Source organism: Bradyrhizobium sp. CCBAU 11386, from assembly GCF_028128955.1.
Classification (GTDB): Bacteria; Pseudomonadota; Alphaproteobacteria; order Rhizobiales; family Xanthobacteraceae; genus Bradyrhizobium.
The window spans coordinates 1-57,671 of sequence record NZ_LBKA01000236.1 but is presented as its reverse complement, the minus strand read 5'-3'; the positions used below and the strand labels follow the sequence as shown (position 1 = coordinate 57,671).

Annotated in this window: 48 protein-coding genes and 1 pseudogene (1 of these 49 running past the window's edge); 24 read left to right on the top strand and 25 right to left on the bottom strand. The window is 65.5% G+C overall.

Annotation, left to right across the window (positions count from 1 at the left end):
- The 15 genes and pseudogenes from aroA to XI09_RS24530 form a co-directional block, all read left to right on the top strand.
- Nucleotides 1-953 carry the 3' portion of a 3-phosphoshikimate 1-carboxyvinyltransferase gene (gene aroA, locus XI09_RS24600; protein ID WP_271569152.1) on the top strand. It extends 385 nt beyond the left edge of the window, so the window shows 953 of its 1,338 coding nt (coding positions 386-1,338); the start codon falls outside the window, past its left edge; the stop codon is at nucleotides 951-953.
- The gene (gene cmk, locus XI09_RS24595; RefSeq protein ID WP_092190353.1) at nucleotides 950-1,588 is read left to right on the top strand and encodes a (d)CMP kinase; all 639 of its coding nucleotides are present in this window, start codon (nucleotides 950-952) and stop codon (nucleotides 1,586-1,588) included. Before aroA ends, cmk begins: the two co-directional genes overlap by 4 nt.
- A gap of 269 nt (nucleotides 1,589-1,857) precedes the next feature.
- The gene (gene rpsA / locus XI09_RS24590; RefSeq protein ID WP_027546860.1) at nucleotides 1,858-3,564 is read left to right on the top strand and encodes a 30S ribosomal protein S1; all 1,707 of its coding nucleotides are present in this window, start codon (nucleotides 1,858-1,860) and stop codon (nucleotides 3,562-3,564) included.
- Between the two features lie 354 nt (nucleotides 3,565-3,918).
- On the top strand, nucleotides 3,919-4,860 hold the full coding sequence (locus XI09_RS24585) for a transposase (protein WP_271569151.1): 942 nt from the start codon (nucleotides 3,919-3,921) through the stop codon (nucleotides 4,858-4,860).
- A gap of 189 nt (nucleotides 4,861-5,049) precedes the next feature.
- Entirely contained in the window at nucleotides 5,050-6,030 is a 981-nt protein-coding gene (gene sppA, locus XI09_RS24580; protein WP_271569150.1) for a signal peptide peptidase SppA, read from the top strand.
- A gap of 171 nt (nucleotides 6,031-6,201) precedes the next feature.
- Complete coding sequence (locus XI09_RS24575) at nucleotides 6,202-6,507, top strand: integration host factor subunit beta (RefSeq protein WP_008539997.1); 306 nt, start codon at nucleotides 6,202-6,204, stop codon at nucleotides 6,505-6,507.
- Between the two features lie 71 nt (nucleotides 6,508-6,578).
- Entirely contained in the window at nucleotides 6,579-6,971 is a 393-nt protein-coding gene (locus tag XI09_RS24570) for a lipopolysaccharide assembly protein LapA domain-containing protein (RefSeq protein WP_271569149.1), read from the top strand.
- Between the two features lie 66 nt (nucleotides 6,972-7,037).
- A complete protein-coding gene (locus tag XI09_RS24565; RefSeq protein ID WP_271569148.1) occupies nucleotides 7,038-7,697 on the top strand; it encodes a phosphoribosylanthranilate isomerase in 660 nt (219 codons plus the stop codon).
- Nucleotides 7,694-8,911, top strand: a complete 1,218-nt coding sequence (trpB, locus tag XI09_RS24560; RefSeq protein ID WP_271569147.1) for a tryptophan synthase subunit beta — start codon at nucleotides 7,694-7,696, stop codon at nucleotides 8,909-8,911. Before XI09_RS24565 ends, trpB begins: the two co-directional genes overlap by 4 nt.
- A complete protein-coding gene (gene trpA, locus XI09_RS24555) occupies nucleotides 8,908-9,744 on the top strand; it encodes a tryptophan synthase subunit alpha (protein WP_271569146.1) in 837 nt (278 codons plus the stop codon). Before trpB ends, trpA begins: the two co-directional genes overlap by 4 nt.
- 112 nt (nucleotides 9,745-9,856) lie before the next feature.
- Nucleotides 9,857-10,798: an acetyl-CoA carboxylase, carboxyltransferase subunit beta gene (gene accD, locus XI09_RS24550; protein WP_027546854.1), complete on the top strand. Its 942-nt coding sequence runs from the start codon at nucleotides 9,857-9,859 to the stop codon at nucleotides 10,796-10,798.
- Nucleotides 10,795-12,138, top strand: coding sequence for a bifunctional folylpolyglutamate synthase/dihydrofolate synthase (locus tag XI09_RS24545; RefSeq protein ID WP_271569145.1), 1,344 nt, complete (start codon nucleotides 10,795-10,797; stop codon nucleotides 12,136-12,138). Before accD ends, XI09_RS24545 begins: the two co-directional genes overlap by 4 nt.
- Before the next feature lie 136 nt (nucleotides 12,139-12,274).
- Nucleotides 12,275-13,007 (top strand): annotated as a pseudogene (locus XI09_RS24540) (metallophosphoesterase family protein).
- 75 nt (nucleotides 13,008-13,082) lie between these two features.
- Nucleotides 13,083-13,508 carry an SRPBCC family protein gene (locus XI09_RS24535; protein ID WP_271569144.1) on the top strand — a complete coding sequence of 142 codons (426 nt, stop codon included), beginning with the start codon at nucleotides 13,083-13,085 and terminating at the stop codon, nucleotides 13,506-13,508.
- On the top strand, nucleotides 13,505-13,981 hold the full coding sequence (locus XI09_RS24530) for a MarR family winged helix-turn-helix transcriptional regulator (protein WP_271569143.1): 477 nt from the start codon (nucleotides 13,505-13,507) through the stop codon (nucleotides 13,979-13,981). The genes XI09_RS24535 and XI09_RS24530 overlap by 4 nt, the downstream gene beginning before the upstream one ends.
- A 54-nt stretch (nucleotides 13,982-14,035) precedes the next feature.
- Here the strand turns inward: XI09_RS24530 and trxA are convergent, their stop codons facing one another.
- From trxA to ubiE, 11 genes are all read right to left on the bottom strand, one after another.
- A complete protein-coding gene (gene trxA, locus XI09_RS24525) occupies nucleotides 14,036-14,356 on the bottom strand; it encodes a thioredoxin (protein ID WP_008540017.1) in 321 nt (106 codons plus the stop codon).
- A 68-nt stretch (nucleotides 14,357-14,424) separates the two neighbouring features.
- Nucleotides 14,425-17,934: a double-strand break repair helicase AddA gene (gene addA, locus XI09_RS24520; protein WP_271569142.1), complete on the bottom strand. Its 3,510-nt coding sequence runs from the start codon at nucleotides 17,932-17,934 to the stop codon at nucleotides 14,425-14,427.
- Nucleotides 17,928-21,074 carry a double-strand break repair protein AddB gene (gene addB, locus XI09_RS24515; protein ID WP_271569141.1) on the bottom strand — a complete coding sequence of 1,049 codons (3,147 nt, stop codon included), beginning with the start codon at nucleotides 21,072-21,074 and terminating at the stop codon, nucleotides 17,928-17,930. Before addB ends, addA begins: the two co-directional genes overlap by 7 nt.
- 211 nt (nucleotides 21,075-21,285) lie before the next feature.
- Nucleotides 21,286-22,008: a nucleotidyltransferase family protein gene (locus tag XI09_RS24510; protein ID WP_060909556.1), complete on the bottom strand. Its 723-nt coding sequence runs from the start codon at nucleotides 22,006-22,008 to the stop codon at nucleotides 21,286-21,288.
- A gap of 166 nt (nucleotides 22,009-22,174) precedes the next feature.
- Nucleotides 22,175-22,492, bottom strand: a complete 318-nt coding sequence (locus XI09_RS24505) for a PilZ domain-containing protein (RefSeq protein ID WP_271569140.1) — start codon at nucleotides 22,490-22,492, stop codon at nucleotides 22,175-22,177.
- 87 nt (nucleotides 22,493-22,579) lie between these two features.
- Nucleotides 22,580-24,124, bottom strand: a complete 1,545-nt coding sequence (gene tsaE / locus XI09_RS24500) for a tRNA (adenosine(37)-N6)-threonylcarbamoyltransferase complex ATPase subunit type 1 TsaE (RefSeq protein WP_271569139.1) — start codon at nucleotides 24,122-24,124, stop codon at nucleotides 22,580-22,582.
- Entirely contained in the window at nucleotides 24,121-26,625 is a 2,505-nt protein-coding gene (locus XI09_RS24495) for a PAS domain-containing sensor histidine kinase (protein WP_271569138.1), read from the bottom strand. The genes tsaE and XI09_RS24495 overlap by 4 nt, the downstream gene beginning before the upstream one ends.
- Nucleotides 26,626-26,816: 191 nt before the next feature.
- The gene (gene dut / locus XI09_RS24490) at nucleotides 26,817-27,275 is read right to left on the bottom strand and encodes a dUTP diphosphatase (protein WP_271569137.1); all 459 of its coding nucleotides are present in this window, start codon (nucleotides 27,273-27,275) and stop codon (nucleotides 26,817-26,819) included.
- Nucleotides 27,272-28,711 carry a bifunctional phosphopantothenoylcysteine decarboxylase/phosphopantothenate--cysteine ligase CoaBC gene (gene coaBC, locus XI09_RS24485; protein WP_271569136.1) on the bottom strand — a complete coding sequence of 480 codons (1,440 nt, stop codon included), beginning with the start codon at nucleotides 28,709-28,711 and terminating at the stop codon, nucleotides 27,272-27,274. Before coaBC ends, dut begins: the two co-directional genes overlap by 4 nt.
- Nucleotides 28,712-28,768: 57 nt before the next feature.
- Nucleotides 28,769-30,343 (bottom strand): 2-polyprenylphenol 6-hydroxylase, encoded by a 1,575-nt coding sequence (ubiB, locus tag XI09_RS24480; RefSeq protein ID WP_271569135.1) that lies wholly within the window; start codon nucleotides 30,341-30,343, stop codon nucleotides 28,769-28,771.
- Nucleotides 30,340-31,101: a bifunctional demethylmenaquinone methyltransferase/2-methoxy-6-polyprenyl-1,4-benzoquinol methylase UbiE gene (gene ubiE, locus XI09_RS24475; protein WP_271569134.1), complete on the bottom strand. Its 762-nt coding sequence runs from the start codon at nucleotides 31,099-31,101 to the stop codon at nucleotides 30,340-30,342. Before ubiE ends, ubiB begins: the two co-directional genes overlap by 4 nt.
- An 81-nt stretch (nucleotides 31,102-31,182) precedes the next feature.
- Here ubiE and mutM point away from each other — a divergent pair, with 81 nt between their 5' ends.
- Complete coding sequence (gene mutM / locus XI09_RS24470; RefSeq protein WP_092190395.1) at nucleotides 31,183-32,064, top strand: bifunctional DNA-formamidopyrimidine glycosylase/DNA-(apurinic or apyrimidinic site) lyase; 882 nt, start codon at nucleotides 31,183-31,185, stop codon at nucleotides 32,062-32,064.
- 170 nt (nucleotides 32,065-32,234) lie between these two features.
- Here the strand turns inward: mutM and XI09_RS24465 are convergent, their stop codons facing one another.
- Nucleotides 32,235-32,978, bottom strand: a complete 744-nt coding sequence (locus XI09_RS24465; RefSeq protein ID WP_271569133.1) for a ParA family protein — start codon at nucleotides 32,976-32,978, stop codon at nucleotides 32,235-32,237.
- Between the two features lie 246 nt (nucleotides 32,979-33,224).
- Nucleotides 33,225-34,586, bottom strand: coding sequence for a serine protease (locus XI09_RS24460; protein WP_271569132.1), 1,362 nt, complete (start codon nucleotides 34,584-34,586; stop codon nucleotides 33,225-33,227).
- Between the two features lie 246 nt (nucleotides 34,587-34,832).
- Between XI09_RS24460 and XI09_RS24455 the strand changes: the two genes are divergently transcribed.
- Complete coding sequence (locus XI09_RS24455) at nucleotides 34,833-35,636, top strand: HesA/MoeB/ThiF family protein (RefSeq protein WP_271569131.1); 804 nt, start codon at nucleotides 34,833-34,835, stop codon at nucleotides 35,634-35,636.
- Nucleotides 35,637-35,644: 8 nt separating this feature from the next.
- Here the strand turns inward: XI09_RS24455 and XI09_RS24450 are convergent, their stop codons facing one another.
- Complete coding sequence (locus tag XI09_RS24450) at nucleotides 35,645-36,652, bottom strand: aldo/keto reductase (RefSeq protein ID WP_271569130.1); 1,008 nt, start codon at nucleotides 36,650-36,652, stop codon at nucleotides 35,645-35,647.
- Nucleotides 36,653-36,769: 117 nt separating this feature from the next.
- Here XI09_RS24450 and XI09_RS24445 point away from each other — a divergent pair, with 117 nt between their 5' ends.
- Nucleotides 36,770-37,681 (top strand): LysR family transcriptional regulator, encoded by a 912-nt coding sequence (locus tag XI09_RS24445; RefSeq protein WP_271569129.1) that lies wholly within the window; start codon nucleotides 36,770-36,772, stop codon nucleotides 37,679-37,681.
- A gap of 3 nt (nucleotides 37,682-37,684) precedes the next feature.
- Here the strand turns inward: XI09_RS24445 and XI09_RS24440 are convergent, their stop codons facing one another.
- A complete protein-coding gene (locus tag XI09_RS24440; protein ID WP_271569128.1) occupies nucleotides 37,685-38,686 on the bottom strand; it encodes a 2-hydroxyacid dehydrogenase in 1,002 nt (333 codons plus the stop codon).
- Between the two features lie 329 nt (nucleotides 38,687-39,015).
- Between XI09_RS24440 and XI09_RS24435 the strand changes: the two genes are divergently transcribed.
- The gene (locus XI09_RS24435; protein ID WP_271569127.1) at nucleotides 39,016-39,546 is read left to right on the top strand and encodes an SH3 domain-containing protein; all 531 of its coding nucleotides are present in this window, start codon (nucleotides 39,016-39,018) and stop codon (nucleotides 39,544-39,546) included.
- Nucleotides 39,547-39,723: 177 nt separating this feature from the next.
- Here XI09_RS24435 and irrA read toward each other — a convergent pair whose 3' ends face one another.
- Nucleotides 39,724-40,215 (bottom strand): iron response transcriptional regulator IrrA, encoded by a 492-nt coding sequence (gene irrA / locus XI09_RS24430; RefSeq protein WP_092190410.1) that lies wholly within the window; start codon nucleotides 40,213-40,215, stop codon nucleotides 39,724-39,726.
- Nucleotides 40,216-40,566: 351 nt separating this feature from the next.
- Between irrA and fabA the strand changes: the two genes are divergently transcribed.
- The 4 genes from fabA to XI09_RS24410 all read left to right on the top strand — a co-directional run bounded on the left by fabA (nucleotide 40,567) and on the right by XI09_RS24410 (nucleotide 45,422).
- Nucleotides 40,567-41,088 (top strand): bifunctional 3-hydroxydecanoyl-ACP dehydratase/trans-2-decenoyl-ACP isomerase, encoded by a 522-nt coding sequence (fabA, locus tag XI09_RS24425; protein ID WP_271569180.1) that lies wholly within the window; start codon nucleotides 40,567-40,569, stop codon nucleotides 41,086-41,088.
- A 40-nt stretch (nucleotides 41,089-41,128) separates the two neighbouring features.
- On the top strand, nucleotides 41,129-42,352 hold the full coding sequence (fabB, locus tag XI09_RS24420) for a beta-ketoacyl-ACP synthase I (RefSeq protein WP_027546831.1): 1,224 nt from the start codon (nucleotides 41,129-41,131) through the stop codon (nucleotides 42,350-42,352).
- A 138-nt stretch (nucleotides 42,353-42,490) separates the two neighbouring features.
- Nucleotides 42,491-43,288 (top strand): enoyl-ACP reductase FabI, encoded by a 798-nt coding sequence (gene fabI, locus XI09_RS24415; protein ID WP_271569126.1) that lies wholly within the window; start codon nucleotides 42,491-42,493, stop codon nucleotides 43,286-43,288.
- A gap of 148 nt (nucleotides 43,289-43,436) precedes the next feature.
- Complete coding sequence (locus XI09_RS24410; protein WP_271569179.1) at nucleotides 43,437-45,422, top strand: autotransporter family protein; 1,986 nt, start codon at nucleotides 43,437-43,439, stop codon at nucleotides 45,420-45,422.
- A 43-nt stretch (nucleotides 45,423-45,465) separates the two neighbouring features.
- Here XI09_RS24410 and XI09_RS24405 read toward each other — a convergent pair whose 3' ends face one another.
- From XI09_RS24405 to XI09_RS24390, 4 genes are all read right to left on the bottom strand, one after another.
- Nucleotides 45,466-46,062, bottom strand: a complete 597-nt coding sequence (locus XI09_RS24405) for a glutathione S-transferase family protein (RefSeq protein ID WP_271569125.1) — start codon at nucleotides 46,060-46,062, stop codon at nucleotides 45,466-45,468.
- A 152-nt stretch (nucleotides 46,063-46,214) separates the two neighbouring features.
- Nucleotides 46,215-47,069 carry a hypothetical protein gene (locus XI09_RS24400; protein WP_271569124.1) on the bottom strand — a complete coding sequence of 285 codons (855 nt, stop codon included), beginning with the start codon at nucleotides 47,067-47,069 and terminating at the stop codon, nucleotides 46,215-46,217.
- Nucleotides 47,070-47,143: 74 nt separating this feature from the next.
- Nucleotides 47,144-47,596, bottom strand: a complete 453-nt coding sequence (locus XI09_RS24395; RefSeq protein WP_271569123.1) for a GNAT family N-acetyltransferase — start codon at nucleotides 47,594-47,596, stop codon at nucleotides 47,144-47,146.
- A gap of 6 nt (nucleotides 47,597-47,602) precedes the next feature.
- Nucleotides 47,603-48,529: a hydrogen peroxide-inducible genes activator gene (locus XI09_RS24390; RefSeq protein WP_271569122.1), complete on the bottom strand. Its 927-nt coding sequence runs from the start codon at nucleotides 48,527-48,529 to the stop codon at nucleotides 47,603-47,605.
- A 114-nt stretch (nucleotides 48,530-48,643) separates the two neighbouring features.
- Here XI09_RS24390 and katG point away from each other — a divergent pair, with 114 nt between their 5' ends.
- Nucleotides 48,644-50,809: a catalase/peroxidase HPI gene (gene katG, locus XI09_RS24385; protein WP_271569121.1), complete on the top strand. Its 2,166-nt coding sequence runs from the start codon at nucleotides 48,644-48,646 to the stop codon at nucleotides 50,807-50,809.
- 112 nt (nucleotides 50,810-50,921) lie between these two features.
- Here katG and pnp read toward each other — a convergent pair whose 3' ends face one another.
- The 5 genes from pnp to infB form a co-directional block, all read right to left on the bottom strand.
- Complete coding sequence (gene pnp, locus XI09_RS24380) at nucleotides 50,922-53,084, bottom strand: polyribonucleotide nucleotidyltransferase (RefSeq protein ID WP_028172517.1); 2,163 nt, start codon at nucleotides 53,082-53,084, stop codon at nucleotides 50,922-50,924.
- A 464-nt stretch (nucleotides 53,085-53,548) separates the two neighbouring features.
- Entirely contained in the window at nucleotides 53,549-53,818 is a 270-nt protein-coding gene (gene rpsO, locus XI09_RS24375) for a 30S ribosomal protein S15 (RefSeq protein ID WP_018644188.1), read from the bottom strand.
- A gap of 2 nt (nucleotides 53,819-53,820) precedes the next feature.
- Entirely contained in the window at nucleotides 53,821-54,939 is a 1,119-nt protein-coding gene (gene truB / locus XI09_RS24370) for a tRNA pseudouridine(55) synthase TruB (protein WP_271569120.1), read from the bottom strand.
- Nucleotides 54,936-55,370, bottom strand: a complete 435-nt coding sequence (gene rbfA, locus XI09_RS24365; protein WP_271569178.1) for a 30S ribosome-binding factor RbfA — start codon at nucleotides 55,368-55,370, stop codon at nucleotides 54,936-54,938. The genes truB and rbfA overlap by 4 nt, the downstream gene beginning before the upstream one ends.
- Before the next feature lie 155 nt (nucleotides 55,371-55,525).
- Nucleotides 55,526-57,671 (bottom strand): translation initiation factor IF-2 (infB, locus tag XI09_RS24360; RefSeq protein ID WP_271569119.1); only part of this gene is annotated, 2,146 nt, incomplete at its 5' end.

The window sequence follows — 57,671 nt, the reverse complement described above, 5'->3', positions numbered from 1 at the left end:
GTCCCATGCGCCGGATTCTGGACCCGCTCGAGAAGATGGGCGCGAGGGTCGTCTCCGGCGGCGAGGGCGGGCGTCTGCCGCTGACCGTCCAGGGCGCGCGCGATCCGCTGCCGATCACCTACAAGACCCCGGTCGCCTCGGCCCAGATCAAATCCGCCGTGCTGCTCGCGGGTCTGGCGGCGCCGGGCACCACCACGGTCATCGAGAGCGAGGCCAGCCGCGACCATACCGAGCTGATGCTGAAGCACTTCGGCGCCGACATCACCTCCACGAAGGAGGGCCTGCACGGCCGCCGCATCACCCTCGTGGGTCAGCCCGAGCTGCATGGCGCCAATGTCGTCGTGCCCGCCGATCCCTCCTCGGCGGCCTTCCCGGTCGTCGCGGCGCTGATCGCCGAGGGCTCCGATGTCGTGCTGTCGGATGTCATGACCAATCCGCTGCGCACCGGCCTGTTCACCACGCTGCGCGAAATGGGCGCCTCGATCGAGGAGAGCGAAGTGCGCGGCGATGCCGGCGAGCCGATGGCGCAGCTGCGGGTGCGCGCGTCAAAGCTGCGCGGCGTCGAGGTGCCGCCGGAGCGCGCGCCCTCGATGATCGACGAATATCTGGTGCTGGCGGTGGCGGCCTCCTTCGCCGAAGGCACGACCATCATGCGCGGCCTGCAAGAGCTGCGCGTCAAGGAATCCGACCGCCTGGAGGCCACCGCCGCGATGCTGCGCGTCAATGGCGTCAAGGTCGAGGTCTCCGGCGACGATCTGATCGTCCAGGGCCGCGGTCACGTCCCGGGTGGTGGCACCGTCGCCACCCACATGGACCATCGCATCGCGATGTCCGCGCTGGTGATGGGCTGCGCCTCCGACCAGCCGGTGACCGTCGACGACACCGCCTTCATCGCCACCAGTTTCCCGGATTTCATTCCGATGATGCGTTCGCTTGGGGCCGAGTTTTCATGATCATCGCCATCGACGGGCCCGCGGCTTCGGGCAAGGGGACGCTGGGTAAGCGTCTCGCTCATCATTACGGCTATCGTCATCTTGATACCGGCGTGATCTATCGCGCGGTCGCCTACGCCCTGATGCAATCGGGTCATGATCTCCGCGACGAGGCGGCTGCGGTCGCCGCGGCGCTGGAACTCGATCCCGAAAAGTTCGGCGATCCTGCCCTGAAGACCCAGAAGGTCGGCGAGGGCGCCTCGATCGTCTCGGCGATCCCAAGGGTTCGTGAGGCCCTGGTCAATTTCCAGCGGCAATTCGCCGCCGATCCGCCCGGCGCCGTGCTGGACGGCCGGGACATTGGAACCGTGATCTGCCCTCATGCCGACGTGAAGATTTTTGTCGTGGCGGACCCCAAGGTTCGCGCCCGCCGCCGCACCATGGAGGCCAAGGCGCGGGGCGAGGAGGCGGACGAGGCGGCCGTGCTCGCCGACATCATCCAGCGCGACGAACGCGACAAGAACCGGCCGATTGCGCCGTTGAAACCCGCCCCCGATGCTTACTTGCTAGATAACTCCCAACTGGATATAGAAGGCGGCGTCCGGGCCGCCATCGACATTATCGAGGCCGTCCGAGCGGGCCGGTCGCGGGGTTAAGCCGCAGCCGTCATTGGAGGAAGCGCCCGCTCCCGCTCTTTGAGGTCGATACCCCCCGGTCCGCCTGTTTCGGGACCGGTGCGATCCAGGCTCCGGACAAAGATTTTCACGTATCGAACGCGCGGGCCTCAGCCGGCCCGCTTCCGCTGTTCCGGTGCCATGCCGGGGCAGCAAGCGGTCGCTCGAAGGTCTTGCGGACCTTCCGACACTGCGCGTGCGATGCGCCCATGAACCCAACGGCCGGCAAGACATCCGCAACTGGAGAACAAATGGCTTCGACTTCTGCTGATACCTATAGCCCCTCGCGCGACGATTTCGCCGCGATGCTCGACGAGTCCTTCGCAGGTGGCAACCTGCAGGAAAGCTCCGTCGTCAAGGGCAAGGTGGTTGCAATTGAAAAGGACATGGCCGTCATCGACGTCGGCCTGAAGACCGAGGGCCGCGTCGCCCTGCGCGAATTTTCCGGCCCCGGCCGTGACAGCGAGATCAAGGTCGGCGACGAGGTGGAAGTGTTCCTCGATCGCATCGAGAACGCCCTCGGCGAAGCCGTGCTGTCGCGCGACAAGGCGCGCCGCGAAGAGAGCTGGGGCAAGCTCGAGAAGGCGTTCCAGAACAACGAGAAGGTCAACGGCGTCATCTTCAACCAGGTCAAGGGCGGCTTCACCGTCGACCTCGACGGTGCCGTGGCCTTCCTGCCGCGCTCGCAGGTCGACATCCGTCCGATCCGCGACGTTGCGCCGCTGATGAACAACTCGCAGCCGTTCCAGATCCTGAAGATGGACCGCCGCCGCGGCAACATCGTCGTCTCCCGCCGCACGGTGCTGGAAGAGACCCGCGCCGAGCAGCGCCAGGAGCTGGTGCAGAACCTCGAAGAGGGTCAGGTCATCGACGGCGTGGTCAAGAACATCACCGACTACGGTGCGTTCGTTGATCTCGGCGGCATCGACGGCCTGCTGCACGTCACCGACATCGCGTGGCGCCGCGTCAACCATCCGACCGAGGTGCTCTCGATCGGCCAGACCGTGAAGGTCAAGATCATCAAGATCAACCACGAGACGCACCGCATCTCGCTGGGCATGAAGCAGCTGCTGGACGATCCGTGGCAGGGCATCGAAGCCAAGTACCCGCTGGGTGCCCGCTTCACCGGCCGCGTCACCAACATCACCGACTACGGTGCGTTCGTCGAACTCGAGCCGGGCATCGAAGGCCTGATCCACGTCTCCGAGATGTCGTGGACGAAGAAGAACATGCACCCCGGCAAGATCGTCTCGACCTCGCAGGAAGTCGAAGTGCAGGTGCTGGAAGTCGATTCCGTCAAGCGCCGCATCTCGCTCGGCCTCAAGCAGACCATGCGCAACCCCTGGGAGGTCTTCGTCGAAGGTCACCCGACCGGTTCGGTGGTCGAGGGCGAGGTCAAGAACAAGACCGAGTTCGGTCTGTTCCTGGGTCTCGAGGGCGACGTCGACGGCATGGTCCACCTCTCCGACCTCGACTGGAAGCTTCCGGGCGAGCAGGTGATCGACAACTACAAGAAGGGCGACATGGTGAAGGCCGTGGTGCTCGATGTGGACGTCGAGAAGGAGCGTATCTCGCTCGGCATCAAGCAGCTCGAAGGCGACCCCTTCGCCGAGCCGGGCGATGTCAAGAAGGGCGCGGTCGTGACCTGCGAAGTGCTCGAAGTGAAGGAGAGCGGTATCGAGGTGAAGATCGCCGGTACCGACTTCACCACCTTCATCAAGCGCTCGGAACTCGCCCGTGACCGCAACGACCAGCGCGCCGAACGCTTCGCCGTCGGCGAGAAGGTCGATGCCCGCGTGATCCAGTTCGACAAGAAGGCCCGCAAGGTCCAGGTGTCGATCAAGGCGCTCGAAGTCGCCGAAGAGAAGGAAGCCATCGCGCAGTACGGCTCCTCCGATTCGGGTGCGACACTCGGCGACATCCTCGGCACCGCGCTCAAGAACCGCGACAGCAAGTAAGCGAAACGCTCGTTTCGCCGACATCAAAGCCCCGGCGCGAGCCGGGGCTTTTTTGTTGCTCCATACTCAACTGTCGTCCCGGACAAGCGCAGCGGAGCGGAACGCCGATCCGGGACCCATACCCACAGGGAGTGGTTTGACGAAGACTCGGAGTGGGCGCCTCGCGTCACACTCCTCCCTGTGGTTATGGGTCCCTGTGTCTTGGAAGTCTGTCATGATGAGGTGGGCGGGAAGCCGTTGGGTCCTTGGCGCTTGACGCCGTGAGCCGGCTCGGTCTCCCGCCCGTTCCATCTATCAACCTGAACAGTTGCACGAGGCTGCGGCAACAGACCTCGCATCACAGGGACAGGCACCGTGATCATACCCCTTCGTTACGTCGGAATCGACGTCTCCAAACAATATCTCGATATCTTCGATGAGGGCGTAGGCGTGCCGGAGCGCATCGCCAACGCGACGCAGGCCATCACACAGATCGTGGCGCGTTGGCGATGCGATGTGCGGGTCGTCTTCGAGGCCACGGGTGTCTATGACCTCGAGCTTCGCGAGGCACTGAGTGAGGCGGGCATCCGCTTCGCCCGGATCAACCCGGCCCGGGCCCGCGACTTTGCGCGCGCCAGCGGCCAGCTCGCCAAGACCGACCCGATCGATGCGCGGATGCTGGCGGCCTTCGCGCGGGCCATGCAGCCGGCCACCGAGCCGGCCGCCAATCCCGCCCGCAATGCCTTGGCAAGGCTTGCAAAACGGCGAGATCAGCTGGTCCTGATGCGCGCCCAGGAGAAGAACCGACGCAGCGAGGCCGACGACCGCGGTATGGCCGATCGCATCGGTCGTCACATCGAGGTCCTCGACGAGGAGATCGCCGAGATCGAGGTCGACATCAAGGCACTGATCAAGGCTGAGCCGGAGATCGCGGACGATGCGCGGTTGATGCGCTCGCTCCCTGGCGTGGGTCCTGTGGCCTGCATGCAGCTGATCGCGCAGATGCCGGAGCTCGGGCAAGTCGGGCCGAAGCAGGTGGCGGCGCTCGCCGGTCTCGCCCCCTTCAACGTCGACAGCGGCGCCTTCCGTGGCAAACGAAAGATCGCCGGCGGCCGAAAGCGCGTCCGCGACGCCCTCTACATGGCGGCTCTCAACGCGGTTCGCCGCGCCGATCCGTTCAAGGCCTTCTATGCACGACTGCGCCAAGCCGGCAAACCAGCCAAGCTCGCCCTCATCGCCGTCGCCAGGAAGTTGCTGACGGTCCTCAACGCCATGATGCGCGACAGAAAGCCGTACCTGCAGACAAGGCCAACATAACAGTTGCCGGCCCCCCGTGCGCAATTGCGCACTAGGCCGGGACGACACTTGAGTGTGTGGCGGCGTCCGGGCCTACACCGCAGCCAGCCTTGTTTTCTTCAAATTGCGCCGCAATTGATGTATCCAGATAAGCCGTTGGTCACGCCGTGACGGCACAACGCGCCTGGCCTTTCATTTGGAGATATTCCGATGTCGCTCGATTCGGACATCATCGTCGATCGCCGCAGGATCCGCCGCAAGCTGACGTTCTGGCGCGTCGTGGCCGCGCTGATCGCGATCGCGGCGATTGCGGGCTTCGCGCTGATCGCGACGCCCGGTGCGCGCGGCACGTTCGCATCCGCCGGCTCGATTGCGCGGGTCCAGATCGAGGGCCTGATCCGCAGCGATTCCGATCGCACGAAGGCGCTGGAGCGGCTGGAGAATTCGCAGGCTGCCGCCGTCATCGTTCACATCAACTCGCCGGGCGGCACCACCGCAGGCTCCGAGCAGCTTTACGACTCGCTTGTCCGGCTCAAGGCGAAGAAGCCGCTCGTCGTCGTGGTCGAGGGTCTCGCCGCCTCCGGCGGTTACATCACGGCGATCGCGAGCGACCACATCATCGCGCAGCAGAGCTCGCTGGTCGGCTCGATCGGTGTGCTGTTCCAGTACCCCAACGTCACCGAGCTCCTGAAGACCATCGGCGTCAAGGTCGAGGAGGTAAAATCCTCGCCGCTGAAGGCCGCGCCCAACGGTTTTGAGCCGACCAGCCCCGAGGCGCGGGCCGCGCTCGACGCGCTGGTGAAGGATTCCTACGCCTGGTTCAAGGAACTGGTGAAGGAACGGCGTGGCATGGACGACACGCAGCTCGAGAAAGTGGCCGACGGCCGCGTCTTCACCGGACGCCAGGCGATCGATCTCAAGCTGATCGACCAGATCGGCGACGAGAAGGCTGCGGTGACCTGGCTGGTCGAGCAGAAGGGCGTCAAGAAGGGGCTTTCGGTACGCGACTACAAGCTCCAGACGCGCTTCGGCGACCTGCCGTTCCTCAGGACGGCTGCTGCCGTGACGCTGGAAGCGCTGGGTTTGGGCTCGATTGCGCATCAAATCGGGCAAACCGGCGTCGCGCAGGCCGTCGACCGGTTCGGAATGGATGGAATGCTGGCCTTGTGGCAGCCGGCTGCGTCAAACTGACGGGGCCGGGCGAGCACTCAAGGGTTTTCTCGTCTGGCGAGTGTCGGGACAGCCTGCTTTTTTGGCATTTGTCACGCATTTTCACGACGCTCAACCTTGATTTAGCGTCTTGACAGATCACGGTATTTTCACGGAAATGGTCATCCGCACGCTTCCGGGTCCTATCTCTCGATGATCAAATCCGAACTTGTTCAGCGTATCGCCGAGCACAACCCGCATCTGTACCAGCGGGATGTCGAGAACATTGTGAATGCGATTCTCGAAGAGATCGTAGCGGCTCTCGCACGCGGCGACCGCGTCGAGTTGCGCGGCTTCGGTGCCTTCTCGGTCAAGCATCGCCCTGCACGCGCCGGGCGTAATCCGCGCACCGGCGCCCATGTGCCCGTCGATCAGAAGAGCGTTCCGTTCTTCAAGACCGGCAAGGAAATGCGCGAGCGGCTGAACCGCGACCATCCGGATCCCGGCGCGGCAGACTGAGGCCGGCGTCAGGGTTTTCCGTGGTCGCGAGCGATGCGGCCGGAAGCGTGATTCAAGGCGAGCGAAGCGAGATGCGAAAGTTCCTGACCGCGCTGATCGTGATTCCGCTGGGTCTGATCCTGGTGGTGTTCGCCGTCTCCAACCGGCATTTCGTCACGGTCTCCTTCGATCCCTTTGTCTCCGACGACCCGTCATTGTCGGTCACGCTGCCGCTGTTCCTGCTGCTGATCCTGGTGGCGGCGCTCGGCGTCCTGGCCGGCGGCTGTGCCGTCTGGTTGGGCCAGCGGCACTGGCGCCGCGCGGCCCGCCGGCATGAGGCGGATGCGCGCAGCGCCCGGACCGAACTGGCCGGCCTGCGGGCCCAGACGGTCGCGGCGAAGCCCGATTCCCAGCGCCTCCCCGCCCCCGTCGGGGTGGGCCTTTACGGGCCCGTCGGGCGAGACAAGCAGCGCGCGACGTTGTAGAAGCGGCCGCAACCGAAAACCCTGCTTTCCGGCCGCGGACTTGCGGCCTTTACCTGCTTTGAGACCATGTCCCTGCTCGTCAAAATCTGCGGCCTGTCCACGCGCGAGACGCTCGAAACAGCGCTCGACGCGGGCGCCGACATGGTGGGGTTCGTGTTCTTTCCGCCGTCGCCCCGGCATCTGTCGCTGGAGCTTGGCCGCGATCTCGGCCGCCAGGTGCAGCGGCGCGCGCTTAAGGTTGCGCTCACGGTCGATGCCGATGACGCCACGCTCGACAACATCATGGACGCGCTGTCGCCGGATATTTTCCAGCTCCATGGCAAGGAGACCGTCGCGCGGCTGCGCGACATCAAGCAGAAGTTCGGCCGCCCCGTGATGAAGGCGGTGCCGGTCGCAACGTCAGCCGACCTTGCCGTGCTGCCCGGCTACGCCGCGGTCGCCGACCGCATCCTGTTCGATGCGCGCGCGCCGAAAGACGCGACGCGGCCCGGCGGCCTCGGTGCGCCGTTCGACTGGCACCTGCTCGAAAACCTCGATCTGAAATTGCCCTACATGGTCTCGGGCGGGCTTCACGCCGACAACGTCGCTGAGGCCCTTCGCGTCACCCGCGCCGGTGGCGTCGACGTGTCCTCCGGTGTCGAGAGCGCCTCCGGCGTCAAGGACCCCGAGATGATCAAGGCCTTCGTCCGCGCCGCGCGCGCCACCCAAGAGTTGAGCGTCCGATGAACATCGCCAAACCAAATTCCTACCGCAGCGGCCCCGACGAGCGCGGCCATTTCGGCATTTTCGGCGGCCGCTTCGTCGCCGAAACGCTGATGCCGCTGATCCTCGATCTCGAGAAGGCCTACACCGCGGCCAAGGCCGACCCGGCCTTCCAGGCCGAGATGAACGGCTATCTCAAGAACTATGTCGGCCGGCCCTCGCCGCTCTATTTCGCCGAGCGTCTCACCGAGCATCTCGGCGGCGCAAAAATCTACCTCAAGCGCGAAGAGCTCAACCACACCGGCTCGCACAAGGTGAACAACGTGCTCGGCCAGATCATGCTGGCGCGGCGCATGGGCAAGAAGCGCATCATCGCCGAGACCGGCGCCGGTCAGCACGGGGTCGCCACCGCGACGCTGTGCGCGCGCTTCGGTCTCGAATGCGTGGTCTATATGGGCGCCGTCGACGTCGAGCGGCAGCAGCCCAACGTCATTCGCATGGAGATGCTGGGCGCCAAGGTGGTCCCGGTGCAGTCGGGCACGCGCACGCTCAAGGACGCGATGAACGAGGCGCTGCGCGACTGGGTCACCAACGTGCACAACACGTTCTACTGCATCGGCACGGTGGCGGGCCCGCATCCCTATCCGACGCTGGTGCGCGACTTCCAGTCGATCATCGGCAACGAGACCAAGGCGCAGATGCAGGAGGTCGAAGGCCGCCTGCCGGATTCGCTGGTCGCCTGCATCGGCGGCGGCTCCAACGCGATGGGCCTGTTCCACCCCTTCCTCGACGATTCCACCGTCGAGATCTTCGGCGTCGAAGCCGCCGGCCATGGGCTGACGCAATTGCATGCGGCGTCGATCGCAGGCGGCCGTCCCGGCGTGCTGCACGGCAATCGCACCTATCTCTTGATGGATGCGGACGGCCAGATCCGGGACGCCCATTCGATCTCGGCCGGTCTCGACTATCCCGGCATCGGCCCCGAGCATTCCTGGCTGCACGAGATCGGCCGCGTGAATTATCTGTCCGCGACCGACGACGAGGCGCTGGCTGCGTTCCAGCTGCTGTCAAAGCTGGAAGGCATCATCCCCGCGCTCGAACCCGCGCATGCCATCGCCAAGGTGATGGAGCTCGCGCCGAAGCGGGCAAAAGATCACCTGATGGTCGTCAATCTCTCTGGCCGCGGCGACAAGGACGTCCCGCAGGTCGGCGACATCCTGAAGGGCAAGAGCAAGTGACCACGCGTATCGACACCCGTTTTGCCGAGCTTGCGAAGCAGGGCCGCTCGGCCTTCGTCACCTTTCTGATGGCCGGCGATCCCGATCCCGCCACCTCGCTCGAGATCATCAAGGCGCTGCCGAAGTCCGGCGCCGACGTGATCGAGATCGGCATGCCTTTCACCGATCCGATGGCCGACGGTCCGTCGATCCAGGCGGCGGGCCTGCGCGCGCTCAAGGCCGGCATGACGCCGAAGAAGACGCTCGAGCTCGTGCGCGGCTTCCGCAAGGACGACAATGCGACGCCGATCGTGCTGATGGGCTATTACAATCCGATCTACATCTACGGCGTCGACAAGTTCCTGGTCGATGCCAAGACTGCCGGCGTCGACGGCCTCATCATCGTCGACCTGCCGCCGGAAGAGGACGACGAGCTCTGCCTGCCCGCGATGAAGGCCGGCCTGAACTTCATTCGGCTGGCGACGCCGACGACCGACGACAAGCGCCTGCCGGCCGTGCTCGCCAACACCTCGGGCTTCGTCTACTACGTCTCGATCACCGGCATCACCGGGGCTGCGGCGGCGGACTCCACGGCGGTGAGCGAAGCGGTCGCCCGCATCAAGCGTCACACCAAGCTGCCGGTCTGCGTCGGTTTCGGCATCCGCACGCCGGAGACTGCGCGCGCCATCGCGTCGCATGCGAACGGCGCGGTGGTCGGCACCGCGCTGGTCGATGCGCTCAAGAACAGCCTCGATGCAGAGGGGCGGGCCACCGCCAAAACCGTTAACGCCGTCGCCGAACTGACGGCGTCCCTGGCCCAGGGCGTCAAGGGCGCGCAGCAGGCGGCGGAATAGGCCATAATTCCGCTTTTGGGGCGGACGACACGGCGGCTTGCCGGGGCAGGGTCCGGCAGCCATATATCCCTTCAGGCGGTTCCCGGAGCGGGATCGCACATCGGAGCAAACCATGAACTGGCTTACCAATGTGGTCCGGCCGAAGATCCGCAACATGCTGCGGCGGGAGACGCCGGAGAATCTGTGGATCAAGTGTCCGGATTCCGGGCAGCTCGTGTTCTACAAGGACGTCGAGGCCAACCAGTTCGTCATTCCCGGCTCGAACTACCACATGCGCATGGGCGCGGTGGCACGTCTGAAGTCGATCTTCGACAATGAGACCTGGTACGACGTCGCGCTGCCTGAGGTTACGCCGGACCCGCTCAAGTTCCGCGACGAAAAGAAATACGTCGACCGCATCAAGGATGCGCGTGCGCGCACCAACCTGAATGACGCGATCAAGGTCGGCTACGGCAAGCTCGAAGGCGCCGCCGTCGTCATCGCCGTGCAGGATTTCGACTTCATGGGCGGCTCGCTCGGCATGGCCGCGGGCGAAGCCATCGTGCGCGGACTCGAGCTCGCGGTCGAGAAGAAGTCGCCGTTCATCGTGTTCGCCGCATCAGGCGGCGCGCGCATGCAGGAAGGCATCCTGTCGCTGATGCAGATGCCGCGCACGACCGTTGCGGTACAGATGCTGCGCGAAGCAAAACAGCCCTACATCGTCGTGCTGACCAATCCGACCACCGGCGGCGTCACCGCCTCCTACGCGATGCTGGGCGACGTGCAGATCGCCGAGCCCGGTGCGCTGATTGGCTTTGCCGGCGCGCGCGTGATCGAGCAGACCATCCGCGAGAAGCTCCCGGAAGGTTTCCAGCGCGCCGAGTACCTGAAAGAGCACGGCATGATCGACATGGTCGTGCATCGCCATGAGCTGCGCCCGACCCTGGCGCGGCTCTGTCGCCTGTTGACCAAGGCTCCGGCGCTGGAGACCGCGTCGAAATCGGTGCAGCCGGTCGTCAGCCCGGCGCAGATCGTATCGGCTTCCGAGACGGCGCCGGCCGCGCCGCACGCGTGAACGCATCTCCTGACAGCGCAAAGCCGCCGCTCGGCGAATTGATCGGGCGGCTGTCGGCCCTGCATCAGAAGCGCATCGATCTCGGGCTGGAGCGGATGCACCGCCTGCTCGAGCGGCTCGGCCATCCCGAACGCAAGCTACCGCCGGTGATCCACATCGCCGGCACCAATGGCAAGGGCTCGACGCTCGCTTATCTGCGCGCGACGCTGGAAGCAGCAAACCTGCGCGTCCACGCCTACACCTCGCCCTATCTGGTTCGCATCAACGAATGTTTCCGGCTCGGCCGCCTCGGTGGCGGCGTGCTGGTCGGCGACGACGAGCTGTACGCCGCGCTGGAAGAGGTCGAGCGCGTCAATGCCGGCGAGCCTGCGACCGTGTTCGAGCTGAAGACGGCCGCCGCGTTTCATCTGTTCGCGCAGAATCCCGCCGACGCGGTGCTGCTCGAGGTCGGTCTTGGCGGACGGCTCGATTCGACCAATGTGGTCGACACGCCGGCGGCCACCGTGATCACGCCTGTTAGCATGGACCACCTGGACTTCCTCGGCGATACGCTGACCTCCATCGCCGGCGAGAAGGCGGCGATCATCAAGCGCGGCGTGCCCGTGATCTCGGCCGAGCAATCGGGCGAGGCGATGGCCGTGATCGAGGCGCAGGCCAGGCGCATGCGCGCGCCGCTGTTTGCCGCGAACGAGAGCTGGCACGTCAATGTCGAGCATGGGCGCCTGGTTTATTCCGACGATCGCGGCCTGATGGATCTCGCCGCGCCGCGCCTGTTCGGCCGCCACCAGTTCGACAATGCCGGGCTTGCGATCGCGACACTGCGCGCGATTCCGACGTTCAAGGTCAATCAGGCGGCGTTCGAGGCCGGCATCGTCGGTGCCGAATGGCCGGCGCGGATGCAGCGCATCACCTCGGGCGAGCTGCTCTCCTGGGGGCCGCAGGGCTCGGAGATCTGGCTCGACGGCGGACACAATGCGGAAGGCGGGCGCGTCGCAGCGGCCGCGCTCGGCGATCTCGAGGAGCGGGTGTCGCGGCCGCTAGTCGTGATCGCGGGCATGATGGCCAACAAGGATGCGCAAGGCTTTCTCGCCAATTTCGCCGGCCTCACCCGTCACATCATCGCGGTGCCGATTCCCGACACCGAGAATGCGATGCCGGCCGACCGCCTCGCGGACGCCGCACGCAGCCTCGGCATGCGGGTCGAGCCCGCGCCCGGCATCGAGGCCGCGCTGCGCGCCTTGTCGAAGCTCGCCTACGAGGTGCCGCCGCGCATCCTGATCACGGGTTCGCTCTATCTCGCCGGCCACGTGCTAGGCATCAACGGCACGCCTCCTGCATAAGCTCTCTTGTCCCGGACAAGGCACATCGCGCAAGCGATGCGCCGCAGAGCAGAATGCCGCAACATGGGCCCCGGCTCTGCAGCGCACCGCTGAAGAAGCGCTGCGCTGCGTCCGGGGCACGAAAGAGAGACTGCCAATGCGTTTCGCCGCGATTGCCGACATTCATGGAAACCGTCTCGCGCTGGAGGCGGTGCTTGCCGACATCAGCGCCCAGGGCATCGCCGACATCGTCAATCTCGGCGACATGCTGAGCGGCCCGCTCGACGCGCGCCGGACCATCGAGATCCTGATGCAGCTCGAAGTCGTGCATGTGCTCGGCAATCACGACCGCTACCTGTTCGACCGTCCGCCGGAGAAGATGGGCTCATGGGATCGTCCTGCCCATGCACAGCTGAGTGCCGCGCAACTCGACTGGCTGCGGGCGCAGCCGATGACGCGCGTGTTCCGCGACCAGGTCTTCCGCGACGCCCGACAATGACGAGGTCTATTGGCTCGACACCGTGCATCCTGACGGCACGGTCGCGCTATCGCCGCTCGACCGCATCGAGCAGTTCGCGCAAGGCATCGCGCAGTCCCTGATCCTCTGCGCCCACACCCATCTCGCCCGCGCGGTGCGCTTGCGCGATGGCCGGCTGATCGTCAATCCCGGCAGCGTCGGCAGCCCCGGCTATCGCGACAAGCATCCGTTCCCGCATGTTGTCGAGGCCGGTACGCCGCACGCGCGCTACGCGGTCCTCGAACTGGTCGATGGTGCGTGGCAGGTTACGTTCCGCCATGTCGTCTATGATCATGAGGCGATGGCCGCGCTCGCACGGCGCAACAATCAGCCGGAGCTCGCGAACGCGCTGGCGACGGGGTGGATCAAGTAGACGGCAGGGCTGCGGGCTTGACATTTCCATATGCGCGCTTATTATAAGCGCGCATATGAAAAGGGAGGTCATGCCATGAGCGACGAAAACACCTGGCGGAGCGAATACGCCATCGAGACGTCGGCGCCCCCAGAGACGATCTGGAGCATCTTTCGCGAAGTCCCCGCCTGGAAAAACTGGAACGCGGGCATCGAGCAGATCAACATCGACGGACCGTTTGCGACCGGCACCTGGTTCACGATGAAGCCGCCCGGCGAGGAGGCGCTGCGTTCGCAGCTGGTCGACGTTCGCGAGAACGTCTGCTTCGTCGACGAAACACGGGTGGGCGATCTCGTCATCCTTGTCGCCCACCGCATCGAGCCGCTTGGACCGGCGCGCACGCGCATTGTCTACGCCGTCGATGCCCGCGGCCCGCAGGCCGCCGAAATCGGCCCGGCGGTTTCCGCCGATTTTCCCGAGGTGCTCGCGAGCCTGTCCAAACTGGCTGAGGGGACGCGATGACGAAGTCGCCACTCCCGACCCGTCTGTCCGGACCCGCCGAAAGCCCGGGCTTCCTGCTCTGGAAAATCTCGAACACCTGGCAACGCCGGTTGCGGGTGGCGCTTCAGCCTTACGAGCTCACCCATTCCCAATTCGTGTTGCTGGCAACGGCGACCTGGTTCGGCGCTGAGGAAACGCTGACCCAGGCGCGGCTCTCTCAGCTCAGCGGCATCGATCCGATGACCACGTCCCAGGTGTTGCGCGCGCTGGAGGCAGCAGGGTTGATCGAGCGGATCGATCATCCCCAGGACCCGCGCGCCAAGGCGATCACGGTCACCAAGGTGGGCCGCGATCTCGCGCGGAAAGCTGTCGTGGCAGTCGAAGACGCCGACGCCGCGTTCTTTAAGCCGCTGGCGTCCGACACCAAGCGACTGGTTGCGATGTTTCAGGCGCTCGTCGAAGGCATTGAGCGCGCCGAGGCAGACGACAAATAAAACGGCCGGCTATTCGCCGGCCGTTGCAGAATTCTCAGCTACTCGCGCCGCGGATCACACCGCCGACGTGATCCACTGCTGCAGCTTCGCCTTCGGCGCGGCGCCGACCTGGCGGGAGGCCATCTCGCCGCCCTTGAAGATCATCAGGGTCGGGATCGACATCACGCCATACTTCGACGCGGTCTTCGGGCTCTCGTCGACATTGAGCTTCACGATCTTGACCTTGTCACCCATCGCGCCGGCGATCTCGTCGAGGGCGGGGGCGATCATGCGGCAGGGGCCGCACCATTCGGCCCAGAAATCGACGACGACAGGGCCGTTCGCCTTGAGCACTTCGGCTTCGAAATCGGCGTCGGAAACCTTGCTAACGGCCATTGGAGTACCTCACTCGGTTGTAAAGAATCGGCGCGGATGGGAATCGCGCCCGGGATCATGCCGTCAACCTATGAACGGCCCCTTGCCGGGTCAAGGACGCTCACACTGAGATGAAGGGATGCCAGCGCCGCGTCCAGCGCGGGGGCTGAAATCTCCATATATTCAAGGGCCTCGGTCCAGAGCAGGACGGCCCTGACGGGCTTTTGGGGATAAAGCCTCGACAGCACCGCCCGGTACAGCGCGAGCTGCCGGACATAGGCCGCGGGCGCCTCGGCCACGCTTTTGGGCGCCGCCTGGTTGGTCTTGAAATCGACGATCAGGACCTCGTCCGGACGAATGACCAGCCGGTCGATCTGCCCCGACACCAGCGCCGGGGTGCGGCCCGGCCGCTCCAGCCTGCCGACGATGGCGACCTCGGCCCGGCTGCCGGCGGCAAAGACCGGGGCAAAGCGCGGCTCGGCGATCAAGGCGAGCACCTTGTCGGCCAGCGCGGTGCGGTCGGCCTCCGCCCAGTCCGAGGCATTGCGCGCCATGAAGCCGAGCGCGGCCTCGCGCCGGCGTTCGGTGGCGATGTCGGGCAGCGACTGGAGCAGCCGATGCACCAGCGTGCCGCGTTGCAGCGCGCGCGCGCGAGACTGCACCGATTCGCCTGACCGCACCGCGCGGCCTTCCTCCGCAGAATGGCCCGAGGGGCGCACGGCATCGTCGTCAAGCATCTCGCGCGGTGCCGGCGTCCGCAGCCAGTCCGGCAACGCGATCGTCCGATCCACGGATGTCGCGGGCGTGCCGAGGGCAACGGCGTCCTCCGGCCGGGCGAATCGCGTTACCTTGCCGAGCGGCGTCTCCACCGTCTGCTTCTCCAGGCTCGAGCCGGTGAGCCCGGTGTCGACCAAATCGTACCAGCTCAGCTTGCGGACCGTCCTCATATTGCCGGGCATGCAGCCGCCGACGATCAGCCGGTCGGCCGCGCGCGTCATCGCGACGTAGAGCAGGCGGCGGTATTCGTCCTCGGTCTCCTCCAGCATGGCCTTGCGCGCCTCGACGACAGGCTTGGGATCGTCGGCCTTGCGGCCGGCCCACACCACCACCTCGCCGCCATTGCCGCGCGGCACCTGGATCAGCCGGACCCGCTGCGAGTCCGCGGGCGACGACGTGGTGTCGACCATGAACACGACGGACGCTTCGAGGCCCTTGGCGCCGTGCACCGTCATGACCCGCACCTCGTCGCGGGAGATCTCCATGTCGCGCTTCACCTCGGTGTCGGCCGACCGCAGCCAGGCCATAAACCCTTGCAGCGACGCCGGCGCCTTGCGCTCGTAGTTCAGCGCCAGCTCCAGGAACTCGTCGAGCGCGTCATTGGCCTCATGGCCGAGCCGGCGCAGGATGCGCGCGCGGCCGCCGTCGCCGCCGAGCAGCCAGGCATAGAAGGCGAACGGCGTCTCCTCGCGCGCGCGAGTCTCGCAGGCCTCGAGGCGCCGCAACGCCGTGGCGAACTTCTCGCTCGTCGATGCGTGCTCGCCGAGCGCTCGGCGCAGCGAGCCCTTGCGGCCATGGGCAAGTTGAAACAGATCGTCGTCATCGAGGCCGAACAGCGGGCTCTTCAGCGCCACCGCGAGCGCGAGATCGTCCTGCGGCAGCAGCAGCGCGTCCGCAAGGTTCATCAGGTCGATGATTCCGATGTGCTCGGTGAGCTTCAGCCGGTCGGCGCCGGCGACCGGCACGTTGGCGTGCTTCAGCGCCTGGATCACGGCGTCGAACGCGTTGCCGCGGCGGCGGACCAGAATCAGCATGTCGCCGTAGCGCAGCCGCCGGCGTTCGCCTTCATGTCCGGTCAGCGTGCCGCTTTCGACCAGCCGCTTGATCTCGGCCTGGATGCGGCGGGCGAGCTTGACCTCGGGGCTGGTGACGGCGACGCCGTCGAACGGCGCGCGCCAGCCCTCGATGTCCTGCCGATCGTCGGCTTCAGCCAGGTCCCACAGCTCGATCACGCTGGGACCTGCATCGGCGAGCGCGTTGTGCAGGGGATGGCCGATCTCGACCGAATGGATGCTCTTGTAGATCGCGGGGTCGCGGAAGACGTGATCGACCGAATGCAGGATCGCGGCACCCGAGCGGAACGAATAGGTGAAGGCAACAGGATCGAATTTCAGCCCGGCGGCGGTGAATTTGCGGTGCAGCTCGCGCCGGCGCGCGTCGAACTCGTGAGGAGCGGCGCCCTGGAACGAGAAGATCGACTGTTTCTCGTCGCCGACGGCGAAGATCGTGCGGTTGAGCCCCTCGCGCGCGCCTTCTCCGGCGGTGAATTCGGAGATGATGTGCGCGACGATGTCCCATTGGCGCGGGCTGGTGTCCTGCGCCTCGTCGATCAGGACGTGGTCGACGCCGCGGTCGAGCTTGTAGTGCACCCAGCCCGAGGAGACGCGGTTGAGCATCGCCAGCGTTTTGTCGATCAAATCGTCATAGTCGAGCAGGCCGCGCTCCTGCTTCTCGCGGCGGTAGTTCGCGGCAGCCGCGGTCGCGATATGCAGCAGGGCCGCCGTGCGGTCACGCATGGTCACCGCGCGGCGCTTCTCGATCAATCCACTGATGCGCTGCGCCTCGTTCTCGAACAGGCGGGCGACGGAGGGGTTGTGATCGCAAAACTTCCTGGTGAGCACCGCCTTGCGCGGCAGCTTCTCGTCGGTGAGGAAGACGCCGAGATAGGCGTCGACCTGCGCGCTGCCGGAAAAGGCTTTTGCCTCGCGGAGCCGGCTGGCCTGGTCGTTGTCGGACTTGCTTCCATCTTCCAGCGCAAAGGCGATGTCGTCCCAGCGCGATCGCGGCAGGAACGGACCGTCGAGAATCTCCGTCTCGACGTCCTCGATGCGATCGGCGGCGTCAACGCCGAGCACGGCCGCCATCTGCGCGGCAGCCGCCTCGGCGTTGCCGGCCTCGTCGGTCCAGGCCATGAAATGATCGCGGCTCAGACAAGCCTCGCGCACCACTTCCTTGAAGGTGACGTCGGCGGCGCTGGCCATCGCGGTCAGCAGCGCACGGCCGGTGACGCTTTCCGGGTCGCGTGCGGCGTCCAGCAGCACCTTCAGATTGGCGCGTTCCATCATGTCGGTCTGGTCGCGCTCGTCGATGACGGAAAAGCGCGCCGGCACGTTGGCCTCGAACGGAAACTGCTGGAGCAGGCGGGTGCACAGCGCGTGGATGGTCTGCACCTTCAGTCCGCCAGGCGTCTCCAGCGCGCAGGCGAACAGTTTTCGCGCTTCGCGCCGCAGTTTTGCGTTGGGATGCGGGATGCCGACGGCACGGATCGCCGCATCGAGCGCGGTGTCGTCCAGCGTCACCCAATGGCCGAGCGTGGTGAAGACGCGCTCGGCCATGTTGGCGGCGGCGGCCTTGGTGAAGGTGATGCAGAGGATCTTTTCCGGCGGCACGCCCGAGAGCAGCAGGCGGATCACGCGCTGCACCAGCACGTGCGTCTTGCCCGAGCCGGCATTGGCCGACACGAAGGCCGATGCGGTTGGATCGGATGCACGCGCCTGCCGCGCGCGCACCTCGTCGGGGATTGGGCGTGGCGCCTTTACCATTCCTCGATCCCCAATCCGCCGGCCGCCGACCACTCCTTGATGCGGGCGAGGTCGTCATAGGTGCCGTAGCGGTTGGACCACATCGGCAGGTTCAGCGAGGTGTAGGCCTGGTTCTCGTCCTCGAACGCGCGGATCAGCGCTTCCAGCTTGCGGCGCGCCTCGGCCGCCGCGGTGTCCGGTGGCTGCGGCTCGTCGCCTTGCTTGATCTTGAGCTCGAGGATGCGCTCCTCGCCGGGCGGATTGTTGCCGCTGAGGCGGACATAGACGAGCTGACTGACGGTCGAGCCGGCGTCGATATCGGGAAAGCCGCCCTCGCGCAGGATCGCCGCTTCCAGCGTGAGCTGCGGCGACAGGCCCATGCGGACCTGCTTGCCGGTCGGCGGCTGGCCGGTCTTGTAATCGAGGATCGCATAGCCGCCGCCCTGGCGCCGTTCGATGCGGTCGGCGCGGGCGGAGAGGCGGAAGCTGCGTTCATTGTCGAGCGTGATCGAGATCTCGCCGCGGGTCTCCGCGGTGATCGTCTCGACCACGTCGCGCCGTGCCGTCTCCCATTCGCCGAACCAGCGCGCGATGCGCTGGAAGCGCGGCCACCACAGCGCGCGCGCCTCGGGGCGCTCCATCAGCGGCGCGAAATGCTTTTCGCCGATCGCGCGCAGCACGCGGGCGGGATCGTCGGGCAGGCGCGTCGCATAGCTTTCCGTGAATTCGCCGATCGCATCGTGGATCGCCGAGCCGCGGTCTGCGGCCGACAGCGGCATGTCGACGGGATCGAGCGCGTCGAGCCGCAAAATGTGCTTGGCGTAGATCGTGTAGGGATCGCGCAGCCAGTCCTCGATCGCGGTCACCGACATCTTCAACGGCCGTGTCGCGCGCGGTGGCCGCGGTTCGGGTTGCTTGATCGGCCTGACCTCGTCGGGCTGGTCCAGCGTAGCAGCGAACTGCACGTATTTCTCGCCGGCGCGAATGGCCGCCTTCCAGCGATCGTCGCCCGCAACCGCCTCTAACCGGTGCAGGAAACGCGAAGCCACCGCCGGCGCGCCGCCGGCCTTGGCGGAATGGGTGAGGATCACCTCATCTCCGCCGAGCAGTTGTGCGAAATCGTGGGCGGAGAGGCCGATGCGCCGCTCCGGCAGATCGAGGCCGAGCTCATGCCGCATCGGCCGGCTCAGCCAGGGATCGATGCGCGGCGCCGGCGGCCAGACGCCCTCGATCAGGCCGCCGACGATGATGCGGTCGGCCTGCATCAGGCGCGATTCCAGCGGGCCGTAGATCTGGAGCCGCGCCCCCGGTCTGTCGCGTCGCCGTACCGCGCGATCGCCGAACGCGGTCTGGAAGACGTCGGGGTAATCAGGCAGCGGAACCATCAATCCGCTGGTCGTTCCGCCGCGCAGGAGATCGTCGAAGGCGCTGGCGAGCGCGAGGCCCTCGCGCTCCTCGAAGGCCAGCGGGATGCCCTGGTCGTCGCGTGACAGCTCGATCATGATCTCGCGATGTCGATGCGCGAGCTCGGCGAAGTCATACGGCTTTGATGACGCAAGACTCTCGATCGGCGCCAATGCTTGTCGCAAGGCATCGATCAGGGCCTGGATGCGATCGAGATCCTCCGCCTTGAGGCGTGCGCGCGGCTCGGCCTTGTGGAGCGCGGAGACCTCGTTGCGCCACAGCTTTGCCAGTTCCTCGCGAAAGCGGTTGAATTCACGCAGCAGGCCTGCTGTGCCTGCAGGCGGGCGCGTGCCGCGCAAGACGGCGAGCTCCAGGCCTTCGATCGCTGCCTTCCATGCGCCAGGCAGCCGGCCGAGCCGGCACAATGGATGCTTCAGCATCGCCAGCAGCGTCGGCGGCTCCAATCCCTTGGTCGCCGCTTCGGCCGCAAGGCGCGCAAAAACGCCGGCGGACGTTTCCATCAGCACGTCGCCGCCGGAATCGTCGAAGGCGAGATCCCATCGGGTGAGCGCAGCCATCACGCGCCGTGCCAGCGCGCGGTCCGGCGTCACCAGCGCCGCCGACTTGTCGAGCTGCCGCGCCTCGCGCATCGCGATCGCAATCGCCAGCGCTTCCATTTCAGGGTTCGGGGCCTCGACGACCGCGAGGTTCTTCATGCCGCCGGCGATCTTTGCCGCGACATCCGGTTGCTTCAATCGGTCGTGCCAGACTTCCGTCTTGGCCGACGGCCGCATCGACTCCGATGCCAGCAGATCGCGACCGCCTTCCGCTGCCGGCTGAAGCAGCTCGACGTCGCCGCGCTTGATGCCGAAGCGCTCCAGCAGCGCGTGCATGGCATATTGCGGATGGTTCGACGCCGGATGCTCCGCGAACTTGCCGAGTGCATCGCGCACGCCGCCGATGGTCCGCCAGGCGTCATCGTCGAGATCGGTGTCGAGGCCCGGCAGGACCACGGCGCCATGCGGCAGCGAAGCGACCGCATGCAGGAATTTTGCGGTGGCCGGCATCGAGCCGGTCGAGCCGGCCGCGATCACGGGCCCATGGGGATGCGCGGTCAGGCGCCTCGCTTCCGCCGCGATCAGGAGGTCGCGCCGCGCCGCGGGCTCGATCCGGTTGATCTCGGCAAGATGGCCGGGCCAGGCGATGCGCGCGATGCGCAGGAATTCGAGCGAGTGCTGCCAGTAGCGATCGAGCTGGTCCGGCACCAGGCCGTCGAGCGCGCTCCACTCGATGCCGCGCGTCACCATGTCGTCGATCAGGCGCGCGAGATCGCCGGCGAGCGCCAGCGTCGAGGCGGGGCCGCCGACCACCAGCGGCGACAGCACCGGGCCCTTGGCCCAAGCCGCGACGAGCTGTGCCAGCGTCAGCCGTCGCTCGAGCTCGCCAAGGCGCGGCGGGATGTCGAGCGGCGTTGCGCCGGAAAACTGCTCGCCTTCATCGGCGAAGGCGAGCTCGTCCTCGTCGATGTCGCCGAGCGCGACGATACGCGGCAGCACGACGGCGTCTGCCTTCATCTCGTCGAGGAAGATCTCGCGGACGACGCGCATGGCGCGCCGGGTCGGCAGGTAGAGCGTGGCGTCCGCGAGCCGCGCCGGCTCCTTGCGCGCCTCGAATCCCTCGACCAGCCGGCCGTCGAGCAGGGCCGTGACGACCGTGCGCAGGAACGGAACTGAGATGGGAACACTGAAAACGCGCATCGGCTGCCTGATTCGGGATCAGGCGCCAATATAGGGAGGCGGACTCAAATGGTCATGGGCGGAGGTGAAGTCGTCCCCGCTGTTCGGCGAGACTCCGTAGGGTGGGCAAAGGCGCACTTGCGCCGTGCCCACCACGTCTCTTCACCGAGTTTTCAGCTCAGGCGGTGGGCACGCTTCGCTTTGCCCACCCTTGCATGTGCTCGAGGGCAGCCTACGCCACGCTTTCCAGAAACGCCTCTTCCGCGGCATGCACGGCATCAGGCGTGCCGACATGCATCCAGACGCCGTCGAGGCGCAGGCCGAACAGGCGCTCCTGCTCGTTGGCGCGGTCGAACATCTTGGTCAGCGAGAACTCGCCCTGCGGCGCATCGGCGAAGATCGACGGCGACAGGATCGCCGCGCCGGCATAGACGAACGGAACGACTTCCTTTTCCTTGCGCTTGCGCAGGGCGCCGTCGGGCAGCATGCCGTAATCGCCGCGGCCGCTGTAGCCGATGCTGGTTGCGGTCGGCGCCATCAAGAGCAGGATGTCCATCCGCGCGGGGTCGAAGTTTTCGGCAAGACGCGCCAGGTTGGAGCGCACGCCGTCGATCCACAGCGTGTCGGAATTGACATGGAAGAACGGCGCGTTGCCGAGTAGAGGCAGGGCCTTGACCACGCCGCCGCCGGTGCCGAGCACCTGGTTGCGCTCGTCCGAGATGGTCACGCGCGGATGCTGGCGCGATGCGACGTGATCGATGATCTGGTCCGGCAGGTAGTGCACATTGACCACCGCCTCGGTCACGCCGGCCTGGCCGAGCTTGTCGAGCACGTGGTCCAGCAGCGGCTGGCCCGCCACCGGCACCATCGGCTTCGGCATCTTGTCCGTCAACGGACGCATGCGCAGGCCGAACCCTGCGGCGAGCACCATGGCTTTGGTCGGTTTGACGGACATCGTTTGCTTTCTCAGATTCGTCTTTCTCAGCCTCGTGGACTCAGAACTCTCGGAATGACTCTTGGAATTCGCGTTCGCAGCAATCCTAGCACGGGACTCGTTCAGCCGCACCGCATCTCAACCGCCTTAGCCACCTGCCGTGACGGTTGTACGACGGGTGTGGCCGTTACGCCCCGACGGATGTGGAACGTGCCTTTTTCTTCTTGTCGCCGAGCTTGAGGAAATTGACGCCGATCTGGTCGCCATTGACCCAGGCCAGCTCACAGCGCCGGTACGCGAGTCCGGTGGACGACAGCAGGAGAAAAAATTCCTTCAGATGGAGGCCTTCGACCGAACCGTCGATGGTCAGCTTGGCGCCGCTCTGGGAGACGTCCTCCATGGTGCAGTCGCGCCGCCACGTGCCGTCGATTCCCATCATCTGGGCCGGAATCCCACGCTCGAAAACAACCCGGCTGTTGCTGCGCTGGTCCGTCTTCACCGCCATCTGCCCTTGCTCCAGCCCCGCAATTATCCGGCTGCGTTGCCGCCAGAATACCGACGTCTTGGCTAACAGCCGGTAAATCGGCCCGAATCAGCCTTGTGGCGATTCTGGTGCCGGTTCTTGGGGTGGTGGGACGTTGGCGAGATACCAGTCGCGCAAATGGGTGAGCGCGGGATGCGCCAGCGAGCGCTGGAGGTAGGTCCAGATCCGCGGCTGGTGGCGCAGGTAATGCGGCTTGCCGTCGCGGCGGTTGAGCCGGGCGAAGGTGCCGAGCAGGCGGGTATTCCGCTGCGCCGACATGATGGCGTAGAGCTCGGCGAAACCGGCCGGATCGAAGCTCGCATCATCAGCGCGGCGCGCCTTGATGTAGCGCGACAACAGCGTCAGCTCGAGATTCTCGGGCACGTCGATGCGGGCGTCCTGGAGCAGCGACACCACGTCGTAGGATTGCGGCCCCAGCACGGTGTCCTGGAAATCGATCACGCCGACGCGTTCGATGCCGGTGCGCATCCCGAGCCAGATCAGGTTGGGCGAGTGATAGTCGCGGATGATCCACGTCTTCGGCGCGGCCAGCGGCTTCTTCAGCAGCTCGCGCCACATCGCAAGGAATTCCGCGCGCTTCGCCTCGCTCAGCGGCGCGTTGCGATCGGGCAGATACCACTCCGGCATCAATCCGATTTCGATCAGCATCGCCTCGGTGTCGAAGACCGGAATGGCGTAGGTCTGTCCGTCCAGCGGCAGCGTCTCCGGCAGCGTCTTGCCGTGCAGCACCGCCAGCACATCGGTCGCGGCCTCGTAACGCTCGGCGATCGGGCGCGGCGGCTCGCCTTCGATCACACCTTCGCTGCCAAAATCCTCGGTGATGAGGAAGCCGTGGTCGAGATCGCAGTGGTGGATCGCGGGCGCAGAGATTCCTTGTGCGCGCAGGCCTTCGTCGATGGCGACGAAGGGCCTGACGTTCTCGGCGAGATGCACCGCGGCGCTGTAGGATCTTCCGTCGTAGAGCGCCGCGCCGTCGGGGCGCTGCGGAAAGTTCATGAGGATGACGATCTCGTCGTCGCGCACCAGCCGCGCGTAGGAGCGGGTCGAGGCGTCGCCGTTCATGCGCCGCCGCGTCGCGTCGAGATAGCCGGATGCGTCGAGGAATTCGCGCAGCGCTTTCAGACGCGCGACCTGGGCTGCGCTTTTGCCGTAACCGGTGACGTCGGCCGCGCGCGCATTCGAGCCCAGAGCCGGACGATGCGTGAGCGCGATGTCGATGCGATCCGCGGGCATCGCCGACGGCGCGCGCTCCGGCCATTCGATCAGAACAAGCGTGGCGTCCGGCAGCGGCGACAACCCGATCTCCTCGAGCTCGCTCTCGTCCTCGACCCGATAGAGATCGGCATGCATGACCGGGAACGGCGGCAGCTCATAGCCCTGCACCAGGGTGAAGGTCGGGCTTGGCACTTCCAGCGCATCGTCAGCGGCGAGGTAGCGGATCATGGCGCGCGCGGCCGCGGTCTTGCCGGCGCCGAGGTCGCCGGTGAGCGTGATGACATCGCCCGGGCCGACCAGCAGCGCGAGATCGGCCATCAGTTGCGCGGTGGCCGCCTCGTTGTGAAGCGCGACGGAGAATGTGGTTGGCGCGCTCATTCGGCGGCGTCGCGATGCGCCGCCCGGTCGGTCGGGAAGTCGCAGATCACGACCGTGCCCCTGCCCACGATCGAATCCACCCGCACCTTGCCGCCATGCAGTTCGACGAAGGAGCGCACCAGCGACAGGCCGAGCCCGGCGCCGCGGTGACGCGACCCCTGCGAGCGGCTTTCGAACCAGTTGAACACCTTGTCCTTCATGTCGGCAGGTATTCCAGGCCCGGAATCTGTCACAGTGAAGACCACACTGTGCTCGGTGCGGCGCGCGCTGATGCCGACGGTGGAATCCTGTGGAGAAAACCCGACGGCGTTGGCGAGGAGGTTATAGAGCACCTGCACCACGCGCTTTTCGTCGCCGATGAAGCTGCCGATATCGGGCGCGATCTCGACCTTCAGGCGGATACGGTCGGTGGCGAGCCGGTCCTGGATGCCTTCGGCGGCGAGCTCGATGGCCTTGCTGACGTCGACCGGCCCGAGTTCCAGCTTCATCGCGCCGGCGTCGATGGTGGCGAGATCGAGGATGTTGTTGGTCAGCGCCAGCAGCGCGTTGGTCGATTTGGTGACGTAGTCGAGATATTCGGCCTGTTTCGGCGTCAGCGGTCCGGTCGAGGGATCGCTGAGGAAATGTGCGAAGCCGATGATGGTGGTGAGCGGCGAGCGCAGCTCGTAGGAGACGTGGTGGACGAAATCCACCTTCATCTGGTCGGCGGTCTCCAGCGCCTCGTTGCGCTCGCGCAGCGCGCGCTCGACGTTTTCGGTGTCGGTGATGTCCTGGAACGTCAGCATGGTCGCGCCGTCATGCAGCGGCCGGATCATGCCGTCGAGCACGCTGCCGTCCTTGCGCTCCAGCTTCAGCGGCACGTCGGCGCGGCTCTCGATCGAGGTGACGGCCTCGCGGATCTGCCGCCAGACCACGGGGTCGTCGAACAGCTGATGGCACCAGCCTTCGACGGTCTGGATGTGCGGCTCGTCGCGCATCGCGTCGCTCGACAACTTCCACATCCGGACGAAGGCCGGGTTGAACAGCTGCGCCTTGCCGTTGCTGCCGAACACCGCGACGCCCTCGGCGAGGCTGTCCAGCGTCTCGCGCTGGACGCGGATCATGCCGTCGAAGCGGCGGGCGAGCTCGAGGCTCTCGGTGACGTCGTCGAACAGATAGGTGACGCCGCCTTCCGGGTTCGGCGTGGTGACGACCGAGAGGGCGCGGCCGTCGGGCAGGTACCAGGTGTCCTTGGCGGCCTCGACGGCGCGATACGCCTCGTGCAGCTTGGCCTTCCAGGCGCGGAAGTCGGGCTGCTCCGGCAGTTTTCGCGCGGCACGGAGCTGGTCCAGCACGCTGGAATCATCGGGATCGGCGTCGAGGAACGAGCGGTCGAGGTCCCACAGCCGCCGGTAGGAATCGTTGTAGAAGGCGAGGCGCCGCTGGCCGTCGAACACGGCGACGCCGGAGGAGAGCTGGTCGAGCGTGCGGCGATGCGCCTCCGCCATCCGCACCAGCGCCGAGCTCAGCGCATCCGCCTCGCTGGCGTCGATCGCGACACCGACACTGCCGCGGCCGACATTGACGGCGCGCACGTCGTAGATGCGCCGCTCGCCGCCGATCACGATCGGCAGCCGGGAGGTGAAATTGGCCGCGTCCTTCAGTCCCCGTTCCATGGCGCTGCGGTCGGCGCTGTCGAGCAGCTCGAGCTTGCGCTCCTGGGCGTCGCTGAAGCTCGCAGCCTCGGTCGCGCGGACATAGGCCGGGTTGGCGAAAGTGAGCGCGCCGTTCTCGCCCTTGGCCCAGATCGGCCAGGGTGCCGTGGCAGCGAAGCCGCGCAGCATCTCGGTCTCGTCGGAGAGCGCCTTGTAGCGCAGATTGGTCTCGGCCAGATCGCGGCGCAGGCCCGAGAGTTCGCGAATCCTGACAATGGCCTGGCCGCCGATGGCGCGGCCGATGGCTTCGAGCGTGTGGCCGTGCGCGGTGGTCAGCGTCAGCTGGAACCCGTCGCCGCGGTCGCGCAGCGCATCCACGGCGTGGTCCATCTGGAGGGCGGGTTCCGGCGGCAGCCAGGTTCCGAAGGCGAGCAGGGGCTGCGGGGAGGAGTCGCGCGGCAGGACCATCGAGATGTCGCCGGAAATCTGCGCGCGATTGTCGCCGGCCGGCCAGGAGATCAGGATCTGCGGCTCGGCGAACAGCAGCGCGCCGAAGCGGTCGGCCTGGAGTTGCAGTTCCCCGATCCGCGCGCGCAGCCGCGCCTCGTTCTTCGCCGTGCGCACGCGCGTGCGCATCAACAGGATCGCGGCCACCACCGAGAAGCCGAGCAGCGCCAGCGCGGTGGCGAGCACCGCGAGTTCCTGCCGGTTGAAGTCCAGCAATTCCGAGAGTGCGTCGACGAAGTCGGCGGCCTCAGCCGGCGCAGCCGGCAGCAGCGCCGCGAGAGCGCTCCCGATCAGGCCGTTGCGCACGAGCGATGTGCACGATAGCAGCGTCCGACGCATCGACACGATCACGCCTGACATAGTTGCCCCAAGACCGCACGAATTTGCGCGCGGCGACCCCCGTCGCGCGCGAATCAAACGACAATACCCTCACCGCGACTCCAGCGGTAAGAGTCCAGATCGTGAACGCAAAGGCGGTCCCACAAAAATGCCGGGTGCGCGGTTCCCGGTTCACGTAGTTCTTCGGGTGATTCGGCTGGAATTGCCGTGCGTTAGCGGCCGGTCGAGCCGAAGCCGCCGGCGCCGCGATCGGTCGCCGACAAGGTCGCCACGGGAACCAGCGCGGCCTGAACCACGGGCGCAATGACCATCTGCGCGATGCGGTCGCCGCGCTTGATCACGAAGGGGGCCGCGCCGTGGTTGATCAGGATCACCTTGATCTCGCCGCGGTAGTCCGCATCGACGGTTCCGGGCGAATTCAGCACCGTGACGCCGTGCTTGGCGGCAAGTCCCGAGCGCGGCCGCACCTGCGCCTCGTGCCCGGGCGGCAACGCGATCGCAAGTCCCGTCGGCACCAGCGCATATTGGCCGGATGCAAGCGTCAGCGGCTCGCTGTCCGGAACCGCGGCCATCAGATCGAGACCGGCAGCCTCCGCCGTCTGATAGGTCGGCAGCGGCAGGCCCTCGGCGTGGGCTAGCTGCTGCAGTTCGACGGTGACCTTCGTGCTCAAGATGCGGACTCCAGGGATTTGCCGGTCACGCTCTTTGCGACATGCGCGACCAGTTCGATAGCGACCTGTTCCTTGGTCATCACAGGCCAGGAATCAACTGCAATCTCTCCATCCCTGCGACTAATCAAATGCACGGTGTTGCGGTCGCCGCCCATCACGCCGGTCGCCGGTGAGACGTCGTTGGCGACGATCCAGTCGCAGCCCTTGCGGGCAAGCTTTGTCTTGGCGTTGTCGATGAGGTGCTCGGTCTCGGCGGCGAAGCCGATCACAAGCGGCGGGCGCTTGTCGGTCAGCTTCGAGATCGTGGCGAGGATGTCGGGGTTCTCGACCAGCTGAAGCGGCGGCATGCCGGCCGAGGTCTTCTTCAGCTTCTGCTCGCCCTCATTGGCGACACGCCAGTCGGCGACCGCGGCGGCGAAGATCGCGATGTCGACGGGAAGGGCCGCCTGCACCTGCTCCAGCATCTGCCGCGCCGATTCCACATGCTTCACCCTCACGCCCTGGGGATCTCCAAGATCGACCGGGCCGCTCACCAGAATCACCTCGGCGCCGGCGGCGTGCGCAGCAGCGGCGATGGCAAAGCCCTGCTTGCCGGAAGAGCGGTTGGCGATGTAGCGCACCGGGTCGATCGGCTCGTGGGTGGGGCCCGCAGTGATCAGCACGCGCTTGCCGGCAAGCGGACGCGGCACCGGCGGCCGCAGCAGGCGCTCGGCGGCGGCGGCGATCTCGATCGCTTCCGACATGCGGCCGATTCCGGCCTCGCCCGCCTCGGCCATCTCCCCGGAATTCGGCCCGATCAGCACCACGCCGTCGCGCTGGAGCAAGCCAACGTTGCGGCGGGTCGCCGCGTTGTTCCACATCAGCGGATTCATCGCCGGCGCCAGCAGCACCTTGCGATTGGTCGCGAGCAGGATGGCGCTGGCGAGGTCGTCGGCATGGCCGTTCGCCATCTTGGCCATCAGGTCGGCGGTGGCGGGGGCGACCACGATCAAATCGCAGTCACGCGCGAGGCGGATATGGCCGGCGTCGAACTCGCTCTGCGGATCGAACAGGTCGGTATAAACGCGCTCATGCGAGAGCGCGCTGACCGAGAGCGGCGTGACGAATTGCTGCGCCGCCTTGGTCAGCACGCAGCGGACCTCGATGCGCCGCTCCTTCAGCCTTCGGATCAGGTCGAGCGATTTAAAGGCCGCGATCCCGCCGCCGATGATCAGGGTGACGCTGGCCTCGGGAAGGGCGCCGGTGCGCTGAGGCGCCGGAGCGGTGGATGCCGCAGGCGGCACCGCAAATGGCGTCAGCGGCTCCTCACGGCCCTCGATCAGCTCCCGCAGGATGACCCGGACCTCTTCCTCGACGGACCGGTGGTTCTTGGCCGAACGCAGCCGCAGATAGGTTTTGACACCCTCGTCGAGCTTGCGGATGGTCAGGCTTGCCATGACGCCCCTCCGGCACGGAATGATAGCGATGCTATCATCATCATGATTGCAATGCAATCAAAGATTCCGAACGGCGATCAGGATTCCGATGAAGGTCGCGGCGATGATCCAGAGCGCCACGGTGCGCCAGCGGTTCTTGCGGCCCTCGCTGCGGCCCATCGCGGCGATGCTCTCCGGCGACAGCCGGATGCCCTCCCGCGTCATGGTCTCGAGCTGCTCGAGCACCGCGACCGAGCGCTGCGCGATATCGGGCAGGCGCATCAGCACGCGGGCGAGGTCGCCGCCGCCGGAAATCGCGCCCTGCACCCGGCCGATCGGTCCGAGATTGCGCTCGATCCATTCACGCACCACGGGGTCGGCGACCTTCCAGATGTCGAGCCTGGGATCGAAGACGCGCGCGACGCCTTCGACCACCACCATGGTCTTCTGGAGCAGGATCAGCTCGGGCCGCGTCGTCATGTCGAACAGGCCGGTGACCTCGAGCAGCAGCGTCAGCAGCCGCGCCATCGAGATCTCCTCGGCGGTGCGGTTGTGGATCGGCTCGCCGATGGCGCGGATCGCTTGCGCGAAATTCTCGACCGAGTGGTGCGCAGGCACGTAGCCCGCTTCGAAATGCACCTCGGCGACGCGGCGATAATCGCGCGTGATGAAGCCGAGCAGGATTTCGGCGAGGAAGCGCCGCTCCTTCATCCCGAGCCGGCCCATGATGCCGAAATCGACCGCGACGAGGCGGCCGGTATCGTCCAGGAACAAATTGCCGGGATGCATGTCGGCATGGAAGAAACCGTCGCGCAGCGCGTGGCGCAGAAAACTCTGGATCACCTTGCGGCCGAGATCGGGCAGATCGACCTGGGCTTCTTCCAGGCGCTTGTGATCGTTCAGCGCGATGCCGTCGATCCACTCCATCGTCAGCACGTTATGCGTGGTGCGGTCCCAATCGACGGTCGGAACGCGGAAATCAGGATCGTCGAGGGTGTTCTCCGCCATCTCCGACAGCGCCGCTGCTTCCAGCCGCAGATCCATCTCCATCGCGACCGAGCGCGACATGGTGTTGATGACCTCGATGAGGCGCAGGCGCCGCGCTTCGGACGAATAGGCCTCGGCCTTGTACGCGACGAAGAAGAAATCGGAGAGATCGCGGCGGAAGCGCGAGGCGACGTTGGGCCGCAGCACCTTGACCGCGACCGACTTGCGAATGCCGTCGCGCAAGACTTCTCCGCGATGCACCTGTGCGATCGAGGCGGCGGCGACCGCCGGGCCGAAGCTCGTAAACACGTCTTTCAGCGGGCGTTCCAGCGAGGTCGCGATCGCTGCTTCCGCTTCTTCCTGCGAAAACGGCGGCAGGCGATCCTGGAGACTTTCCAGATCGCGCGCCATGATGACGCCGACGACGTCGGGGCGCGTGGCCAGAAACTGCCCGAGCTTGAGATAGGCCGGGCCCATCCGGGTCAGCGCACGCGACAGTCGTGGTCCGTGCTTTGGACCGCGCCGTTCGACGATGCGCGCAAGCTTCAGCGCGAGCTGCCCGGGCGGCGGCACCAGGCTCGGATCGACGGAGCCGAACACGCCCTCGCGCGCGAACACGAACGCAGCGCGCATCAGGCGCGCAGTGTGGGTGATGGCAGAAATCACAAACGCCAGCCCGAATGCAGTGCGACGATGCCGCCGGACAATATCTGCCAGTTCACGCGGGCGAAGCCGGCGTTGTGGATCATGTCGGCGAAGGCGTGGGGCTTGGGAAACTTGCGGATCGATTCGACGAGATATTGATAGGACTCGGCGTCGCCCGTGATCATGCGGCCGAGCGGCGGGATCACCTTGAACGAGAACAGGTCATAGAGCTTGTCGAGGCCGGGCATCTCGACGGTCGAGAACTCCAGGCACAGGAAGCGGCTGCCGGGCCTCAGCACGCGATAGGCCTCACGCAGCGCCAGGTCGATCTGCGGCACGTTGCGAATGCCGAAAGCGATCGTATATGCGTCGAAGCTGCGGTCGGCAAAAGCGAGCGCTTCGGCATTGCCTTCGACGAAGTCGACCTGGGTCTCGAGATGGCGCTTGGCGGCGCGCTCGCGGCCCACGGCAAGCATGTCGGAATTGATGTCGCAGACCGTGGCGTGGAAGCCGGGGCCGGCCGCCTTGGCGGCACGGAACGAGATGTCACCGGTGCCGCCGGCGACGTCGAGCAACGCGAACGGCCGGTCGCTCCTCGGCGGATCCAGCGCGTTGATCATGATATCCTTCCAGACCCGGTGCAGGCCGCCGGACATCAGGTCGTTCATCAGGTCATAGCGCGACGCAACGCTGTGAAACACATCATTCACCAGCGTCTGCTTGTCCCCCAGGGGAACGTCCCTGAAGCCAAAATGCGTGGTTTCGCCCGGCCGATCCATTACTCTACTCCACGAGGCGGACCATAGCGCGCCCGCCGCAATGGCGCTATCACACCGCCCTCATAAGGTGAATGCCTGACCATGCCTGAATTGCCCGAAGTCGAGACCGTCCGCCGCGGCCTTCAGCCCGTCATGGAGGGTGCGAAAATCGTCGTCGCGGAGGCCCGCCGTCCGGACTTGCGCTTTCCGTTCCAGCCGGATTTCGTGGCCCGGCTCCAGGGGCAGGTCGTCACGGGGCTTGGCCGCCGCGCAAAATATCTCATGGCCGATCTGGCCTCCGGCGACGTGCTCTTGATGCATCTGGGCATGTCGGGCTCGTTTCGCGTCATCAAACCGGACAATGACGCCGCACCTGGCGAATTTCACTATCCGCGTGGCAAAGACACCACCCATGACCATGTGCTGTTTCGGATGTCCTCGGGCGCCGACATCGTCTTCAACGATCCGCGCCGCTTCGGTTACATGAAAGTGATCGCGCGCAACGCGCTCGAAGACGAGCCGCTGTTGCGCGGCCTCGGCCCCGAGCCGCTCGGCAACGAATTCGATGCCGCGATGCTGGCGCGATCCTGCGAAGGCAAGACCACGAGCCTGAAGGCCGCGCTGCTCGACCAGCGCGTGGTGGCCGGGCTCGGCAACATCTATGTCTGCGAGGCCTTGCATCGCTCTCATCTCTCGCCGCGCCGCATCGCCGCGACGCTGTCGACCAGGAAGGGCGAGCCGACAGATCATGCGAAGAGATTGGTCGGTGCGATCCACACCGTGCTGAACGACGCCATCAAGGCCGGCGGATCGTCACTGCGCGACCATCGCCAGACCACAGGCGAGCTCGGCTACTTCCAGCACTCGTTCAAGGTCTATGACCGGGAGGGCGAGACCTGCAAGACGCCTGCTTGCGGCGGCACGATCAAGCGCTTCAACCAGAACGGCCGGTCGACCTTCTGGTGTTCGAAATGTCAGAAGTGAGGATCAGGCTCGCAGCCGAGAGGCCGTAAGTCTCTGTGAGGGGCCGCGCCTGCCACGAGCGTCATTGCGAGCGCAGCGAAGCAATCCGGCCGGGCTGGTGGCCGGATTGCTTCGTCGCTGGGCCCTTCCGGATGGTGAAGGGCCGGCTGCCGCCTGAGCGATCGCCCCGCTCAGGACGTCAGTGTCGTGGTCTCGTCCGCCGCAAGCTCGGTGGCGGCATGCAGCATGCCGTCCGTGGCCGGGATGACCTGGTCAATCAGGACATTGGTCGTGGCGCTGAGCTCGAGCCGGGTCTCGATCCACTGCCAGAGGCCGCGGATCTCGTCCGCCGACTTGCCGTTCGGCGCGAATTCGCTGACGGCGAGGCCGCTGGCGAGTGAATCCTGGTGGTCGTTGCGCATCGCGATCAGGGGACGCGCGAGCACCTCGGCGAGATCGAGCGCGGCTTCCTCGGCGAGCGTGTTGGCGGCATTGTCGATGCGCTGGCCGCGGATCGGCGTCTGGTTCAGCACGAAGCTGTAGGGCCGCTTCCAGGCGCGCGCGACGCTCAGCGTCGAGGCGGTCGCCTCGATGTCGGCGACGCTCGGGCGGGCCGGGATCAGGCAGAGATCGGAATGACGGATCGCAGCGGTGGTCGCGGCGCTGAGGCCGGCCGCGGTGTCGACGATCGCAAGCTGCAGGCCGCTGTCAGCCAGCATGTTCAGGCGAGGCCCGATGTCGGCGGCGTGATAGATCGGCTCGACCACGAGATCCTCGGTGGTGCGACGTCGCTGCCAGTTGGACAGGGTGCCCTGCGGGTCAGTCTCGATCAGGCGGACGGTGAAGCCGGCCTGCTTGGCTGCCAGCGCGAGGCCGATGGCAAGCGTGCTCTTGCCACTGCCGCCCTTTTGGGTGGCCAGTACGATCGTGTGCATGGAAGATAAATCCTTTGGAGTGCCTGGGTCAGGAATACGCCACGCGAACGTGCATCGCTTCTTGATGCTGAGCTCTTCTCGCTCAGGACGTGCCGGCCCGATCCAAAGGGGGATCGCGGAGGTCCGAATCAACGGTAACAATGATGGCGGAATCGGGAATGCCAGCTAATCCGTACCATTACTGGACCCGTAGTCGTACGTGCGATGTGCGCCGATCAACACGAGAGATTGTGATTGTTGCCCGGCTTACTTCCGCACGCAGATGACCCGGACGACGGCCGCCTTCGCGTCCGTTGCCGTGCCGTTCGCTGTGACGCCGTTGGCCTTCAGGAAATCGCGCACCGTCTCCGCTGAGACCATCACGGCCTGCGATGCCGGCACCGACGTCGCGGGTCCCGCCACCATCGCCGGCTTCAACAGCGCAATGCCGGCGAATTTGCCGTCGGCGTCGATCGCGGGGCTACCGGAAAATCCGACCGCCGGTGGCGGCGACAGTGCGGAATCGCTGCTCGTGACGGGCGCCAGCGCGCCCTTGACACTCGAGACCCCGGCCGCGCCGCCCTGGCTTTGCGGATCGGCGATGCCGACGACGTCGACATTCGTCTTCGCCCCGCCGCCAGCGAGGCTGAGCGGCTTCAGGCCGCGCGCGCCGTAGATGTGCAAGAGTGCGAGATCGTGCTCCTTGTCCTCGGCAAGACGATCGGCGCTGCCATAGCCGGCGATGGTGATCGCAAGACAGCTGTCGGTGACGAGGCGGTCGGCGAGGATCGCGCCGTCGGCGCTGACGACGATGCCGGTGCCGTATTCGACGGTCTTGCGCGGTGCCGGTCCGGCTTGCGGTCCTGCCGGAAATGCATTGAACGCGCTCGACATCGCGATCACGACCGGCTCGACCGTGTTCTCGGTGGCCTGATCGTAGAGGATCGTCATGATGCGGACTTCGTCGCCCTTGAAGGTGCCGCGCACGTAGAATTTCTTCAGGCCCTGGAGACCGGACAGCACGAAGAAGTCGGGCTTCACCACGGTGTAGTCGACCTTGCGGCCGGTCGGTTCCTTCTTCTCGGCGTCCGCGAGCTTTGCGGTGGTCGGGTTCGCCTCCTTGCGCCGGCTCAGCAGCACCTGCACCGTTCCGGTCGGCGAGGTCCACTTCGAGCCGTTGGCGTCGGTCGCCTGCTGCGGCACCAGCTTGCCGGGGATGCCGAGCCGGGCGCCGCTGGTCGGCTCCATCACGATCTTCCAGCCGACGCTGTCCTGCTTCCGCCGCGCGGTCTCCGCGAGCGCGGCGCGCTCCTGCGGATTGAGCACGCCGGTCGGCTTGCCGCCCTTGTTCTTCTGGTACTCCTTGATGGCATTGACCATGCGCTCGCTGACGTCGCCGGTGATGGCGCCGTTATATTGGCCGACCCAGGCGAGGTCGGATTGAAGCGACAGGCGTTCGGCCTGTGCCATGGCATCGGCCGTTTCCGACGGTGTTTGAAGTGCGGGCGGGCGGATCGGAACGGTCTGGACCGTCTTTGGCCTGGTGCCGGGGCTCTGCGGCGTCGTCATCTGGGCGTTCGCGCCTGTGGCAGCCGCAAACATCAGTGTTGCCGCAAGCATCGATCTCATGACAAATCCAGCCAGCCCATTGAACGCAATGCCATTGAAGCACATCTCGTTGGTCGCGAACAATCTCGGGGTGGTTCAGGCCTGCTACGGGGGCCGTGAACTCAAGTCCTCATCCTGAGGAGCGGCCTTAGGCCGCGTCTCGAAGGATGGCCCCGGGCGAGATCTGGGCCTTCATGGTTCGAGACGCGCGTTCCGCGCTCCTCACCATGAGGATCGAGAGCGAGGGCATGGTAGGAGAGACGGACGATGCTGAGCCCGGACGAACTCGAACGCTATGCCCGCCATATCGTGCTGCGCGACGTCGGCGGCCCGGGCCAGGCCGCGCTGAAGCGGGCCTCGGTGCTGGTGATCGGCGCCGGCGGGCTCGGCGCGCCCGCCTTGATGTATCTGGCCGCCGCCGGAATCGGTACGCTCGGCGTGGTCGATGACGATGTGGTGTCGCTATCCAATCTCCAACGCCAGGTGATCCATACGACGCCGGACATCGGCCGCCACAAGGTCGAGAGCGCGGCCGAGCGCATTTCCGCGCTCAATCCACATGTGCGCTTCGTCGGTCACGCCACCTGGCTCAACGCCGACAACGCGCTCAGCCTGATCGCCGACTACGACCTCGTGCTCGACGGCTCCGACAATTTCTCGACGCGTTATCTGGTCTCGGATGCCTGCTTCTTCGCGAAGAGGCCGCTGATCACCGCGGCGCTCGGCACCTTCGACGGCTCGCTCACCACCATTCGCGCGCATGAGACGAACGAGCAGGGCGTGTTCAACCCGACTTATCGCTGCCTGTTTCCGGAAGCGCCGCCGCCCGGCACGGTGCCGGCTTGCGCCGAGGCCGGCGTCATGGGCGCGCTTGCGGGCGTGCTCGGTTCGATGATGGCGCTGGAGGCGATCCGCGAGATCGTCGGTTTCGGCGACGGCCTCGTCGGCCGCCTCCTGATGATCGATGCGCGCGCGATGCGCTTCGAGACGCTGCGCTACGAGCGCGATCCGGCCAATCCGCTCAACGGCGATGGGCCTGTGATCACCGACCTCAGCAGCCATCGCACCTGATAGCCGGCTCACGCGCCGGCCGGCTTCTCGCTGTCGAGATGCGCCATCTGCTCGGCCGCATAGCGCGTGCCGGAAGCGACATTCGGCGGGAAGGCTTGTGCCAGGGCCGCAAGATGCGCCGGTGTCAGCGTCACCTTGGTCGCGCCGAGCGCTTCGGTGAGGCGGTTGCGGCTGCGGGCGCCGACCAGCGGCACGATCTCCTTGCCCTGCGCCGCCACCCAGGCGATCGCGACCTGCGCCGGTGTCGCGCCGATCTCGGCCGCGATGGCACGCAGCCGCTCCACCAGCGCGAGATTGGCGTCGAGATTGTTGCCCTGGAAGCGCGGCGTCATCAGCCGGTAGTCCTTGCCGGCCTTGCCCGAGTCCTTCGACCAATGGCCGCTGATCAGGCCGCGCGCGAGCACGCCATAGGCGGTGATGCCGATGCCGAGCTCGCGGCAGGTCTTCAGAATGTCGCGCTCGATGCCGCGCTCGATCAGCGAATACTCGATCTGGAGATCGACGATCGGATGCACCGCATGCGCGCGGCGAATTGTGTCGGAGCCGACCTCGGACAGTCCGATATGCCTGATGTAGCCCGCCTTCACGAGATCGGCGAGGCCGCCGATGGTCTCCTCGATGGGAACGTTGGGATCGAGACGCGCCGGGCGGTAGACGTCGATGTAGTCGGTGCCCAGACGCTGCAGCGAGTAAGCGAGGAAGTTTTTGGTCGCGGCTGGCCTTGTGTCCATGCCGGCGAATTCACCGGCGGGGCCGCGCAGCGCGCCGAACTTGACGCTGATCTGCACCCTGTCGCGCGGGACGTTCGTCAGCGCCTCGCGAACCAGCATCTCGTTGTGGCCCATGGCGTAGAAGTCGCCGGTGTCGAGCAGTGTGATGCCGGCATCGAGCGCCGCATGCACCGTAGCAATGCTCTCGCCGCGATCGGCGGGGCCATAGACCTCCGACATGCCCATGCAGCCGAGACCGAGGGCGGAGACGGTGGGGCCGGTTAAACCGAGTTTGCGCTGTTCCATGATGGCTCTCCTCGAAAAGGCGGGCTGATTGCGCCGCGTGACGAGGCTGGATATGCGCCCGGGCGATTGCGCCGATAAGCTGGACAATCCGGAATAGCGTGTTCACATTAGTGAACAATGACCGATCCTGACCTGCGCGATCTCGATGTCTTCGTGGCGGTCGCCCGCACCCGCAATTTCCGGCGCGCGGCGGTTGAAATTCGCGTGTCCGTGTCGAGCCTTAGCCAGCGATTACGGGACCTGGAGGAGCGCCTTGGCGTCCGCCTGATGAACCGCACGACCCGCAGCGTCGCCCTGACCGAGGCGGGTGAGCTGCTGCTGTCTCGGGTGGCCCCGGCGCTGCGCGATGTCGGCGATGCGCTGGATCAGGTGCGGGGCCTGCGCGAGGTCGCCTCCGGCCGGCTGCGCATCAACGCGCCGCCGCCGGCGGTCGATCTCGTGCTGGCGCCGATGGTCGGGCCGTTTCTTCAGGCGCATCCGCAGGTCGATCTCGACATCGTCAGCGAAAGCGGCTTCGTCGACATCGTCAGCGCCGGCTTCGATGCCGGCGTGCGTTATGGCGAGCATCTCGCGAAGGACATGGTGGCGGTCCCGCTGAGCGGTCCGCAGCACTATGTCGTCGTCGCGTCGCCTGCTTACGTCGCACGCCGCGGCAGGCCCAGGCATCCGAAGGACCTGCTCGACCATGATTGCATCCGCGCCCGCTACTCGAGCGGCGTCATGCATGATTGGGAGTTCGAGAAGGGTGGCGAGATGATGAAGGTCGATCCGCCCGCAAAACTGATCTCGACCAATATGGGCCTTGCCATGCGCGCCGCGCTCGACGGCGTAGGCATCTGGGCGACGCTCGATGGCTATGTCGGTGAAGCCTTGAAGTCCGGTGTGCTGGTCAGCCTGCTCCAGGATTGGTGCGAGCCGTTTCCGGGACCGTTCCTGTACTATCCGAGCCGGCGCCAGGCGCCGCCGGCGCTGCGCGCCTTCATCGACTTCGTGGCCGACTGGCGCAAGCGCGAAACGCGCAGCAAATAAGCCTCAGAGCATGCTCGGCAGCACGCGATCCGGCGGCTTGTGGGCGTCGAGGAAGGTGCGGATGTTGATGATCACCTTCTCGCCCATGTCGACGCGGCCTTCGATCGTGGCCGAGCCCATATGCGGGAGCAGCGTCACCTTGCCGGCCTTGGCGAGCCGCACCAGCTTCGGATTGATCGCGGGCTCGTGCTCATAGACGTCGAGGCCGGCGCCGCCGATCTCGCCGCCTTCAATCAGCTTGATCAGCGTGTCCTCGTCGGTGACCTCGCCGCGCGCGGTGTTGACGATGTAGGCGTCCTTGCGGATCAGCTTCAATCGCCGCGCCGAGAGCAGGTGATAGGTCGCCGGCGTGTGCGGACAGTTCACCGAGATGATGTCCATCCGCGCCAGCATCTGGTCGAGGCTTTCCCAATAGGTCGCGCCAAGCTCTTCCGCGATCTTCGGCGCGACGGGGCGGCGGTTGTGATAGTGGATCTGCAAGCCGAAGGCGCGGGCGCGGCGGGCGACAGCCTGGCCGATGCGGCCCATGCCGACGATGCCGAGGCGCTTGCCGCCGATGCGGTGGCCGAGCATCCAGGTCGGCGACCAGCCGGGCCAGGGCTTGCCTTCCGTCAGGATCGAGGCGCCTTCGATCATCCGCCGAGGCACGGCCAGGATCAGCGCCATGGTCATGTCGGCGGTGTCTTCGGTCAGAACCTTTGGGGTGTTGGTGACGGTGATGCCGCGGGCATGCGCGGCCTCGACATCGATATTGTCGACGCCGTTGCCGAAATTGGCGATCAGGCGGAGCTTGCAGTCGGGCTGGTTGACGACGTCGGCGGTGATGTGGTCCGTGACGGTCGGAACCAGCACGTCGGCGGTGCGCGCGGCTTCCGCGATCTGCTCGGCCGACATCGGGGTGTCATCGAGATTGATCCGCGCGTCGAACAGCTCGCGCATCCGCGTCTCGATCGAATCCGGCAGCTTGCGCGTCACCACGACGAGGGGCTTTTTCTTCACCGACATGTCCTGCTCTCATGAGGCGTGGCAAGCCCGCCTCTGTCGCCAAAGGCCGGCCGTTCAGGCCTCATTAACCCGGTTGTTCGACACTGCCCTTGCCGTGTCGTCCCCGGCGTTTCCTTCAAGCTCTCCCGATATTTCCACCCGGAAAATCGGGCCAAACTGGTTGTTCAAGCGTCCGTCCTCTCTAGCAGAAGGCCGGGCCAAGACAAGAACCACGGGCCGGGCTTGGGGAACACCCGCGTGGGGCGGGTCAGGGACAACCACGGCAGGGTTTTTTGGGAATTTTGGGGTGAGGGTCCGGCTCGGCCGGCTCCTCGACAGGAGACGGGTTGATGGCGTTGGGGCGTTTTTGTTCGGTGATGGCGCTCGTTTGCACCTGGTTGAGCGCCTCGGTCAGCCCCTCGCATTCGGCGAAGGAAACCACCCCCCAGAGCGCCAGCGGCCTCCCGGTGCCGCGCTATGTCAGCCTCAAGTCGGATCACGTGAACGTCCGTGCCGGTCCGACCAAGGACAATGACGTGGCCTGGGTCTATACCCGTGCCGGTCTGCCGGTCGAAATCACCGCCGAGTTCGAGAACTGGCGCCGGGTGCGCGATTCCGAAGGCGCCGAGGGCTGGGTCTATCATTCCTTGCTGTCGGGCCGCCGCACCGCGGTCGTCACCATGAAGCACAAGGACGAGCTCGCGCCGATCTACGACCGCGCCGATCCCGACAGCGCGGTTGCGGCCAAGCTCCAGGCTGGTGTCGTCACCCAGGTGAAGAAGTGCAGCGCAAACTGGTGCCGCGTCACCGGTAACGGTTTTGACGGCTGGATCCAGCAGGAACGCCTCTGGGGCGTGTATTCGGACGAGCAGGTGAACTGACGCGATAGAAGCGAGCTATTGCTCCAGCGTCATGCCCGGGCATAGCCGTCCGAAGGACGGCGTCGCTTCCGCTCGCCTATGTCCCGGGCATCCACGCACTTCCGCGCTCAGCCCAAGAACGTGGATGGCCGGGACAAGCCCGGCCATGACGACTAAATCAACAGTTTAGGATAGATCTCAGCGCTTCTTGCGCAGGCGCACGACCATGTCGATGCGCGAGATCTCGTAACCCTCGGGCACCTCCGGCATCTTGGACAGGGCCAGATGCGGATCCTCGATGTCGACCAGCTCATGGCTGTTCTCGAGGTAATAGTGGTGGTGGGTGGTGACGTTGGTGTCGAAATAGGTCTTGGTGCCGTCGACACTGACTTGGCGGAGCAGGCCGGCGTCGGTGAGCTGGTTCAGCGTGTTGTAGACGGTCGCCAGCGACACCGGAACCTTGGCCAGCGTGGCTTCCTCGTACAGCATTTCCGCCGTAAGGTGGCGCGCACCCTTGCCGAACAAGAGCCAGCCCAGCGCCATGCGCTGGCGCGTCGGACGGAGCCCGGCGGACTGGAGCATTTCGTTGACATCGTGCCACGGGCAGCCGGTCAAAGCCGGCTGGCGGCCGGACAGGAGGGCCGCGGCATGGACGTCGTCGTCGTGATGGGACGCGGTATTCTCGCTCATTTCCAGATTTCGGGCACGCGTGAACAATCTGTATCTGCAATATAAGAACAGATAGATGCAGATGCAAGTTTCTCGCAACTAGAGAGGTTCTAATCAGGCTGGAACCGAGCGAGCAGCCCGTCATTTTACCTTCATGACAGCGCTTTGCCGCCGAAATGGCCTGTGTTAGAGAGCGCGCGGTTCCGCTTAGCCGATTTTGGTGCACCCGGGCATCGAGGCCCGGTCCGCAGTCCATACGGGGCTTGTGGGAGTTGCGCCTGACGATGGCTGTTGGCGTTGCTCTCCGACCGGGACGGGGCCCATTTTCGCCAAAAAACGTCGCTCAATCGGACTTTGAACAGAGGCTCATGCATGCTGAACAGGCGCAACGGTTACGAATACGAAGATCTGCTGGCGTGTGCCCGCGGCGAGATGTTCGGCCCGGGCAATGCCCAGCTGCCGCTGCCGCCGATGCTCATGTTCGACCGCATCACGGAAATCAGCGACAATGGCGGCGAGTTCGGCAAGGGGCTGGTGCGTGCCGAGCTCGACGTGAAGCCCGACCTCTGGTTCTTCGGCTGCCATTTCAAGAACGATCCCGTGATGCCCGGCTGCCTCGGCCTCGATGCGCTGTGGCAAATGGTCGGCTTCTATTTGGGCTGGAGCGGCGGTGAAGGTCGCGGTCGCGCGCTTGGCCTGAACGAGCTGAAGTTCAGCGGCCAGGTGCTGCCCGAGGCCCGCAAGGTTGTGTACAACGTCGATATCAAGCGCGTGATGCGGTCAAAGCTCGTGCTCGGTATTGCCGACGGGTGGCTTTCGGTCGACGACCAGATTATCTATCGCGCGAAGGATCTGAAGGTCGGCCTGTTCAAGCAGGGCACGAGCCTGGGCTGAACGCATCACAAAGAAAGACAACGATTTAGGCGAGGCTGTCATGAGGCGGGTTGTGGTCACCGGGATGGGCATCGTCTCGTCCATCGGAAACAACACCCAGGAAGTGCTTGCGAGCCTTCACGAGGCGAAGTCGGGCATTTCGCGGGCTGAGAAATATGCCGAGCTCGGCTTCCGTTCGCAGGTGCAAGGTGAGCCTACGCTCGATCCTTCGACAGTGGTCGATCGCCGCGCCATGCGTTTCCTCGGCCAGGGCGCAGCGTGGAATCACGTCGCGATGGAGCAGGCGATCCAGGATTCCGGTTTAGGGCCTGACGAAGTCTCCAACATCCGCACCGGCATCATCATGGGCTCCGGCGGCCCGTCCGCCCGGACCATCGTCGAATCCGCCGACATCACCCGCACCAAGGGGCCGAAGCGCGTCGGACCGTTTGCCGTGCCGAAGGCGATGTCCTCCACGGCCTCGGCGACGCTCGCGACCTGGTTCAAGATCAAGGGCGTCAACTATTCGATCTCTTCGGCCTGCGCGACGTCGAACCACTGCGTCGGCAATGCCTATGAGACGATCCAGATCGGCAAGCAGGACGTCATCTTCGCCGGCGGCTGCGAGGAGCTCGACTGGTCGCTGTCGGTGCTGTTCGACGCCATGGGCGCGATGTCCTCGAAGTACAACGACACGCCCGCCACGGCGTCACGTCCCTACGACGTCAACCGTGACGGCTTCGTCATCGCCGGCGGCGCCGGCGTGCTGGTGCTGGAAGAGCTCGAGCATGCCAAGGCGCGCGGCGCGCGCATCTATGGCGAGATCGTCGGTTATGGCGCGACGTCCGATGGCTACGACATGGTCGCGCCTTCCGGCGAGGGTGCCGAGCGCTGCATGCGCATGGCGATGTCGACGGTGAAGACCAAGGTCGACTACATCAATCCGCATGCGACCTCGACGCCGGCCGGCGATCCGCCGGAGATTGACGCGCTCCGTCGGGTGTTCGGAAGTGGCGAGAAGTGCCCGCCGATCTCGGCGACCAAGGCGCTGACCGGCCACTCGCTGGGCGCTACCGGCGTGCAGGAGGCGATCTACTCGCTGCTGATGATGAACAACGGCTTCATCTGCGAGAGCGCACACATCCAGGAGCTCGATCCCGTGTTCGCCGACATGCCGATCGTGCGCAAGCGCATCGACAACGTCAAGATCGGCACCGTGCTGTCGAACTCCTTCGGCTTCGGCGGCACCAACGCCACGCTGGTGTTCAGCCGGCTGGATGTGTGAGCCCCGCACGCTGTCATGCCCCGCGAAAGCGGGGCATCCAGTACGCCGCGGCTTCCCGGTCTATAACTACTGTCTCTGGAATACTGGATCGCCCGCATGCGCGGGCGATGACGTCGGAATGATAGGAGCCGCGAGGCAATGGAAGGTTTGATGAAGGGCAAGCGCGGTCTGATCATGGGCATCGCCAATGATCATTCGATCGCGTGGGGCATGGCGAAGACGCTGCATGCCCATGGCGCCGAGCTTGCCTTCACCTTCCAGGGCGAGGCCTTGGGCAAGCGCGTCAAGCCGCTGGCGGAGCAGCTTGGTGTGGATCTGGTGCTGCCTTGCGACGTCGAGGACATCGCAAGCGTCGATGCCACCTTTGCCGCGCTCCGCGAAAAGTGGGGCCGGCTCGACTTCGTGATCCATGCGATCGGCTTCGCCGACAAGAACGAGCTGAAGGGCCGCTACGCCGACACCAGCCGCGAGAATTTTTCGCGCACCATGGTGATCTCCTGCTTCTCGTTCACGGAGGTCGCAAAACGTGCCGCCGAACTGATGACGGAGGGCGGCAGCATGATCACGCTGACCTTCGGCGCCTCGGAGCGCGCGATGCCGAACTACAACGTGATGGGCGTGGCCAAGGCCGCGCTCGAAGCCTCCGTGCGCTATCTCGCCTCCGATTTCGGACCGCGCGGCATCCGCGTCAACGCGATCTCCGCCGGTCCCATCCGCACGCTCGCCGGCTCCGGCATCGGTGAGGCGCGCGCGATGTTTGCCTTCATGCAAAAACATTCGCCGCTCCGCCGCGGCGTCACGCTCGACGAACTCGGCGGTTCGGCGCTGTATCTGCTGTCGGACCTCTCCGGCGGCGTGACCGGCGAGATCCATTACGTCGATTCCGGCTACAACATCGTCTTGATGCCGAGGCCGGACGATCTGAAGCCGGAATAAAACGTCCGCAGGCCGCTTGAGGCCGCGACGTTTCCTCGTATCCCCCACGATCATGGGGCAGACTCTCCCATAAGATGGTGTTTCCTCTGCCCGGTGGCGCCGCGTGAATGGTGCGTCCCGCGGTTCGGGAGGAACGATCTTGCCGAGGGTGCATGCGATCTGTCGCGCGGGCGTGCTGGCGGCCGCCATGGGCGTCGCGTTGGTCTGCGGCAACTCCCGTGCCCTGGCGCAGTCGGCGATCTGGGATTCGACGCTCTCCAACACGAACTGGTACGTACCGACCGCGCAGCTGCTGGCTTATGCCGCGCCCAAGACCGGCTTCTCCAATCCAATCCCGATCGGTGACCAGACGCTATGGTCGCTTGCGGCCGCGACCAACGGTGCTTTCACCGGAACGAGCGTGGCGCAACTCAAGCTTGGTTCGGCGCTTCTGACGGATACCTCAACGATCCAGGGGTTCGTCACGACCGCGGGCCAGATCACGATGCTGTTCACGCCGACCGCGGGCGGCGCAGTGACGGTCGGCCTCGGCCATATGCGAACCGTCAACGGCGTGATCGGTATGGAAATGCAGATGATCACTGGCGACAGCCTGCTCGTGACGCATTGGGCCTACATGCTTCCTTACGATCCCGCGACCTTCACGCCGCCGGCGCCGCAAGCCGTTCCCGCGAACTCCGTCCCGCAATGGGCCTGGACGGCGGGTACGCCGTGGCGGATCGTCAGCTCCACGCTGTTCGGCACGTCCGCGCCCGGCCGCTTCGTCATCACGAATTACCAGAACGGATATTTCTGGGGCGCCGGCATTGCGCCCGCGGGGAGCAGTGCCGCGAACTTCACGCTGCTGGGGTCGGTGACGCCGGAGGGCAACGTGCTCTTCAGCACGCTCTCGCGCGGCACGCTCGCCAGCCTCTATGGCGCAGCCAGCGGCGACGCATCGGGCGCACAGATGCTCGTCAGCAGCTACGATCTCTCGGGCAACCCGACCGGCGGCGTGGCCTATATCTCTCTGGTGCGGCCCTATGCCGAGACCCTCCAGGCACAGAACAGCCGCGCCGGGTTAGGCGCGGCCGATATGCTCTACCGCTTGTCTGCAACGTCACTCGGCTGGACCGGCAGCATGGCGACTGGGTTCACCGCGCTCGACAATCTCAGCGGCTCCGGTCTCGTCAACGCCGTCAACCAGACATTGCCTGTTCTCACCGGCGCGGCATCGCAGGCGACCTATTCCACCCAGCGCATGTTTCATCAGGCGATGACGGGCCGGCTGGACGACGTGCTCGGGTTGAACGCGGGTGCAGCGCCTGAGCGGATTTTTTGGATGAAACCGCTCGGCGGCAGTGTCCGGCAGAGCAGCGTGGATGGCGTTCCCGGCTATAACGCGTCCGGCGGCGGCATTGCCGTCGGGGCGGACACGACGGTCTCGCCACGCGCAATGCTTGGCGGTGTGTTCGCCTATTCGCATCAGACGATCACCGGCAGCGAGGATGCAGTCCCGAACCGGCTCGCCATCGATTCCTATCAGGCCGGACTCTACGGCGCCTATGCGCTCGGCCATGGCGTTCAGGTCGATGGCCAGCTTGACGGCGCACTGAACGACAATGGCGAGAGCCGCTCGCTCACGTTCATCAACAGTGCGGCTGGCGCCGGCTATCGGTCCTATAGCGGGCACGCCGGTGCGGGCGTTCGCAAGCTGATCCCGATCGAGCCGGGATTTGCGATCGCCCCGTCGCTGCGGCTGGACTATGGACAGGTTCGTTCGCCAGCCTATCAGGAAGGTGGCGCAGGCGGCTTCAGCCTCAATGTGGATTCGCAAACCTATCGCGAATTGACGCTGACGGCAGGGCTGAAGGGCGCCTACAGGATCGCGCAGCACGTCTATCTTACCGGCGATGTCGGCGTCGGCTACAACGCGCTGAATCAGGGACTTCAGATCAAGTCAGCGTTTGCCGGCGGCGGCGAGACCTTCACGACCGGCGGCCTTGCCCTGTCGCCGTGGATCTACTCGACCGCGCTGGGCCTCGTCGCGGCCGACAACAACCGATTCGATCTCGGCCTCCGCTACGGCCTCTCGGCGACATCCTCCGGATTGCTTCAGCAGTCCGGGCTCGCCGTCCTGAAGATCAGGCTCTGAGCCGGATTCTTGTTTTGTCGCCTTTTCTTCGCTTGAAAACGCTCTAACCCGCCGCGATCTTCTCCGCGCGCTGGAACGCGGGGCGTGCCATGCAGCGCGCCAGATAGGCATCGAAGGCGGGGCGCGACGGCACCATCTTGAACAGGCGCACCGCGAAGTTCAGGCCGGAGCCGACGGTGATGTCGGCGGCGGAAAACTCCTCGCCGAGAATCCACGGCCCCTTGGCGAGCGCAGCTTCCAGCACGTCGAACACCTGCGTCGCGCTGCCCCACGCCGCCGTCGAGGTCGGGATCTCGATCTTGGTGAAGATCTGGATGATGGCGGGCTCGATGCAGCCCGGCGAGAAGAACAGCCATTGCAGATAGCGCGCACGGCGCGGATCGGTCACAGCGGGCGCAAGCTTCGTCTCGGGATAGCGGTCGGCGATATAGGTGCAGATCGCCGCGGCCTCGCCGAGTGCGGCGTCTCCGTCGCTGAGCGCCGGCACCTTGCCCATCGGGTTGATCTCTAGATAGTCCGGCGCCTTCTGCGCGCCGGTCGAGATGTCGGTCAGCACGCGCTCATAGGGCAGGCCGCTCTCTTCCATCAGCCAGAGCGTCGTGAACGAGCGAGAACGGGGCGACCAATAGAGCTTGATCATGGGGGCGGACCTTCAATCGGCGGGAGGCGCGGCAAGGCTCATTCATCGCCTGCCCGCCGCGAGTTCGCAACGTACAAGTCGAGATGCGCGAAGATGCTTTGCCGACATCTTGGTCGATTGGATCAAGGCGGCAAGTAGCTTAAGCAAGTAGCTTAGTCCTCCTTGAGATAGCCGGGGAGGGCCCGGTCAAGCCTTGCCGCAACGAGCGCCCGGGTCCTTTCTCGCAGCGTCGCGTTGTTCGATGCGGCGGCTGGAGGATCGGGGAACTGCGAATTATCGAGCTTCGTGATCGGATCTTCCGTCAATCTCATGCTCTCGGCGAGATTGGAACCAAAATTTGCGAAATGCCGATTGATCTGCTCGTAGCTTCGACCGTCAATCAGGTTGATCGCAACGTTGGCAAACAAATGCGAATGTCTGGCGAAAGATCCAAGGCCGCGGCTGTAGGCGCCGATGCCGTCCAGAACCAAGCTGCTACCCTGCAACTCGGCCTTGAACCTCGTCACCACGAGATAGCGCTCGCAATTCGCATTCGAGGTGATGCTGCGAACGATCGCCGGTAAACGCTCGCTCGGATCCGGGAAGAGCCTGGATTTCGGATTGTAGAACGGTTCGAACGATCCTTTGGGATAGCTGATCTTTCTGATTGCCGGATCAGCACCGCTTGCGGCGCGCACACGCGCCAGTGCGATGTCGTCAAGACCCCAATCCTCGATCGGGATCTCGTTGAATTCAGTTTCGAACACCGTAGGGCCAAACTTTTCGACCGAGAACCGTCCGCCGATCGCTGAAATGACGCCGAGGCGGCAAGGGCCGGTCTCCATCGCTGCCGGTTGCTTCGCGGCCGTATTGGCCTTTGCTGCATTCGGCTTGGGGGCGGGTTTCTTGACGACTGGTTTGCTGGGGGCAGGTGCCGCAGGTATCACTGTTGTCGGGGCTTGGGCCCATACAGTGGCGGTCAGGCATGATGAAGCGAGGACGGCAGCGACGACGAAACGGCGGAACATGATTGATGAATTACGGTTGATGCGGCGGGCGACACAACCTAGAGCGTGCAGGCCACAGACGCAAGCGATCGCGTCTACCCTCTCTTCCACCGGTAGCATTTCATCATGAAGCCGGTTGCCGTCGCGACCTCTTCCTTCTCGAACACAAAACCTTCGCGCTCGTACCGGCGCCAGGCCTTTTCGTTCTCGCGGACGCAGCGCAGGTACATCTCGTCGGGCATTTGCGTGCGCGTGAACGCGAGCAATTGCCGCCCGAGCGACCGGCCCTGATAGACGGGAGCGACGAAGAGCTGGTCGAGATAGAGCTTTGGCAGATGCAGCGCCAGCATCGCGGCAATCGTGCCGCGATCGTCGGCGACGAACAGGCTCCAGCCGTCCTCGATCTCGCGCCGGATGCGCGCCCGCAGGTTCGTGAGCAGGAAATTGCTCGCCTCGGCAAGCCCGGTCGAGATCCAGCTTTCCATCCAGACGCGGGCGATCTCGTCATATTCGTCCGCGCGGGCAGGGCGGATGACGGGATGCGACATCGGAAGTCAGGCCCTGTGGCCGCGCGCGGATTGCCGTGTCCGCACCTTGCCGGCCGACAGGCACACCACCTCGGAAATCTGGAGAAGCTGCCGCGCCAGCGGGCTGGTCTTGCGCCAGACCATGCCGATGGTGCGCGAGGGCTGCGGGTCGCGAAAGCGCGTCAGCGAGACCGAGGCCGATCGCGTCTCCACCGGCACCGCCATCTCCGGGATCAAGGTGACGCCGATGCCGGCGCTGACCATCTGGACCAGCGTCGACAGCGAATTCGCATCCAGCATCTCGCGCGGCGGCGCCGATTGCATGTTGCAGAACGACAGCGCCTGGTCGCGGAAGCAGTGTCCTTCCTCGAGCAGCAGGAGCCGCATCTCCCGCATCATCTCCCGCGAGGGTGCGGGCGTTCCCTCATCCGCGCCCGGCCGCACCAGCAGGAATTTTTCCTCGAACAGGGCGACCTCGGTGAGCGAGGACTCGGACACCGGCAGCGCGACGATGGCGGTGTCGAGCCGGCCTTCGACCAGTTCCTGGATCAGCCGCGGCGTCATCGTCTCGCGCACGCGGATGTCGAGTTCCGGATGCATGCGCGTGAGATTCTTGGTGATCTTGGGCAGCAGGTAGGGCGCGATCGTCGGGATCATGCCGATGCGCAGGCGGCCGGCGAAGCGGTCCTGCGACGCCCGCGCGAAATCGCCGAGCTCATCGACCGAGCGCAGGATATCGCGGACGCGCGGTGCGAGCTCTTCGCCGAATCGCGTCAGCGCGACCTGCCGGGCGGTACGCTCCAGCAGCAGGCCGCCGAGCGCCTCCTCCAGTTCCTTGATCTGCATCGAGAGGGCCGGCTGCGAGATCGAGCTCGCCTCCGCCGCGCGCCCGAAATGCCCGTGACGCGCCAGCGCGTCGAAATACCGGAGCTGGCGCATCGTCACGTTGACCATCAGAAAATCCTATCGCAGCGATCACTAAAGTCAACTTCCCCTGATGGAAAGCGGGGCTTAGAGTGGTTCTACCTGGTCAAAGGCGCGAGTTCGACGCCACCAGAGGAGGTATTCATGGACGACACTTCAAAGTGCCCGTTTTCGGGTGGAAAACGTGCGCCGGCAAACCGCGACTGGTGGCCGACCCAGCTCAGCATCGAGATGCTGCACAAGAATTCCGGCCTGTCCGACCCGATGGGCAAGGAATTCGACTACGCCAAGGAATTCAAGACCCTCGACCTGAACGCGGTCATCAAGGACCTGACCGCCTTGATGACGGACTCACAGGAGTGGTGGCCCGCCGACTTCGGTCATTATGGCGGCCTGATGATCCGCATGGCCTGGCACAGCGCGGGCACCTACCGCACCACCGACGGGCGCGGTGGCGCCGGCGCCGGTCAGCAGCGTTTTGCGCCGCTGAACAGCTGGCCCGACAACGCCAACCTCGACAAGGCACGCCGGCTGCTCTGGCCGATCAAGCAGAAATACGGCCGCAAGATCTCCTGGGCCGATTTGATGGTGCTCGCCGGCAACGTCGCGCTGGAGTCGATGGGCTTCAAGACCTTCGGCTTCGCCGGCGGCCGCGCCGACGTCTGGGAGCCGGAGGAGCTCTATTGGGGTCCGGAAGGCACCTGGCTGGGCGATGAGCGCTACAGCGGCGAACGCCAGCTCGCCGAGCCGCTCGGCGCGGTGCAGATGGGCCTCATCTACGTCAATCCGGAAGGCCCGAACGGCAAGCCGGACCCGATCGCCGCGGCCAAGGACATTCGCGAGACCTTCTTCCGCATGGCGATGAACGACGAGGAAACCGTCGCGCTGATCGCCGGCGGTCATACCTTCGGCAAGACCCATGGTGCGGGCGATCCGTCGCTGGTCGGACCGGAGCCGGAAGCGGGCGCGCTCGAGGATCAGGGCCTCGGCTGGAAGAGCAAGCACGCTTCGGGCCTGGCGGGCGATTCCATCACCAGCGGTCTCGAGGTGACATGGACGACGACGCCGACGAAGTGGAGCAACAACTTCTTCGAGAACCTGTTCAAGTACGAATGGGAGCTGACGAAGAGCCCGGGCGGTGCGAACCAGTGGACGGCCAAGGGCGCCGACGCGATCATTCCTGACGCCTTCGACAAGTCGAAGAAGCATCGGCCGACCATGCTCACCACCGACCTCTCGCTGCGCCTCGATCCGGCCTATGAGAAGATCTCGCGGCGCTTCCTGGAGAACCCGGATCAGTTCGCGGACGCCTTTGCTCGCGCCTGGTTCAAGCTCACCCATCGCGACATGGGTCCGATCCAGCGCTATCTCGGCCCGCTGGTGCCGAAGGAGACGCTGATCTGGCAGGATCCGATCCCGGCCGTGAATCACGAACTGGTCAGCGATCAGGACATCGCTGCGCTGAAGACCAAGATCCTGGCCTCGGGCCTCTCGGTGCCGGAGCTGGTCTCGACGGCGTGGGCGTCGGCATCGACGTTCCGTGGCTCGGACAAGCGCGGCGGCGCCAATGGCGCGCGCATCCGCCTTGCTCCGCAGAAGGACTGGGAGGTGAACCAGCCGGCTCAGCTCTCGAAGGTTCTCGGCAAGCTCGAAGCGATCCAGAAGGAGTTCAACGCCTCGGCCGGCGCGAAGAAGGTCTCGCTCGCCGACCTGATCGTCCTCGGCGGCACCGCCGCGGTCGAGAAGGCTGCGAAGGACGCCGGCATCGACGTCAAGGTCGCGTTCACGCCGGGCCGCATGGATGCCTCGCAGGAGCAGACCGACGCGGCGTCCTTCGCGCCGCTGGAGCCGCGGGCCGACGGCTTCCGCAACTACGTCAGCAAGAAGCATCAGTTCCTGCAGCAGGAAGAAGCGCTCGTCGATCGCGCGCAGCTTCTGAAGCTCACCGGACCTGAGTTGACCGTGCTGGTCGGTGGTCTGCGCGTGCTCGGTGCCAATGCAAACGGTTCGAAGCACGGCGTCCTCACCGCAAAGGTGGGCACGCTGAGCAACGACTTCTTCGTCAACCTGCTCGACATGAGCGCGCAGTGGACGCAAGCGGCCGACGGCACCTACGAGGCTCGCGACCGCAAGACCAACGCGGTGAAGTGGACCGGCACGCGCGCCGACCTGATCTTCGGCGCGCACTCGCAGCTCCGCGCCTACGCCGAGGTCTATGCCACGTCGGACTCCAAGGAGCAGTTCGTCAAGGACTTCGCCAAGGCCTGGACCAAGGTGATGAACCTCGACCGGTTCGACATCGCGGCGTGAGGTACTCCACCTCTCCCGCTTGCGGGAGAGGTCGCGCATATCGCCCGGGGCAAGCGGTAAACAAAAAGGGCGGCCTTTCGGCCGCCCTTCGTGTTTCCGATGAGTGCGAGACTTACTCGCCGGCCGCTTCGCGCGGGGCTTTCTCGCCCTCGGCGGCCTTGTCCTTGGCCTCGAGGTCCTCGCCGGTGGTCTGGTCGACCACCTTCATCGACAGGCGGGTCTTGCCGCGGTCGTCGAAGCCGAGCAGCTTGACCTTGACCTTGTCGCCTTCCTTGACGACGTCGGAGGTCTTCTGCACGCGCGCCGAAGCGAGCTGGCTGATGTGAACGAGGCCGTCCTTGGAGCCGAAGAAGTTCACGAAGGCGCCGAACTCCATCACCTTGACGACGGTGCCGTCATAGATCTGGCCGACTTCCGGCTCGGACGCGATCGACTTGATCCACTTGATCGCGGCCTTCATCGCCTCGCCGTCGCTGGAGGCGACCTTCACGGTGCCGTCGTCCTCGATGTTGACCTTGGCGCCGGTCTTCTCGACGATCTCGCGGATCACCTTGCCGCCGGTGCCGATCACTTCGCGGATCTTGTCGGTCGGGATCTTGAAGGTCTCGATGCGCGGCGCGTATTCGCCGAGCTCGGCGCGGGCGTTGGTCAGCGCCTTGGCCATCTCGCCGAGGATGTGGATACGCCCATCCTTGGCCTGGCCGAGCGCGACCTTCATGATCTCCTCGGTGATGCCCTCGATCTTGATGTCCATCTGGAGCGAGGTGATGCCCGATTCCGTGCCGGCGACCTTGAAGTCCATGTCGCCGAGATGATCCTCGTCACCGAGGATGTCGGAGAGAACCGCAAAGCGCTTGTCTTCGAGGATCAGGCCCATCGCGATGCCCGCGGTCGGCCGCTTCAACGGCACGCCGGCGTCCATCAGCGCGAGCGAAGCGCCGCAGACCGAAGCCATCGACGAGGAGCCGTTGGATTCGGTGATCTCGGAGACCACGCGGATCGTGTACGGAAACTCGTGATGCGGCGGCAGCACCGGGTGGATCGCGCGCCAGGCGAGCTTGCCGTGGCCGATCTCGCGGCGCTTGGTGCCGCCGAGGCGGCCGGTCTCACCGACCGAGTAGGGAGGGAAGTTGTAGTGCAGCAGGAACGTCTCTTTGTACGTTCCCGACAGCGCGTCGATGTACTGCTCGTCCTCGCCGGTGCCGAGCGTGGTCACGACCATCGCCTGGGTCTCGCCGCGGGTGAACAGCGCCGAGCCGTGGGCGCGCGGCAGCACGCCGACTTCGGCGATAATGTTGCGCACGGTCTTGGAGTCGCGGCCGTCGATGCGCTTGCCGGTGTCGAGGATGTTCCAGCGAACGATCTTGGCCTCGAGCTCCTTGAACACGCCGGCGATGCGCAGCTTGTCGTATTTCGGCTCCTGCCCTTCGGGGAAATAATGGGCGATCACCTTTTCCTTGACCTTGCCGACCGCGGCGTAGCGATCCTGCTTGACCGGAATGGCGTAGGCGGCGCGCAGTTCCTGCTCGACGAGGCCGAGCATTTCCTTCTCGAGCGCGGCATTGTCGATGACGGTGACTTCGCGCGGCTCCTTGGCGGCCTTCTCGGCGAGTTCGATGATCGCGTTGATCACCGGCTGGAAGTGGCGGTGACCGAACATCACCGCGCCGAGCATGATGTCTTCGTTCAGTTCCTTGGCTTCCGATTCCACCATCAGCACGGCGTCGGCCGTGCCGGCAACGACGAGGTCGAGCTGGGTGTCGACCATCTCGTCGAGCGTCGGGTTGAGAACGTATTCGTCATTGACGAAGCCGACGCGCGCGGCGCCGATCGGACCCTTGAAGGGAGCGCCCGACAGGGTCAGCGCAGCCGACGAGGCCACCAGCGCGACGATATCGGGATCGTTCTCCATGTCGTGCGACAGCACGGTGGCGATCACCTGGGTCTCGTTGCGCCAGCCATCGACGAACAGCGGACGGATCGGACGGTCGATCAGGCGGGAGACCAGCGTCTCCTTCTCGGTCGGACGGCCCTCGCGCTTGAAATAGCCGCCGGGAATGCGGCCCGCGGCGTAGGTCTTCTCCTGGTAGTCGACGGTCAGCGGCAGGAAGTCGACGCCTTCGCGCGGCGCCTTCGCCGCGACGACGGTGGCGAGCACCACGGTCTCGCCATAGGTGGCGACGACGGCGCCATCGGCCTGGCGGGCGATCTTGCCGGTTTCGAGCTTGAGAGGGCGTCCGCCCCAGTCGATCTCGACTGAATGCTTATTGAACATAGGGGTCTTCTTTCATGGGTTCTCGAAAGAAGGGACGCTTCGAAAAACAAAAACCATGCGCAAGATTGCGGGACGCTGATCGGAGCGGATGATCAGCGTCCTGCGATCCTGCCATGGTTTTTGGATTTCGGATGGCGTCCATCCTTTCGGGTCATACGGGCGCCTTGCCCGTTGTGCCCAGCCGCCGGATTGCTGCTGGACTGTCAGTCGGCACGAACGCGAACACCGAACCGCGGTCTTCGCCGATCATGCCCCGGATGCGAATCGTCACTCGAGCATGATCCGGAAAAGTGCGAAGCGGTTTTCCGAAAAGATCATACTCAAACAACAATCCAAAGTGCGATTCTTATCGCGCTTTGGGCCCGCACCCGACGCGCACGCAGCCTCGATCAAAAACCTTTAATCAAACGCTTTCGTTCGAAACCACGCGCGAAAACGCGCGCCAGTGGCGCGCGCAGGAACACTTAACGACGAATGTTGTGCTTCTCGAGCAGCGCCTTGTAGCGCGCCTCGTCCCTCTTCTTGAGGTAGTCGAGAAGCGAGCGGCGGGTCGAGACCAGCTTCAAGAGGCCGCGACGCGAATGGTTGTCCTTCACGTGGGTCTTGAAATGGTTGGTGAGGTTGTTGATGCGTTCCGACAGGATCGCGACCTGAACCTCGGGCGAGCCGGTGTCGCCGGCCTTGGTGGCATTCGTCTTGATGACTTCCGCTTTGCGTTCTGCGGCAATCGACATCGTCAATTTCTCTCGTTGCGACCGGGGCTGGCAGTCAGGCCGGTCAGGTTGAACACACGCTTGGGGATGATTTCGCCATTGCCGACTTCGGCAAGCGCCAAAAGGCGGCCTGCCACCGTGACATAGACTGTGCCGCTACAAGTGGGCGCATCCCGTCCGCGCAACAAAACGGCCTGGCCCCGATGGAGCCTTGCCGCATCAGCCCGAGTGACGGCCAGTGCCGGGATGTCGTCCAGCGCGGTCTCAACGGGCAAAAGCGCGTCGGCGAGGCTTCCCTCGCCGGACGCGGCTCTATCGCACAAAGCCTCCAACTGATCCAGCGGAATCATGTCGTTTTCGCCAAATGGGCCGACCAGGGTCCGCCGCAGCGCGCAGATATGGCCATAAGTGCCGAGAATCCGGCCCATATCGCGGGCCAGGGCGCGGACATAGGTGCCCTTGCCGCACTCGGCCTCGAACACGGCCCGGTCATTATCAGGTTGATCCACAAGGCTTAATTGGTGAATCTCGACCGGGCGGGGAGCCAGTTCCACGACCTCGCCGTCGCGGGCGAGGTCATAGGCGCGCTCGCCCTGGACCTTGATTGCCGAATAGCGCGGCGGGATCTGCTCGATCACCCCGGTGAAGCGGGGCAAGAGCGCCAGGATGGCCTCCCGGGTCGGGCGCTGGTCGGAGGTCGCGGTGACCCGACCCTCGATGTCGTCGGTGTCGCGCTCCTCGCCCCAGCACACGGTGAACTGGTAGCGCTTGCGGCCGTCCATGACGAAGGGAACCGTCTTGGTGGCTTCGCCGAGCGCAATCGGCAGGCCGCCGGACGCGAGCGGATCGAGCGTGCCGGCGTGGCCGGCGCGCTTGGCGTTGAACAGGCGCTTGAGCACGGCGACGGCCTGCGTCGAGGTCATGCCGATCGGCTTGTCGAGCACGACCCAGCCGTGGACGTCGCGGCGGTCGCGGCGTGGCTGGTTGCCCTTCTGCTGCTTGGCGCGGGGATCGTTGTTGACGCGGCGCGGCTCCTGGTGCGGCTGAGAATTGCCGCCCATGTCCGCAAAATTATTTTTCTGCACGTCGCGCTGATCGGCCTCTTTACCGCCGATCGTGCCGTGAGCCGGGTCCATCGTCATTGCTCTTCTTCCCGATCCGAATCCGGATCCTGTTCCAGGTCCTTCTGCACCGCAGGTGTTCGCAAAAGCTTCTCGATCCGTTCCGCTTCGTCGAATCGCTCGTCGACGCGGAAGCGAACGTCAGGTGCAAATTTCAGGTTAACGCGCCGCGCGACTTCGCCGCGCAGGAATTTCTTGTTGCGCTCGAGCGCAGCGATGACGACCTCGGTGTCGCGGCCACCGAGTGGCATCACGTAGATTGTCGCGAGCTTCAGATCGGGCGACATCCGCACCTCCGGCACGGTGATGATGTGACCTTCGAGGTCCGCATCATGCACGTTGCCTTGCGCCAGAATCTCGGCCATCGCATGGCGAACCTGTTCGCCGACGCGCAACTGGCGTTGCGAGCCTCCGCCGGGCGCGGAACTCTTCTTTTGATGGTGGCGGGGCATGGTCTGGAAATCACCTCGTCGTGCCCGTGTTTGGGACACGAGCATTGTCATTTGTCCTGTTGAAACGAAGAGGCGTGGATGGCCGGAAAAATCCGGCCATCTCACTCCCGCTATTTCAGCTCAAAAAGATCCGGGCGCTTCGGTAAGATTTGGACTTACAGGGAGCGCTGGATCGTCTCCACGCGATAACACTCGATCACGTCACCGGCACGCATGTCGTGATAGTTCTCGAAGGCCATGCCGCATTCCTGGCCGGACTGGACTTCCTTCACTTCGTCCTTGAAGCGCTTCAGCGTCGACAGCTTGCCTTCGTGCACGACGACGTTGTCGCGGATCAGGCGCACATTGGCGCCGCGTTCCACGGTGCCGTCGGTGACGCGGCAGCCGGCGACCTTGCCGACCTTGGAGATGTTGAAGATCTCCAGGATCGCGGCGTTGCCGAGCATGGTTTCGCGCAAGGTCGGCGCGAGCAGACCGCTCATCGCCTTCTTCACGTCGTCCACGAGGTCGTAGATGATGTTGTAGTAGCGGATCTCGATGCCGTTGCGCTTGGCGGCCGCAGCGGCTTCCTTGTTGGCACGAACCGAGAAGCCGATGATCGCGGCGTTGAAGCCTTCCGCGAGCGTCACGTCCGACTCCGAAATACCGCCGACGCCGGCATGCAGGATGCGGGCGGCGACTTCGTCGGTGCCGAGCTTCTCCAGCGAGCCGAGGATCGCTTCCAGCGAGCCCTGCACGTCGGCCTTGATGATCAGCGGGAATTCCTTGCGGCCCGCCGTCTTCAGCTGCGACATCATCTGCTCGAGCGAGCCGCGCATGCCGGAGATCGAGGCTGCCGCGTTCTCGCGCTTCTGGTGCGCGCGGTAGCTCGTGACCTGGCGGGCGCGGGCTTCGTTCTCGACGACGGCGAGGCGATCGCCGGCTTCCGGCGGACCGTTGAAGCCGAGCACCTCGACCGGCACCGACGGACCTGCTTCCTGCACCGTCTCGCCCTGGTCCGAGATCAGCGCGCGGACGCGGCCCATCTCGGCGCCGGCAACGATGATGTCGCCGACACGGAGCGTGCCGCGCTGGACCAGCACGGTCGCGACCGGGCCACGGCCGCGGTCGAGCTTGGCCTCGATCACGGTGCCTTCGGCCGGGCGCTCCGAATTGGTCTTCAGGTCGAGGATGTCGGCCTGGAGCGCGATCATCTCGAGCAGCTTGTCGAGATTGGTCTTGTTCTTGGCGGACACCTCGACGTCGACGACGTCGCCGCCGAAGGATTCCACCTGCACTTCGTGCTGGAGCAGCTCGGTGCGTACGCGCTCGGGCCTGGCATCGGGCTTGTCGATCTTGTTGATGGCAACGATGATCGGCACCCGCGCCGCCTTGGCGTGGTTGATGGCTTCGACGGTCTGCGGCATCACGCCGTCATCGGCCGCGACCACCAGCACGACGATGTCGGTGACCTTGGCGCCGCGGGCGCGCATCGCGGTGAACGCGGCGTGGCCGGGCGTGTCGATGAAGGTGATCTTCTTGCCGCTTTCGGGCGACACCACCTGATAGGCGCCGATATGCTGGGTGATGCCGCCGGCTTCGCCGGAGACCACGTTGGCGTGACGGAGCGCATCGAGCAGCGAGGTCTTGCCGTGGTCGACGTGACCCATCACGGTCACCACAGGCGAACGCGTCTCGGTGTCGGTGGAATCGTCGACCTGGTCGAACAGGCCTTCCTCGACGTCAGACGCGGCAACGCGCTTGACGGTGTGACCGAGCTCTTCGGCGATCAGCTGCGCGGTGTCGGCGTCGATCACGTCGGTGATCTTGTGCATCGCGCCCTGCTTCATCAGCATGCGGATGACGTCGACCGCGCGCTCGGCCATGCGGTTGGCGAGCTCCTGGATCGTGATCGCTTCCGGAATGACCACCTCGCGGATGAGCTTTTCCTTCGGCTCGTTCGAGGCATGGCCCTTCAGGCGCTGGGTGCGGCGGCGGAACGAGGCGATCGAGCGCTCGCGCACCTCGTCGGCGTTGAGCGCGGTGACGACGGTGAGGCGGCCGCGCTCTTTCTGCGGGCCGGGCTTGTGCGTGGTCTTGGGCGGGGGCGCGGGACGCGCGGCGCCGCCGGGACCGCGACGGATCTGGCGCGGCGCCTCGTCCTCATCCGGTTCGGCTGCAACTGCGGGGCCGCGACCTGCCGGTCCACCCGGACGCTGTGCGGTCGTCGTTGCAGGACGCGCCGTCGTTGTTCCCGGGCGGGTCGTCGTGGTTCCGGGCCGGGCCGCGGGGGCGCCGGGCCGCGGCGCAGGCGCGGCCGAT

Excerpts from the sequence above, each read along its gene's own strand:
- cmk (WP_092190353.1), top strand. The coding sequence starts at position 950 with ATGATCATCGCCATCGACGGGCCCGCGGCTTCGGGCAAGGGGACGCTG.
- rpsA (WP_027546860.1), top strand. The coding sequence starts at position 1,858 with ATGGCTTCGACTTCTGCTGATACCTATAGCCCCTCGCGCGACGATTTC.
- sppA (WP_271569150.1), top strand. The coding sequence starts at position 5,050 with ATGTCGCTCGATTCGGACATCATCGTCGATCGCCGCAGGATCCGCCGC.
- XI09_RS24575 (WP_008539997.1), top strand. The coding sequence starts at position 6,202 with ATGATCAAATCCGAACTTGTTCAGCGTATCGCCGAGCACAACCCGCAT.
- XI09_RS24570 (WP_271569149.1), top strand. The coding sequence starts at position 6,579 with ATGCGAAAGTTCCTGACCGCGCTGATCGTGATTCCGCTGGGTCTGATC.
- XI09_RS24565 (WP_271569148.1), top strand. The coding sequence starts at position 7,038 with ATGTCCCTGCTCGTCAAAATCTGCGGCCTGTCCACGCGCGAGACGCTC.
- trpB (WP_271569147.1), top strand. The coding sequence starts at position 7,694 with ATGAACATCGCCAAACCAAATTCCTACCGCAGCGGCCCCGACGAGCGC.
- accD (WP_027546854.1), top strand. The coding sequence starts at position 9,857 with ATGAACTGGCTTACCAATGTGGTCCGGCCGAAGATCCGCAACATGCTG.
- XI09_RS24535 (WP_271569144.1), top strand. The coding sequence starts at position 13,083 with ATGAGCGACGAAAACACCTGGCGGAGCGAATACGCCATCGAGACGTCG.
- XI09_RS24530 (WP_271569143.1), top strand. The coding sequence starts at position 13,505 with ATGACGAAGTCGCCACTCCCGACCCGTCTGTCCGGACCCGCCGAAAGC.
- trxA (WP_008540017.1), bottom strand. The coding sequence starts at position 14,356 with ATGGCCGTTAGCAAGGTTTCCGACGCCGATTTCGAAGCCGAAGTGCTC.
- addA (WP_271569142.1), bottom strand. The coding sequence starts at position 17,934 with ATGGTAAAGGCGCCACGCCCAATCCCCGACGAGGTGCGCGCGCGGCAG.
- addB (WP_271569141.1), bottom strand. The coding sequence starts at position 21,074 with ATGCGCGTTTTCAGTGTTCCCATCTCAGTTCCGTTCCTGCGCACGGTC.
- XI09_RS24510 (WP_060909556.1), bottom strand. The coding sequence starts at position 22,008 with ATGTCCGTCAAACCGACCAAAGCCATGGTGCTCGCCGCAGGGTTCGGC.
- XI09_RS24505 (WP_271569140.1), bottom strand. The coding sequence starts at position 22,492 with ATGGCGGTGAAGACGGACCAGCGCAGCAACAGCCGGGTTGTTTTCGAG.
- tsaE (WP_271569139.1), bottom strand. The coding sequence starts at position 24,124 with ATGAGCGCGCCAACCACATTCTCCGTCGCGCTTCACAACGAGGCGGCC.
- XI09_RS24495 (WP_271569138.1), bottom strand. The coding sequence starts at position 26,625 with ATGTCAGGCGTGATCGTGTCGATGCGTCGGACGCTGCTATCGTGCACA.
- coaBC (WP_271569136.1), bottom strand. The coding sequence starts at position 28,711 with ATGGCAAGCCTGACCATCCGCAAGCTCGACGAGGGTGTCAAAACCTAT.
- ubiE (WP_271569134.1), bottom strand. The coding sequence starts at position 31,101 with ATGGATCGGCCGGGCGAAACCACGCATTTTGGCTTCAGGGACGTTCCC.
- mutM (WP_092190395.1), top strand. The coding sequence starts at position 31,183 with ATGCCTGAATTGCCCGAAGTCGAGACCGTCCGCCGCGGCCTTCAGCCC.
- XI09_RS24465 (WP_271569133.1), bottom strand. The coding sequence starts at position 32,978 with ATGCACACGATCGTACTGGCCACCCAAAAGGGCGGCAGTGGCAAGAGC.
- XI09_RS24460 (WP_271569132.1), bottom strand. The coding sequence starts at position 34,586 with ATGAGATCGATGCTTGCGGCAACACTGATGTTTGCGGCTGCCACAGGC.
- XI09_RS24455 (WP_271569131.1), top strand. The coding sequence starts at position 34,833 with ATGCTGAGCCCGGACGAACTCGAACGCTATGCCCGCCATATCGTGCTG.
- XI09_RS24450 (WP_271569130.1), bottom strand. The coding sequence starts at position 36,652 with ATGGAACAGCGCAAACTCGGTTTAACCGGCCCCACCGTCTCCGCCCTC.
- XI09_RS24445 (WP_271569129.1), top strand. The coding sequence starts at position 36,770 with ATGACCGATCCTGACCTGCGCGATCTCGATGTCTTCGTGGCGGTCGCC.
- XI09_RS24440 (WP_271569128.1), bottom strand. The coding sequence starts at position 38,686 with ATGTCGGTGAAGAAAAAGCCCCTCGTCGTGGTGACGCGCAAGCTGCCG.
- XI09_RS24435 (WP_271569127.1), top strand. The coding sequence starts at position 39,016 with ATGGCGTTGGGGCGTTTTTGTTCGGTGATGGCGCTCGTTTGCACCTGG.
- irrA (WP_092190410.1), bottom strand. The coding sequence starts at position 40,215 with ATGAGCGAGAATACCGCGTCCCATCACGACGACGACGTCCATGCCGCG.
- fabA (WP_271569180.1), top strand. The coding sequence starts at position 40,567 with ATGCTGAACAGGCGCAACGGTTACGAATACGAAGATCTGCTGGCGTGT.
- fabB (WP_027546831.1), top strand. The coding sequence starts at position 41,129 with ATGAGGCGGGTTGTGGTCACCGGGATGGGCATCGTCTCGTCCATCGGA.
- fabI (WP_271569126.1), top strand. The coding sequence starts at position 42,491 with ATGGAAGGTTTGATGAAGGGCAAGCGCGGTCTGATCATGGGCATCGCC.
- XI09_RS24405 (WP_271569125.1), bottom strand. The coding sequence starts at position 46,062 with ATGATCAAGCTCTATTGGTCGCCCCGTTCTCGCTCGTTCACGACGCTC.
- XI09_RS24400 (WP_271569124.1), bottom strand. The coding sequence starts at position 47,069 with ATGTTCCGCCGTTTCGTCGTCGCTGCCGTCCTCGCTTCATCATGCCTG.
- XI09_RS24395 (WP_271569123.1), bottom strand. The coding sequence starts at position 47,596 with ATGTCGCATCCCGTCATCCGCCCTGCCCGCGCGGACGAATATGACGAG.
- XI09_RS24390 (WP_271569122.1), bottom strand. The coding sequence starts at position 48,529 with ATGGTCAACGTGACGATGCGCCAGCTCCGGTATTTCGACGCGCTGGCG.
- katG (WP_271569121.1), top strand. The coding sequence starts at position 48,644 with ATGGACGACACTTCAAAGTGCCCGTTTTCGGGTGGAAAACGTGCGCCG.
- pnp (WP_028172517.1), bottom strand. The coding sequence starts at position 53,084 with ATGTTCAATAAGCATTCAGTCGAGATCGACTGGGGCGGACGCCCTCTC.
- rpsO (WP_018644188.1), bottom strand. The coding sequence starts at position 53,818 with ATGTCGATTGCCGCAGAACGCAAAGCGGAAGTCATCAAGACGAATGCC.
- truB (WP_271569120.1), bottom strand. The coding sequence starts at position 54,939 with ATGACGATGGACCCGGCTCACGGCACGATCGGCGGTAAAGAGGCCGAT.
- rbfA (WP_271569178.1), bottom strand. The coding sequence starts at position 55,370 with ATGCCCCGCCACCATCAAAAGAAGAGTTCCGCGCCCGGCGGAGGCTCG.